Annotated in this window: 47 protein-coding genes; 31 read left to right on the plus strand and 16 right to left on the minus strand. The window is 70.0% G+C overall.

The window, feature by feature from the left end; translation table 11 throughout:
* The coding region (locus SM757_RS24525; RefSeq protein ID WP_322467409.1) for an ArsA-related P-loop ATPase at positions 1 to 817 on the plus strand (817 nt) is incomplete at its 5' end.
* Positions 818 to 844: 27 nt separating this feature from the next.
* Here the strand turns inward: SM757_RS24525 and SM757_RS24530 are convergent.
* Positions 845 to 1,504 carry a GntR family transcriptional regulator gene (locus tag SM757_RS24530; protein ID WP_322467441.1) on the minus strand — a complete coding sequence of 220 codons (660 nt, stop codon included), beginning with the start codon at positions 1,502 to 1,504 and terminating at the stop codon, positions 845 to 847.
* A 117-nt stretch (positions 1,505 to 1,621) separates the two neighbouring features.
* On the opposite strand from SM757_RS24530, the gene scpA reads away from it, so the two are divergent.
* From scpA to SM757_RS24600, 14 genes are all read left to right on the plus strand, one after another.
* The gene (gene scpA / locus SM757_RS24535; protein WP_066333245.1) at positions 1,622 to 3,796 is read left to right on the plus strand and encodes a methylmalonyl-CoA mutase; all 2,175 of its coding nucleotides are present in this window, start codon (positions 1,622 to 1,624) and stop codon (positions 3,794 to 3,796) included.
* 127 nt (positions 3,797 to 3,923) lie between these two features.
* On the plus strand, positions 3,924 to 4,934 hold the full coding sequence (gene meaB / locus SM757_RS24540) for a methylmalonyl Co-A mutase-associated GTPase MeaB (protein ID WP_322467410.1): 1,011 nt from the start codon (positions 3,924 to 3,926) through the stop codon (positions 4,932 to 4,934).
* 43 nt (positions 4,935 to 4,977) lie between these two features.
* Complete coding sequence (locus tag SM757_RS24545) at positions 4,978 to 6,510, plus strand: acyl-CoA carboxylase subunit beta (RefSeq protein ID WP_066333239.1); 1,533 nt, start codon at positions 4,978 to 4,980, stop codon at positions 6,508 to 6,510.
* A gap of 25 nt (positions 6,511 to 6,535) precedes the next feature.
* Positions 6,536 to 8,563: an acetyl-CoA carboxylase biotin carboxylase subunit gene (accC, locus tag SM757_RS24550; RefSeq protein WP_322467411.1), complete on the plus strand. Its 2,028-nt coding sequence runs from the start codon at positions 6,536 to 6,538 to the stop codon at positions 8,561 to 8,563.
* Positions 8,563 to 9,036, plus strand: a complete 474-nt coding sequence (locus tag SM757_RS24555; protein ID WP_322467412.1) for a VOC family protein — start codon at positions 8,563 to 8,565, stop codon at positions 9,034 to 9,036. The genes accC and SM757_RS24555 overlap by 1 nt, the downstream gene beginning before the upstream one ends.
* A 212-nt stretch (positions 9,037 to 9,248) precedes the next feature.
* A complete protein-coding gene (bioA, locus tag SM757_RS24560; RefSeq protein WP_322467413.1) occupies positions 9,249 to 10,649 on the plus strand; it encodes an adenosylmethionine--8-amino-7-oxononanoate transaminase in 1,401 nt (466 codons plus the stop codon).
* Positions 10,615 to 11,823: an 8-amino-7-oxononanoate synthase gene (gene bioF, locus SM757_RS24565; protein ID WP_322467414.1), complete on the plus strand. Its 1,209-nt coding sequence runs from the start codon at positions 10,615 to 10,617 to the stop codon at positions 11,821 to 11,823. The genes bioA and bioF overlap by 35 nt, the downstream gene beginning before the upstream one ends.
* On the plus strand, positions 11,820 to 12,569 hold the full coding sequence (gene bioD / locus SM757_RS24570) for a dethiobiotin synthase (RefSeq protein ID WP_322467415.1): 750 nt from the start codon (positions 11,820 to 11,822) through the stop codon (positions 12,567 to 12,569). Before bioF ends, bioD begins: the two co-directional genes overlap by 4 nt.
* A gap of 56 nt (positions 12,570 to 12,625) precedes the next feature.
* Positions 12,626 to 13,675 carry a biotin synthase BioB gene (gene bioB, locus SM757_RS24575; RefSeq protein ID WP_322467416.1) on the plus strand — a complete coding sequence of 350 codons (1,050 nt, stop codon included), beginning with the start codon at positions 12,626 to 12,628 and terminating at the stop codon, positions 13,673 to 13,675.
* Complete coding sequence (locus tag SM757_RS24580; protein ID WP_322467417.1) at positions 13,672 to 14,901, plus strand: cytochrome P450; 1,230 nt, start codon at positions 13,672 to 13,674, stop codon at positions 14,899 to 14,901. The genes bioB and SM757_RS24580 overlap by 4 nt, the downstream gene beginning before the upstream one ends.
* A gap of 272 nt (positions 14,902 to 15,173) precedes the next feature.
* On the plus strand, positions 15,174 to 16,016 hold the full coding sequence (locus SM757_RS24585; RefSeq protein ID WP_322467418.1) for a M48 family metallopeptidase: 843 nt from the start codon (positions 15,174 to 15,176) through the stop codon (positions 16,014 to 16,016).
* A gap of 547 nt (positions 16,017 to 16,563) precedes the next feature.
* Positions 16,564 to 17,202 carry a glutathione S-transferase family protein gene (locus SM757_RS24590; protein ID WP_322467419.1) on the plus strand — a complete coding sequence of 213 codons (639 nt, stop codon included), beginning with the start codon at positions 16,564 to 16,566 and terminating at the stop codon, positions 17,200 to 17,202.
* Between the two features lie 241 nt (positions 17,203 to 17,443).
* Positions 17,444 to 18,757, plus strand: a complete 1,314-nt coding sequence (locus tag SM757_RS24595; RefSeq protein ID WP_322467420.1) for a family 1 glycosylhydrolase — start codon at positions 17,444 to 17,446, stop codon at positions 18,755 to 18,757.
* 2 nt (positions 18,758 to 18,759) lie between these two features.
* A complete protein-coding gene (locus tag SM757_RS24600; protein WP_066333208.1) occupies positions 18,760 to 19,497 on the plus strand; it encodes an SDR family NAD(P)-dependent oxidoreductase in 738 nt (245 codons plus the stop codon).
* 31 nt (positions 19,498 to 19,528) lie between these two features.
* On the opposite strand, the gene SM757_RS24605 is transcribed toward SM757_RS24600, so the two are convergent.
* A complete protein-coding gene (locus tag SM757_RS24605; RefSeq protein ID WP_322467421.1) occupies positions 19,529 to 20,392 on the minus strand; it encodes a DMT family transporter in 864 nt (287 codons plus the stop codon).
* Between the two features lie 84 nt (positions 20,393 to 20,476).
* Between SM757_RS24605 and SM757_RS24610 the strand changes: the two genes are divergently transcribed.
* Together SM757_RS24610 and SM757_RS24615 are read left to right on the plus strand one after the other, a co-directional pair.
* Positions 20,477 to 21,919 (plus strand): aminotransferase-like domain-containing protein, encoded by a 1,443-nt coding sequence (locus tag SM757_RS24610; protein ID WP_322467422.1) that lies wholly within the window; start codon positions 20,477 to 20,479, stop codon positions 21,917 to 21,919.
* 22 nt (positions 21,920 to 21,941) lie between these two features.
* Positions 21,942 to 22,691: a sulfite exporter TauE/SafE family protein gene (locus tag SM757_RS24615; protein ID WP_066333201.1), complete on the plus strand. Its 750-nt coding sequence runs from the start codon at positions 21,942 to 21,944 to the stop codon at positions 22,689 to 22,691.
* 10 nt (positions 22,692 to 22,701) lie between these two features.
* Here the strand turns inward: SM757_RS24615 and SM757_RS24620 are convergent, their stop codons facing one another.
* The gene (locus SM757_RS24620) at positions 22,702 to 23,634 is read right to left on the minus strand and encodes a LysR family transcriptional regulator (RefSeq protein ID WP_322467423.1); all 933 of its coding nucleotides are present in this window, start codon (positions 23,632 to 23,634) and stop codon (positions 22,702 to 22,704) included.
* A gap of 97 nt (positions 23,635 to 23,731) precedes the next feature.
* Positions 23,732 to 24,730 (minus strand): LysR family transcriptional regulator, encoded by a 999-nt coding sequence (locus SM757_RS24625; RefSeq protein WP_084267249.1) that lies wholly within the window; start codon positions 24,728 to 24,730, stop codon positions 23,732 to 23,734.
* Positions 24,731 to 24,886: 156 nt separating this feature from the next.
* Here SM757_RS24625 and SM757_RS24630 point away from each other — a divergent pair, with 156 nt between their 5' ends.
* The 7 genes from SM757_RS24630 to SM757_RS24660 are packed head-to-tail and all read left to right on the plus strand — an operon-like array spanning position 24,887 to position 33,270.
* The gene (locus SM757_RS24630; protein WP_322467424.1) at positions 24,887 to 25,738 is read left to right on the plus strand and encodes a fumarylacetoacetate hydrolase family protein; all 852 of its coding nucleotides are present in this window, start codon (positions 24,887 to 24,889) and stop codon (positions 25,736 to 25,738) included.
* 29 nt (positions 25,739 to 25,767) lie between these two features.
* On the plus strand, positions 25,768 to 27,843 hold the full coding sequence (locus SM757_RS24635) for a hydantoinase/oxoprolinase family protein (RefSeq protein WP_322467425.1): 2,076 nt from the start codon (positions 25,768 to 25,770) through the stop codon (positions 27,841 to 27,843).
* A 32-nt stretch (positions 27,844 to 27,875) separates the two neighbouring features.
* Positions 27,876 to 29,663: a hydantoinase B/oxoprolinase family protein gene (locus SM757_RS24640; RefSeq protein WP_322467442.1), complete on the plus strand. Its 1,788-nt coding sequence runs from the start codon at positions 27,876 to 27,878 to the stop codon at positions 29,661 to 29,663.
* 8 nt (positions 29,664 to 29,671) lie between these two features.
* Positions 29,672 to 30,040 carry a hypothetical protein gene (locus SM757_RS24645; RefSeq protein ID WP_322467426.1) on the plus strand — a complete coding sequence of 123 codons (369 nt, stop codon included), beginning with the start codon at positions 29,672 to 29,674 and terminating at the stop codon, positions 30,038 to 30,040.
* Positions 30,041 to 30,045: 5 nt separating this feature from the next.
* Positions 30,046 to 31,137 carry a CobW family GTP-binding protein gene (locus tag SM757_RS24650; RefSeq protein WP_322467427.1) on the plus strand — a complete coding sequence of 364 codons (1,092 nt, stop codon included), beginning with the start codon at positions 30,046 to 30,048 and terminating at the stop codon, positions 31,135 to 31,137.
* Positions 31,138 to 31,171: 34 nt separating this feature from the next.
* On the plus strand, positions 31,172 to 32,143 hold the full coding sequence (locus SM757_RS24655) for a Bug family tripartite tricarboxylate transporter substrate binding protein (protein ID WP_322467428.1): 972 nt from the start codon (positions 31,172 to 31,174) through the stop codon (positions 32,141 to 32,143).
* Positions 32,144 to 32,157: 14 nt separating this feature from the next.
* Positions 32,158 to 33,270, plus strand: coding sequence for a porin (locus SM757_RS24660; RefSeq protein ID WP_322467429.1), 1,113 nt, complete (start codon positions 32,158 to 32,160; stop codon positions 33,268 to 33,270).
* Between the two features lie 30 nt (positions 33,271 to 33,300).
* On the opposite strand, the gene SM757_RS24665 is transcribed toward SM757_RS24660, so the two are convergent.
* The 7 genes from SM757_RS24665 to SM757_RS24695 all read right to left on the minus strand — a co-directional run bounded on the left by SM757_RS24665 (position 33,301) and on the right by SM757_RS24695 (position 39,771).
* On the minus strand, positions 33,301 to 33,507 hold the full coding sequence (locus SM757_RS24665) for a DUF3079 domain-containing protein (RefSeq protein ID WP_066333262.1): 207 nt from the start codon (positions 33,505 to 33,507) through the stop codon (positions 33,301 to 33,303).
* 83 nt (positions 33,508 to 33,590) lie between these two features.
* On the minus strand, positions 33,591 to 35,267 hold the full coding sequence (locus tag SM757_RS24670; RefSeq protein ID WP_066333172.1) for a response regulator: 1,677 nt from the start codon (positions 35,265 to 35,267) through the stop codon (positions 33,591 to 33,593).
* Positions 35,264 to 37,021, minus strand: a complete 1,758-nt coding sequence (locus SM757_RS24675; RefSeq protein WP_322467430.1) for an ATP-binding response regulator — start codon at positions 37,019 to 37,021, stop codon at positions 35,264 to 35,266. Before SM757_RS24675 ends, SM757_RS24670 begins: the two co-directional genes overlap by 4 nt.
* Positions 37,018 to 38,028, minus strand: a complete 1,011-nt coding sequence (locus tag SM757_RS24680; RefSeq protein ID WP_066333166.1) for a SpoIIE family protein phosphatase — start codon at positions 38,026 to 38,028, stop codon at positions 37,018 to 37,020. Before SM757_RS24680 ends, SM757_RS24675 begins: the two co-directional genes overlap by 4 nt.
* Positions 38,029 to 38,089: 61 nt before the next feature.
* A complete protein-coding gene (locus SM757_RS24685; RefSeq protein ID WP_084267248.1) occupies positions 38,090 to 38,488 on the minus strand; it encodes an ATP-binding protein in 399 nt (132 codons plus the stop codon).
* Positions 38,472 to 38,873: an STAS domain-containing protein gene (locus SM757_RS24690; protein WP_066333160.1), complete on the minus strand. Its 402-nt coding sequence runs from the start codon at positions 38,871 to 38,873 to the stop codon at positions 38,472 to 38,474. The genes SM757_RS24685 and SM757_RS24690 overlap by 17 nt, the downstream gene beginning before the upstream one ends.
* A 4-nt stretch (positions 38,874 to 38,877) precedes the next feature.
* On the minus strand, positions 38,878 to 39,771 hold the full coding sequence (locus SM757_RS24695; protein WP_066333155.1) for an STAS domain-containing protein: 894 nt from the start codon (positions 39,769 to 39,771) through the stop codon (positions 38,878 to 38,880).
* 193 nt (positions 39,772 to 39,964) lie between these two features.
* Here SM757_RS24695 and SM757_RS24700 point away from each other — a divergent pair, with 193 nt between their 5' ends.
* The 5 genes from SM757_RS24700 to SM757_RS24720 all read left to right on the plus strand — a co-directional run bounded on the left by SM757_RS24700 (position 39,965) and on the right by SM757_RS24720 (position 45,651).
* Positions 39,965 to 40,696, plus strand: coding sequence for a DUF2076 domain-containing protein (locus SM757_RS24700; protein WP_322467431.1), 732 nt, complete (start codon positions 39,965 to 39,967; stop codon positions 40,694 to 40,696).
* Between the two features lie 85 nt (positions 40,697 to 40,781).
* Positions 40,782 to 41,441, plus strand: a complete 660-nt coding sequence (locus SM757_RS24705) for a response regulator transcription factor (RefSeq protein WP_066333150.1) — start codon at positions 40,782 to 40,784, stop codon at positions 41,439 to 41,441.
* Positions 41,442 to 41,455: 14 nt separating this feature from the next.
* On the plus strand, positions 41,456 to 42,790 hold the full coding sequence (locus tag SM757_RS24710; RefSeq protein WP_322467432.1) for an ATP-binding protein: 1,335 nt from the start codon (positions 41,456 to 41,458) through the stop codon (positions 42,788 to 42,790).
* A gap of 144 nt (positions 42,791 to 42,934) precedes the next feature.
* On the plus strand, positions 42,935 to 44,014 hold the full coding sequence (locus SM757_RS24715) for a transferrin-binding protein-like solute binding protein (protein ID WP_322467433.1): 1,080 nt from the start codon (positions 42,935 to 42,937) through the stop codon (positions 44,012 to 44,014).
* Positions 44,015 to 44,121: 107 nt separating this feature from the next.
* Positions 44,122 to 45,651 (plus strand): DegQ family serine endoprotease, encoded by a 1,530-nt coding sequence (locus tag SM757_RS24720; RefSeq protein ID WP_322467434.1) that lies wholly within the window; start codon positions 44,122 to 44,124, stop codon positions 45,649 to 45,651.
* Positions 45,652 to 45,755: 104 nt separating this feature from the next.
* Here the strand turns inward: SM757_RS24720 and SM757_RS24725 are convergent, their stop codons facing one another.
* Both SM757_RS24725 and SM757_RS24730 read right to left on the minus strand, forming a co-directional pair.
* Entirely contained in the window at positions 45,756 to 47,159 is a 1,404-nt protein-coding gene (locus SM757_RS24725; protein ID WP_322467435.1) for a sigma-54-dependent transcriptional regulator, read from the minus strand.
* Positions 47,141 to 48,568: a sensor histidine kinase gene (locus SM757_RS24730; RefSeq protein WP_322467436.1), complete on the minus strand. Its 1,428-nt coding sequence runs from the start codon at positions 48,566 to 48,568 to the stop codon at positions 47,141 to 47,143. The genes SM757_RS24725 and SM757_RS24730 overlap by 19 nt, the downstream gene beginning before the upstream one ends.
* Positions 48,569 to 49,039: 471 nt before the next feature.
* Between SM757_RS24730 and SM757_RS24735 the strand changes: the two genes are divergently transcribed.
* Complete coding sequence (locus SM757_RS24735) at positions 49,040 to 49,852, plus strand: sensor histidine kinase (protein WP_322467437.1); 813 nt, start codon at positions 49,040 to 49,042, stop codon at positions 49,850 to 49,852.
* A gap of 153 nt (positions 49,853 to 50,005) precedes the next feature.
* On the opposite strand, the gene SM757_RS24740 is transcribed toward SM757_RS24735, so the two are convergent.
* On the minus strand, positions 50,006 to 50,347 hold the full coding sequence (locus SM757_RS24740; RefSeq protein ID WP_066333137.1) for a hypothetical protein: 342 nt from the start codon (positions 50,345 to 50,347) through the stop codon (positions 50,006 to 50,008).
* 7 nt (positions 50,348 to 50,354) lie between these two features.
* Here SM757_RS24740 and SM757_RS24745 point away from each other — a divergent pair, with 7 nt between their 5' ends.
* On the plus strand, positions 50,355 to 50,639 hold the full coding sequence (locus SM757_RS24745; RefSeq protein WP_322467438.1) for a hypothetical protein: 285 nt from the start codon (positions 50,355 to 50,357) through the stop codon (positions 50,637 to 50,639).
* A 122-nt stretch (positions 50,640 to 50,761) separates the two neighbouring features.
* Here the strand turns inward: SM757_RS24745 and SM757_RS24750 are convergent, their stop codons facing one another.
* Both SM757_RS24750 and SM757_RS24755 read right to left on the minus strand, forming a co-directional pair.
* A complete protein-coding gene (locus SM757_RS24750) occupies positions 50,762 to 54,355 on the minus strand; it encodes an error-prone DNA polymerase (protein WP_322467439.1) in 3,594 nt (1,197 codons plus the stop codon).
* Positions 54,356 to 54,701: 346 nt separating this feature from the next.
* On the minus strand, positions 54,702 to 56,144 hold the full coding sequence (locus SM757_RS24755; RefSeq protein ID WP_322467440.1) for a Y-family DNA polymerase: 1,443 nt from the start codon (positions 56,142 to 56,144) through the stop codon (positions 54,702 to 54,704).
* Positions 56,145 to 56,240: the final 96 nt, after the last annotated feature.

Genomic DNA, 56,240 nt, shown 5'->3' on the forward strand with positions numbered 1-56,240 from the left:
GGCGCGCCAGCCGCATGCGCTGGTGATGGTCATGGGCAAGGGCGGCGTGGGCAAGACGACCATCGCCGCCGCGCTGGCCGTGGCCCTGGCGCGCCGGGGCAAGTCGGTGCACCTCTCCACCACCGACCCGGCCGCCCACCTGGCCGCGACGCTGGAAGGCGCCAGCGTGCCGGGCCTGCGCGTGGACCGCATCGACCCGCACGCGGAGACGCAGCGCTACATCGACAAGGTGATGGCCACCAAGGGCCGCGACCTGGACGAGGCCGCGCGCGCCCTGATGCTGGAAGACCTGCGCTCGCCCTGCACCGAGGAGGTGGCGGTGTTCCACGCCTTCTCGCGCATCGTGTCGGAGGCGCGCGGCGCCTTCGTCATCCTGGACACCGCGCCCACCGGCCACACCCTGCTGCTCATGGACGCCACCGGCGCCTACCACCGGCAGATGCTGCGCGACTTCGAAGGCAGCACCGGCGCCCGCGTGGTGACGCCGCTGATGCGGCTGCAGGACGCGGACTACACCCGCATCGTCCTGGTGACGCTGCCCGAGACCACGCCGGTATCGGAAGCCGCCGCGCTGCAGGCGGATTTACAGCGCGCCCGCATCACGCCCTTCGCCTGGGTGGTCAACCGCAGCCTGGCCGCCGCGGGGACGACCTCGCCCGTGCTGGCCGGGCGCATCGCCGGGGAGCGGGTGCAGTTGCAACGCGTGGCCGACGGGCTGGCGCAGCGGACTTACGTGGTGCCTTGGTGCGCGCAGCCGCCCATTGGGGTGCGGGCGCTGGAGGGGCTGGATGCAGAGGACGCGCCGGCCGCCCGGTAGCCCATCAAGACCGGGTGAGCGGCGGCGTCAGCCCCCCGACGCCGCCGCCAGCCCATTCTCGAAATGCGCCCGCATGAGCGCCTGCGCCTTCTCCGCGTCGCGCGCCAGTAGCGCCTGCACCAGCGCGCGGTGCTCGCCCAGCGACTCGGCCACGCGCCCCTGGCGGAACAGCGAGTGGTGCCGGTTGAGCTTCATCACCTTGCGCAGGTCGTTGACGATCTGGTTGCGCCAGCGGTTGCCCGCGATGTGCAGCAGCCGCGCATGGAACTCCTCGTTGGTGCGGAAGAAGGCGTCGCGCTGCGCCTCTTGCGCCTCCAACTGCTCGTGCAGCTTGGCCAGCTCGGCCAGCTCCGGGTCGGTCGCCTTGCGCGCCACCTCGCCCGCGGCGTCGCTCTCCAGCACGGCCAGCAGGTGATAGACCTGCGACACGTCCTGCGTGGACATCTCCGTCACGTAGGCGCCGCGGCGCAGCTTCATCGTCACCAGCCCTTCCACGGCCAGCACCTTCAGCGCCTCGCGCAGCGGCGTGCGGCTGATGCCCAGCGCCGATGTGAGCTTCTGCTCGTCGATCCAGCTCCCGGGCTCCAGCTCGCGGTTGAAGATCTGCTCGCGCAGCCGCTCGGCCACCTCCTGGTACAGCGGGCGTGCCCCAAGCGGCGCGCCCACGGCTTTGGCCGGGGCAGCCATCGATACAGCAGAGTTGGTGGCAGTGGCAGACATGTCGAACGCTTAAGTTGTATTTTGAATTATGCATCTTGTATGATGGATGGCAAGTCAGAACCTGCCCCTTGAGGAAGCACCCCCATGTCGTCCGCCCCCGAGTTCAATTCCGCCTCGCTGCAGCAATGGGCCCAGGCCGCCGCCAAGTCGGCGCCGGGTGGCGACGTGTCGTCGCTGACGTGGAACACGCCCGACGGCATCGCTGTCAAGCCGCTGTACACGTCGGCCGACCTGGAAGGGCTGAAGTTCACGGACACGCTGCCGGGCTTCGAGCCCTTCATCCGCGGCCCGCAGGCCACGATGTACGCGGTGCGGCCCTGGACCATCCGGCAGTACGCGGGCTTCTCGACGGCGGAAGAGTCCAACGCCTTCTATCGCAAGGCGCTGGCCGCGGGCGGCCAGGGCGTGTCGGTGGCGTTCGACCTGGCCACGCACCGTGGTTACGACAGCGACCATCCGCGCGTGACCGGCGACGTGGGCAAGGCCGGCGTGGCCATCGACTCGGTCGAGGACATGAAGATCCTGTTCGACGGCATCCCGCTGGACAAGGTCAGCGTCTCCATGACCATGAACGGCGCCGTGCTGCCCGTGCTGGCCGGCTACGTGGTGGCGGCCGAGGAACAGGGCGTGCCGCAGGACAAGCTCTCCGGGACCATACAGAACGACATCCTCAAGGAGTTCATGGTCCGCAACACGTACATCTATCCGCCTGAGCCCAGCATGCGGATCATCGGCGACATCATCGAGTACACGGCCAAGAACATGCCGAAGTTCAACTCGATCTCGATCTCCGGCTACCACATGCAGGAAGCCGGCGCCAACCAGGCACTTGAGCTGGCCTTCACGCTGGCCGACGGCAAGGAGTACGTGAAGACCGCCATGGCCAAGGGCCTGGACGTGGACGAGTTCGCCGGCCGCCTCTCGTTCTTCTGGGCCATCGGCATGAACTTCTATCTGGAGATCGCCAAGATGCGCGCCGCGCGCCTCTTGTGGTGCCGGATCATGAAGGGCTTCAACGCCAAGAAGCCCAAGAGCCTGATGCTGCGCACCCACTGCCAGACCTCCGGCTGGAGCCTCACCGAGCAGGACCCGTACAACAACGTCGTCCGCACCACGATTGAAGCCATGGCCGCGGTGTTCGGCGGCACGCAAAGCCTGCACACCAACTCGCTGGACGAGGCCATCGCGCTGCCCACCGAGTTCTCCTCGCGCATTGCCCGCAACACGCAGCTCATCATCCAGGAAGAGACCCACATCACCAGCGTGGTGGACCCATGGGCCGGCTCCTACATGATGGAGAAGCTCACGCAGGAAATGGCGGACAAGGCCTGGGCCATCATCGAGGAGGTCGAGGCCATGGGCGGCATGACCAAGGCCGTGGACAGCGGCTGGGCCAAGCTCAAGATCGAGGCCAGCGCCGCGGAGAAGCAGGCGCGCATCGACAGCGGCCGCGACGTGATCGTCGGCGTCAACAAGTACAAGCTGGCCAAGGAAGACCCGGTCGAGATTCTGGAGGTGGACAACGTCAAGGTGCGCGAGGCCCAGATCGCGCGGCTGCAAAGCATCAAGGCCACGCGAGAGGGCCAGAAGGTGCAGGCGGCTCTTGATGCCCTCACTGAAGCCGCGCGCAACAACAGCGGCAACCTCCTGGGCCTGGCCATCGAGGCCATCCGGCTGCGCGCCACCGTGGGCGAGGTCAGCGACGCGCTGGAAGTGGTGTTCGGCCGCCACCGCGCCGACATCCAGAAGGTCACCGGCGTGTACGCCGCGGCCTACGACAGCGCCGAGGGCTGGGACAAGCTGCGCGGCGAGATCGACGCCTTCGCCCAGGAAGCGGGCCGGCGCCCGCGCGTGATGATTGCCAAGCTGGGCCAGGACGGCCACGACCGCGGCGCCAAGGTGGTGGCCACCGCCTTCGCCGACCTGGGCTTCGACGTGGACATGGGGCCCCTCTTCCAGACGCCGGAAGAGTGCGCCCGCCAGGCCATCGAAAACGACGTGCACGCCGTGGGCATCTCCACGCTGGCCGCCGGCCACAAGACGCTGGTGCCGGCCATCATTGCCGAGCTCAGGAAGCAGGGCGCGGACGACATCATCGTCTTCGTCGGTGGCGTGATCCCGCAGCAGGACTACGGCTTCCTGTTCGATGCCGGCGTCAAGGGCGTGTACGGCCCGGGCACGCCGATTCCGGCCAGCGCCAAGGACGTGCTGGAGCAGATCCGCGCCGCCACCGGCCTCCAGGCCCCCGCCGCCGCCTGAGCGCAGCCCCTTCACCACCGTTCATAAAAGCAAGCCCGCCACCCCGGGATGCACCGCGGCCCCGGGAGGATTCGTCCTCCCGGAGGCCGCACCCTTCACCAACGCAACCGCACAGCCGCAGCAGTACATGAGCCTGTCCGACCAGGCCCTGGCCGAGGCCATCCTCGGCACCCCGGGCCCTGCGCAGCGCCGCGCCATCGCCAAGACCATCACGCTGCTCGAATCGACGCGCGCGGACCACCGCGTGCGCGCCGACGAGCTGCTCAACCAGTTGCTCGCGCACAGCGGGCGCTCGCTGCGCCTGGGCATCTCCGGCGTGCCGGGCGTGGGCAAGAGCACCTTCATCGAGGCGCTTGGGCTGTTCCTCATCGAGCAGGGGCACCGCGTGGCGGTGCTGGCCGTGGACCCCTCCTCCAGCGTCTCCGGCGGCTCCATCCTGGGCGACAAGACGCGCATGGAGCAGCTGTCCATGGACGAGCGCGCCTACATCCGGCCCTCCCCTTCCAGCGGCACGCTGGGCGGCGTGGCAGAGAAGACGCGCGAGTCGCTGCTGGTGTGCGAAGCCGCGGGCTACGACATCGTCATCGTCGAGACCGTGGGCGTGGGCCAGAGCGAGACGGCCGTGGCCAACATGACGGACATGTTCGTGCTGCTGCAACTGCCCAACGCCGGCGACGACCTGCAAGCCATCAAGAAGGGCGTGATGGAGCTGGCCGACCTGGTGGTGATCAACAAGGCCGACCTGGACGCCAACGCCGCCACGCGGGCGCGCGCGCAGATCACCAGCGCCCTGCGGCTCTTTGGCCAGCATGGCGACCCGCACCACGCGGCGCACGACCAAGCCTTGTGGCAGCCGCAGGTGCTGCAGCTCTCGGCGCTCAAGGCGCAGGGGCTGCCGGAGTTTTGGGCGGCGGTCACCCGCTACCGCGAGTTGCAGGCGGCCAACGGCCGCTTCGCGGCACGCCGCAACGACCAGGACCAGGCGTGGATGTGGGAACGCATAGACGCCGGCCTGAAGCAACGTTTCCGGCAGCACCCGGCCGTGCAGGCCGCGCTGCCGGTGCTCTCGCAACAGGTGCGCAGCGGCGAGGTCGCCGCCTCGGTGGCCGCGCGCCGGCTGCTGGAACTGTTCAACTGAATCAACCCGGCCGAATCAGACCGAAGTACGAGGAGAGGTACCCATGCACGACATCCAGCAGATGCTCGAAGACAAGCGCGCCAAGGCACGCCTGGGCGGCGGGCAGCGGCGCATCGACGCCCAGCACTCCAAGGGCAAGCTCACGGCGCGCGAGCGCATCGAGATGCTGTTCGACGAGGGCACGTTCGAAGAGTGGGACATGTTCGTCGAGCACCGCTGCGTCGACTTCGGCATGGCGGACAACAAGATCCCCGGCGACGGCGTGGTCACCGGCTACGGCATGATCAACGGCCGCCTGGTGTTCGTGTTCAGCCAGGACTTCACCGTGTTCGGCGGCGCGCTCTCCGAGGCCCACGCCGAGAAGATCTGCAAGATCATGGACCAGGCCATGAAGGTCGGCGCGCCCGTGATCGGCCTCAACGACTCCGGCGGCGCCCGCATACAGGAAGGCGTGGCCTCCCTGGGCGGCTACGCCGATGTGTTCCAGCGCAACGTGATGGCCTCCGGCGTCATCCCGCAGATCAGCCTGATCATGGGCCCCTGCGCCGGCGGCGCGGTGTACTCGCCCGCCATGACCGACTTCATCTTCATGGTGAAGGACAGCTCGTACATGTTCGTCACCGGGCCGGAAGTGGTGAAGACCGTGACGCACGAGGAAGTGACCGCCGAGGAGCTGGGCGGCGCCTCCGCGCACACCAGCAAGAGCGGCGTGTGCGACCTGGCGTTCGAGAACGACGTCGAAGCCATCCTCATGCTTCGCCGCTTCTTCAACTACCTGCCCCTGAACAACAAGGAAAAGCCCCCGGTGCGCCCGTCGGGCGATCCGGCGCAGCGCCTGGACTACTCGCTCGACACCCTGGTGCCGGACAACCCCAACAAGCCCTACGACATCAAGGAGCTGATCTCCAAGGTCGTTGACGACGGCGACTTCTTCGAGCTGCAGCCCGACTACGCCGCCAACATCGTGGTGGGCTTCGCGCGCATGGATGGGCAAAGCGTGGGCATCGTCGCCAACAATCCGCTGGTGCTGGCCGGCTGCCTGGACATCAAGAGCTCCATCAAGGCCGCGCGCTTCGTGCGCTTCTGCGACGCCTTCAACATCCCCGTGGTGACCTTCGTGGACGTGCCCGGCTTCATGCCCGGCACGGCCCAGGAGTACGGCGGCATCATCAAGCACGGCGCCAAGCTGCTCTACGCCTACGCCGAGTGCACGGTGCCCAAGATCACCGTCATCACCCGCAAGGCCTACGGCGGCGCCTACGACGTGATGAGCTCCAAGCACCTGCGCGGCGACGTCAACTTCGCCTGGCCCAACGCCGAGATCGCGGTGATGGGCGCCAAGGGCGCGGTGGAGATCATCTTCCGCGAAGAGAAGGGCGACCCCGAAAAGCTCGCGGCCAAGGAAGCCGAGTACAAGGCCCGCTTCGCCAACCCCTTCGTGGCCGGTGCACGCGGCTTCATCGACGACGTGATCCAGCCCCACGAGACGCGCAAGCGCATCTGCCGCTCGCTGGTAATGCTCAAGGACAAGCAGCTTGAGAACCCGTGGCGCAAGCACGGCAACATCCCGCTGTGATCAGGCCCCGAGGAGATAAGACGTCATGTTCAAGAAAATCCTGATCGCCAACCGCGGCGAGATCGCCTGCCGCGTCATCAAGGCGGCCAAGAAGATGGGCATCGCCACGGTGGCGGTGTACTCCGAGGCCGACAAGGACGCGCTGCACGTGGAGCTGGCCGACGAGGCCGTGCTGCTGGGCCCGGCCCCGTCGCGCGAGTCCTACCTGGTGGCCGACAAGATCATCGCCGCGTGCAAGCGCACCGGCGCCGAAGCCGTGCACCCGGGCTACGGCTTCCTGTCGGAAAACGAGGACTTCGCCCGCCGCGTGGAAGAGGAAGGCATCGCCTTCATCGGCCCAAAACACTACTCCATCGCGGCCATGGGCGACAAGATCGCCTCCAAGAAGCTGGCCAAGGAAGCCCAGGTCAACACCATCCCGGGCTGGAACGACGCCATCGAGACGCCCGAGCAGGCCGTGTCCATCGCCAAGGACATCGGCTACCCGGTGATGATCAAGGCCAGCGCCGGCGGCGGCGGCAAGGGCCTGCGCGTGGCCTTCAACGACAAGGAAGCCTTCGAGGGCTTCTCCTCCTGCCGCAACGAGGCCCGCAACAGCTTCGGCGACGACCGCGTCTTCATCGAGAAGTTCGTGGAGGAGCCGCGCCACATCGAGATCCAGATCCTCGGTGACGCGCACGGCAACGTGGTCTACCTCAACGAGCGCGAGTGCTCCATCCAACGCCGCCACCAGAAGGTGATCGAGGAGGCGCCCTCGCCCTTCATCTCCGACGAGACCCGCCGCGCCATGGGCGAGCAGGCCGTGGCCCTGGCCAAGGCCGTGAAGTACCAGAGCGCGGGCACGGTGGAGTTCGTGGTCGGCAAGGACCAGTCCTTCTACTTCCTGGAGATGAACACCCGGCTGCAGGTGGAGCACCCGGTCACCGAGTGCATCACCGGCCTGGACCTGGTGGAGCAGATGATCCGCGTGGCCGCGGGCGAGCCGCTGGCCTTCGGGCAGGCCGACGTCAAGCGCGACGGCTGGGCCATCGAGTGCCGCATCAACGCGGAAGACCCCTTCCGCAACTTCCTGCCCTCCACGGGCCGCCTGGTGCGCTTCCAGCCGCCGTGGCAGAACCTGGAAGCCTCCCAGCCCGGCGTGGCAGGCGGCGGCGTGCGCGTGGACACCGGCGTGCAGGAGGGTGGCGAGATCCCGATGTTCTACGACTCGATGATCGCCAAGCTCATCGTGCACGGGAAGGACCGGCTGGACGCCATCCAGAAGATGCGCGAGGCGCTCAACGGCTTCGTGATCCGCGGCATCTCCAGCAACATCCCCTTCCAGTCGGCGCTGCTGGCGCACCCGCAGTTCGTCGCGGGCGACTTCAACACCGGCTTCATCGCCGAGCACTATCCCAAGGGCTTCAACGCCTCGGACGTGCCGCACGAGGACCCGGACTTCCTGGTGGCCCTGGCCGCCGCGGCCAACCGCCGCTTCCTGGAGCGCTCGGCCGGCATCAGCGGCCAGCTCAAGGGCATGAGCGTGGGCATCGGCGAGGAGTTCACCGTCATCGTCAAGGGCCCGCAAGGCCAGAACCAGCACCGCAACGTGACGGTGAAACCCAACGGCGTGCTGGCCGTGACGGTGGAAGGCAAGCGCTACGAGCTGGAGAAGGACTGGCGCATCGGCTCCATCCGCGCCAGCGGCGCCTGCAACGGCACGCCCTTCACGGCGCAGATCGAGCGCAAGGGCGTGTGGCTGCGCGTGGCGCACAACGGCCTGGCGATCGAGGCCATGGTGCTGTCGCCGCGCAGCGCCGAGCTGGCCAAGCTCATGCCCTACAAGGCGCCGCCCGACACCTCCAAGTTCCTGCTGTCGCCCATGCCGGGCCTGCTGGCGGACCTGCTGGTGCAGCCCGGGCAGCCCGTGCAGGCCGGCGAGCGCCTGGCCGTCATCGAGGCCATGAAGATGGAGAACATCCTCGTGGCCGCGCAGGACGGCGTGGTGGACGCCGTGATGGCCAACAAGGGCGAGAGCCTGGCCGTGGACCAGCCCATCCTGAGGTTCAAGTGATGACGACCACGACTCCCAAGCCGTTCAGGATTCTCGGCATCCAGCAGATCGCCATCGGCGGCCCAAGCAAGGACAAGCTGAAGTCGCTGTGGGTGGACATGCTGGGGCTGCAGGTGAAAAGCACCTTCGTCTCCGAGCGTGAGAACGTGGACGAGGACATCTGCGCCTTGGGGCAAGGCCCAACTGCCGTCGAGGTGGACCTGATGCAGCCGCTGGACCCCGAGAAGAAGCCGGCCGTGCACGCCACGCCGCTGAACCACGTGGGCCTGTGGGTGGACGACCTGCCCAAGGCCGTGGAATGGATGGCGGCCAACGGCGTGCGCTTCGCCCCGGGCGGCATCCGCAAGGGTGCGGCGGGCTACGACATCTGCTTCATCCATCCCAAGGGCAACGAGGAGTTCCCCGTGGGCGGCGAAGGCGTGCTCATTGAGCTGGTCCAGGCCCCGCCGGACGTGGTCGCCGCGCTGGGCTGACGGCGGCCGGGACGGCCGCGGGGGACTTTTGTTCCAGCCCGGCTTGGGCTGGACGAACAGCTTGCCAACGCTTGTAGGAGGCCCGCTTGCGGGTCGAATCCCCCACGGCCTCCGCCGTTCGGCTCGCAAACGGGCCTCCTGCAAGCCAGGCAAGCGCCCTGGCGCCGGCTGCGAAAATCGGCCTTTGTCTCCCCCCAACCGGAAGCACCCCCATGAGCACCAACGCCGAGTGGCAGCGCCGCAGCCTGGCCAGCCTCTGGCACCCCTGTACGCAGATGCAGCGCGCCGCGGCCGTGCCCCCGCTGCCCATGGTGCGCGGCCAGGGGCCGTGGCTGTTCGACGCCGAAGGCAAGCGCTACTTCGACGCGCTCAGCAGTTGGTGGGTCAACCTCTTCGGCCACGCCGATGCGCGCATCGCCGCGGCCCTCAAGGACCAGCTCGACACCCTGCCGCACGTGATGCTGGCCGGGTGCACGCACGCGCCGGCCGTGGAGCTGGCCGAGCGCCTTGCCGCGCGCACCGGCGGCGCGCTGGGCCATGCCTTCTTCGCCAGCGACGGCGCCTCGGCCGTCGAGATCGCGCTGAAGATGAGCTTTCACGCCTGGCGCAACCGCGGGCTCGCGGACAAGCAGGAGTTCGTCTGCGTCAGGCAGGGCTACCACGGCGAGACGCTGGGCGCCCTGGCCGTGACGGACGTGAAGGTGTTCCGCGACGCCTACGACCCGCTGCTGCTGCGCGCGCACCAGGTCGGCTCGCCGGACGCGCGCCAGGCCCGCGCGGGCGAGACGGCGGCCGACGTGGCCGCGCGCGCCGCGGCGGAGGTGGAGGCGCTGTTCCAGGAGCGCGCCGGCCGCATCGCCGCCCTCATCGTCGAGCCGCTGGTGCAGGGCGCCGCGGGCATGGCGATGCACGACGTGTCGTACCTGAAGGCGCTGCGCGCGCTGTGCACGCGCTTCAACGTGCACCTCATCGCCGACGAGATCGCCGTGGGCTGCGGGCGCACGGGCAGCTTCTTCGCCTCGGAACAGGCGCTGCCGGTGGGCACCTCGGACGCCGACCGCCGGGCGGCCTGGCCGGACTTCATCACGCTGTCCAAGGGCATCAGCGGCGGCTTCCTGCCGCTGTCGCTGGTGCTGAGCACGGACGAGGTCTACGCCGCCTTCCTGGACGAGGACGTGGCCCGCGGCTTCCTGCATTCCCACTCCTACACCGGCAACGCCCTGGCCTGCCGCGCCGCGCTGGCGGTGCTGGACCGCTTCGAGCAGGACGACGTGCTGGCGCGCAACGCCGCGCAGGCCGAGGTGCTCACCGCCTCGCTTCAACCCTTGTGGCAGAACGACCCCCGGGTGGAACACCCCCGGCGCTGCGGCATGATCTGGGCCTTCGACGTGAAGGCCGAACACGCCGGCGGCAACTTCGCCGAGCGTTTCCATCTGGCGGGGCGGCAACGCGAGCTGCTGATCCGCCCCATAGGCCGCACGGTGTACCTCATGCCGCCTTACGTGCTGGACGAAACCCTGTCGCCCTGGCTGGCGCAACAGGTGATGGCCACGCTGCAGGACGTGCTGGACCAACCCGATGCTGATCGCACACATCAACCGCCAACTGCTTGAGCTGGACGCTGCGGCGCTGCGCCGCCGCCTGCGCGTGGCCGAATCGCCCTGCGATCCGCTGCAAGCCTTCGAGGGCGAACATGGCGGCCAGGCGCTGCTGGCCTTCTGCAGCAACGACTACCTGGGCCTGGCCCACCACGGCGCCCTGGCGCAGGCCATGGCCGAGGGCGCGCGGCTGTGGGGCACCGGCAGCGGCGCCTCGCACCTGGTCAGCGGCCACATGCGGCCGCACGCGCAGGTGGAAGACCTCATCGCCCGCTGGTTCGCGCCGCACATCCCGCACGCCCGCGCGCTGCTGATGTGCAGCGGCTACATGGCCAACCTGGCGCTGACCACGGCGCTGGGCGACGGCAGCGCCACGCTCTTTTGCGACAAGCTCAACCACGCCTCGCTCATCGACGGCGCGCGGCTGGCCGACGCCGAGGTGAAGCGCTACGCCCACGGCCGGCTGGACGTGCTGGCGCAGCAGCTCGCCGCTTGCACGACGCCGCTCAAGCTCATCGTGACGGACGCCGTCTTCAGCATGGACGGCGACATCGCCGACCTGCCGGCGCTCCTGAAGCTGGCCGAGGCGCACGACGCCTGGCTGATCCTGGACGACGCCCACGGCCTGGGCGTGCTGGGCGAGCACGGCCACGGCGCGCTGGAGCATTTCAAGCTGCACAGCGAGCGGCTGATCTGCATGGGCACGCTGGGCAAGGCGGCGGGCGTGTCCGGCGCCTTCGTGGCGGCGCACCCGGCCATCATCGAATGGCTGATCCAGAAGGCCCGCAGCTTCATCTACACGACGGCCATGCCGCCGGCGGTGGCGCACACCATCCTGGCCAGCCTCAAGGTGATCGAAAGCCCGGAAGGGCGCGCCCGCCGCACGCGGCTGATGGGCCTGATCGAGCAACTGCGCACCGGCTTGCGGGCGCTGCTGGCCGCTCAGCCGGCGTGGACGCTGGGCGAGAGCGCCACGGCCATCCAGCCGCTCATCGTGGGCGACAACGAGACGGCCCTGCGCCTGTCCGCCACGCTGCGCCAGCAAGGCATTTACGTGCCCGCCATGCGCCCGCCCACGGTGCCGCAAGGCACGGCGCGGCTGCGCATCACGCTCAGCGCCGCGCACACGCCGGCGCAGGTGCAGCGGCTGCTGCTGGCGCTGGCCCAGGCCATGGGAGAGCCGGCTTGAGCGCGGGCATCGACACCACCAACGCCGGGGCCGGTGGCCTGCGCGGCTGCTTCGTCACCGGCACGGACACGGGCGTGGGCAAGTCCCACGTCAGCGCCGCGCTGCTGCACTGGTTGACGGCGCGCGGCCACAAGGCGGCCGGCTACAAGCCCGTGGCGTCCGGCCTGGACATGGGCCCGGACGGGCGGCTGTTCAACGAGGACGTGGAGGCGCTGCGCCGCGCCGGCAGCGTCCCGCTGCCCGCCTCGCTCATCGGCCCCTGCCAGCTCAAGACGGCCTGCGCCCCGCACATCGCCGCCGAGATCGACGGCGTGGCGATCGACCGCGTCGCGCTGCTGCGCGGCGCGCAGGCCGTGGCCCAGCACGTGGACTACCTCGTGGTGGAGGGCGCCGGCGGCCTGGTGATCCCCTTGGGCGCCGACTGGGACAGCACCCAGCTCATGAGCGCGCTGCACCTGCCGGTGGTGCTGGTGGTGGGCCTGCGGCTGGGCTGCCTGAACCACGCCATCCTCACCGCCGACGGCCTGCACCAGCGCCGGCTGGGCCTGGCCGGCTGGGTGGCCAACGTGATCGATCCGGACATGCCGCACCTGCAGCGCAACGTGCAGACGCTGCGCCATGAGCTGGACCGCCGTTACCAGTCGCCCTGCCTGGGCGTCGTCCCTTTCTTGACCAAACCCCAACCCGCCGCCGTTGCCCAGCATCTGGACGGCGCCGCGCTGCAGGCTCTCTTCGGCCTGGAGTGACAATCGACCCTTTGTCGGAACACCTCCGAACACCTCCGGAAAGCAGTAACGAAGCCATGAGCACCGTCGCCACCATCTCCGTCGAATCCCTGCGCCGCACGGCTCCCGTTGAAAAGAAGCCGGGCCGCTGGTCGGTGGCGGACGTGCAGGCCCTGTACGACCTGCCCTTCATGGAGCTGATGTTCAAGGCCCAGCAGGTGCACCGCGAGCACTTCGACCCCAGCGAGGTGCAGCTCTCCACGCTGCTGAGCATCAAGACCGGCGGCTGCGCCGAGGACTGCGGCTACTGCCCGCAGTCGGCGCACTTCGACACGGGCGTGGAGGCGTCCAAGCTCATGTCCATCTCCGAGGTGCTGGGCGCGGCCCAGGCCGCCAAGGACCAGGGTGCCTCGCGCTTCTGCATGGGCGCGGCGTGGCGCAGCCCCAAGGAGCGCGACATGGAGCGCGTGACCGAGATGGTGCGCGGCGTGCGCAGCCTGGGCCTGGAGACCTGCATGACGCTGGGCATGCTGGACAAGGCGCAGGCGACGCAGCTCAAGGACGCCGGCCTCGACTACTACAACCACAACCTCGACACCTCGCCGGACAACTACAACAACATCATCCACACGCGCACCTACCAGGACCGGCTGGACACCCTCTCCAACGTGCGTGACGCCGGCATCAACGTGTGCTGCGGCGGCATCGTGGGCATGGGCGAGACGCGCGAGCAGCGCGCCGGGCTGATCGCCGAGCTGGCCAACCTGGAGCCCTACCCCGAGTCCGTGCCCATCAACAACCTGGTGCCCGTGCCGGGCACGCCGCTGGCCGGCAGCGAGCCGCTGGACCCGTTCGAGTTCGTTCGCACCATCGCCGTGGCGCGCATCACCATGCCCACCACCATGGTCCGCCTCTCCGCCGGCCGCGAGGACATGGACGAGGCGCTGCAGGCCCTGTGCTTCATGGCCGGCGCCAACTCCATCTTCTACGGCGAGCGGCTGCTGACCACGGCCAACCCGCAGGCCGAGAAGGACCGCAAGCTGTTCCAGCGCCTGCAACTGAAACCCCAGGGCCAGCGCCCCGAGGTGCAGGCGCACGTGGACGTGTCCGCCGCGGTCGCCAAATGAGCGCCCTGCTGGCGCCGCGCGAGGCGGTGGCGCCCTTCGTCGACCTGGAGTTCCTGCAGGACCCCTATCCCGCCTACGCGCGGCTGCGCGAGGCGGGAGCGCTGCTGTGGAGCAATGAGTTCTTCGGCGGCGCCTGGCTGCTCACGCGCCACGCGGACGTGGAATCCGCCCTGCGCGACCCGCGCCTGTCGGCCCGCCGCACGGGCGGCTGGGTGATGCGCGCGGCCGAGCCGCAGGGCCGCGACGAGCTCACGCCCATGCAGCGGCTGTTCACGCGCTGCCTGCCCTTCCTGGACGCGCCGGACCACACGCGGCTGCGCAAGGTGCTGCAGCCGGCCTTCCGGCCGGACCGCATCCAGGCGCTCAAGCCCGTGACGCAGGCGCTCATCGACGAGCTGCTGGACGAGGCGGGCGACGAGTTCGACTTCATGGAGGCCATTGCCCGCCCGCTGCCCGCGCGCGTGATCGCCAAGCTCATGGACGTGGACAGCGCCATCTACGCCGACTTCACGGCCTGGAGCGAGGACATCGCCGCCTTCCTGGGCGCGGTGAACCCGACGCAGGCGCAGGTGCGCGCCGCGCAGCGCAGCGTGGTGGCGCTGGCCGGCTACTTCGAACGCGAGCTGCTGCCCGCGCGCCGCCAGCACCCCGGTGACGACCTGGTGAGCCTGCTGCTGGCCGCCCAGGCCGACGGCCAGGTGGAGGACGGCGCCGAGCTGCTGGCGCAGTGCGCCATGCTGCTGTTCGCCGGCTACGAGACCACCCGCCACCTGCTGGGCAACGCCGTGCACGCGCTGCTGACGCACCGCGCCCAATGGGAACGCCTGTGCGAGCAGCCGGAGCTGCTGCCCAACGCCGTGCGCGAGCTGCTGCGCCACGACACCCCGGTGCAATGGAGCGGCCGGCGCGTGATGGCGGACTTCACGCTGCACGGGCAGCGGCTCCAGCGGGGCGAGCTGGTGCTGGCCATGATCGGCGCCGCCAACCGCGACCCGGCGCGCCATGAAATGCCGGAGCTGCTGGACGTGGCCCGCGCCAACCCGGGCGCGCTGTCGTTCGGCACCGGGCCGCATGTGTGCCTGGGCGCTTCACTGACCCAGCTCGAAACCCAGACGGTGCTCGGAGCGCTTTTGAAAAGGCGGCCGGGGCTGAAATTGAATGGGGTTTCAGTGAGGACGCAGAGTCCGCTGTATCGGGGGTTTGTGAGGTTGCTGGTGGCGGGGTAAGCCCCAGGCACCGCCCTTATCTTATCCGTCCCATGGACGAAGAAAAGGCCGCAACAAGCGGCCTTTTTTGTGGATTTTTGCCTGTGTCACAAAATATACCCACAAGCCACCATAAACCCTGCCTGAGTTTCTAGAGCCGAATATGATCAATGACTTTCGTTCAAAACTTTTATCATTGAAAGCAGCAAATATTATCAATAAAACCTTCAGGTACAATATTTGCTCTTATAAATTCACAACCAATATCCGTTCTTGAACGCACCCGCCCTGCCATGAAAACCAAGCCCACTCGCCGCTTTGTCCAGTCCTTGCTTTCACTGGCTTTCGCTTCCGTTCTCACTGCCTGTGCCACCAGCACGGCCCCCGGCGCCGTAGGCATTCAGCGCCAGCAGTTATTGATCGTCCCGGCCGAGACGGTGAATGCCGAAGCCGCCCAGGGGTTCAAGCAGCTCTCCTCCACCGCCAGCAGCAAGGGCAAGCTCAACAACGACCCGGCCCTCACGCGCCGCGTGCGTGACATAGGCAACCGGCTCATACGCGAGGCCCCGGTATTCCGCCCCGATGCGGCGCAGTGGGCCTGGGAAATCAATGTTTTTGATTCGGACGAGGTCAATGCCTTTTGCGCCCCGGGCGGGAAAATCGGCGTCTTCACCGGCCTGGTGCGCAAGCTGCAATTGACCGACGACGAATTGGCCGCCGTCATGGGCCATGAAATCGCCCATGCGCTGCGCGAGCATTCGCGCGAGCAGGTTTCCCAGCAAACCGTGTCCGGCGCCGTCGTTGAGGGCTTGGCTGCCGCGTCGCCCAACAACGCCGGCATCGTCGGCACCCTGGGCAATGCCGGGGCGCAGCTTTTCCTGCACCTGCCCTTCTCGCGCGACATGGAATTGGAAGCCGACGTCATGGGCCTGGAGCTCATGGCCCGCGCCGGCTACGACCCGCGCCAGGCGCCGCAGGTCTGGAAAAAGATGCAGCGCCTCTCCGGTGGCCAGGAGCCCGTGCAGTTCTTCAGCACCCACCCCAACAGCGCCAACCGCATCGCCGCCCTGGAAGCCAACGTGCCCAAAGTGCTGCCGCTGTATGAGGCGCGGGTGGGACGGCCGCTTTTCCGCTGAGGTGCCGCTGAGGTGCCGCTGAGCAGTGGCCCGCCGCATCGCGCGGCGGCATTTCAATTCACCGGCCCGCCAGTTTTCTGATCAATCGCTTCAACCCAGTCCCGACACTTTTCATGGACGTGGCCGCGGTGTTCCCCCGGACCCGAATGCCTTCCCCCCAGCCCTGCATCCACTCCTTGGCCATGGGCGAGCCCACGGGATAAGGACACTCGCTGTTCACCACCTGCCCGGCCAAGAATCCCTCATTCCACACCGCATTCCTCTTTTTCGACAAAACCACTGCTTTCAAAATTCACCCTGATTTTTTCCGACGCCTCTGGCCCGCTTGTTTCTCGGGCTTTCCTGACGTCGCCGTGCCGCCTCTTCGGCCATCTGGGCCGCTTGTTGATCTGCGGCAAGGTGTTTTGCCGGTATTTCTCACGGTGCGGGACCGTCAAAGGGCTGTGATTTGTGCAGCATTGCCGGGTTCATGACCGGCAGGCTCACGGGCCCCGGCCCGGCCTATATTGCTGGCCCCATCTCCCAAGTCGATCGAAAGGACAGGACCATGCTTCAACTCGTGGGCATGCTGGATTCGCCCTACGTGCGCCGCACGGCGGTGTCGCTGCAAATGCTTGGGCTGCGCTTCGAGCACCGGCCGCTGTCGGTGTTCCGCCACTACGACGAGTTCCGCACGATCAACCCCGTCGTGCGCGTGCCCACGCTGGTGAGCGAGGACGACGTGGTGCTGTCCGACTCCACGCTCATCCTGGACTACGCCGAATCCCTGGCCCACCCGCGCAGCCTCATGCCCACCGGCCTGCTGGCGCGCCAGCAGGCGCTGCACGTGCTGGGTCTGGCGCTGGCGGCGGGCGACAAGAGCGTTGCCCTGTTCTACGAGCGCAACCTGCGCCCGCCGGAGAAGCAGCACGAGCCCTGGGCCGGGCGCATCGCCGAGCAAATCCGCGCCGCCTACGCCGCCCTGGACCAGCATTTCCAGCAGCACCCGCCCAAGGCGGACGGCCACACGCTGCCGCAGCCCGCCCTCAGCACCGCCGTGTTCTGGCACTTCACCCAGCGCGCCCTGCCGGGCCTGGTGCCGCCCGCGGACTGCCCGGCGTTGGCCGCACTGTCCGACCTGGCCGAGGCGCTGCCCGCCTTCCGCGCCGCGCCGCACGGCGAGGACGCCGTGCGGGCGCAGGGCTGAGGCCCGCTTCCCATTCGCTGTCGGCCAATTCCTCTGGCCGCGCCAACAGTTGCAGAAAGCAACGGCCTCGCGACGGCACCGGTGCAAGGCCGATGCCGTTGCGCTTAAACGAGGCTGAAACGCGGCGGCGACGGCAGCCGCCGAGATGCCGCCGTCGCGACGGCCGCCCGCCTCGCGGGCCTCTTCCTTGCTGACACCCGGGTGTCGCCCCGGGTCTGCACGCTGGGGAAAAGGATGCGTCGTGAGACCGGCCTTTATGTTTGCCACCGGCATCGAAAACTCCTGTCCCACCATAGACGGCGGCCGCACGCGCCGGGACGAGATGGACGCCTGCGGCCACTACGCGCGCTGGAAGCAGGACTTCGACTGCGTGCAGGAGCTTGGCCTGTGGTTCCTGCGCTATGGGCCGCCCATACACCGCACTTGGCTCGGCCCCGGGCGCTGCGACTGGTCCTTCGCGGACCTGGCCTTCAACGACCTGGCGGCGCGGGACATCGTGCCCATCGTGGACCTCTGCCATTTCGGCGTGCCGGACTGGCTGGGCAACTTCCAGAACCCCGATTTCCCCGAGCTGTTCGCGGGCTACGCCAGCGCGTTTGCCCGCCGCTTCCCGTGGGTGCAGCTCTACACGCCGGTGAACGAGATGTTCATCTGCGCGCTGTTCTCCGCCGCCTACGGCTGGTGGAACGAGCAGCTGCGCAGCGACCGCGCCTTCGTCACGGCGCTCAAGCACGTCGTCAAGGCCAACGTGCTGGCCATGCGGGCCATCCTCGACGTGCGCCCGGATGCCCTCTTCATCCAGAGCGAATCGTCCGAGTACTTCCACGCCGACAACCCGCGGGCCATCGGCCCGGCGGAAGTGCTCAATGCCCGCCGCTTCCTGTCGCTGGACCTCAACTACGGCCGCCGCGTGGACTCGCAGATGTACGAGTACCTGCTGGACAACGGCATGACGCGCGAGGAGTACCACTTCTTCATCGGCCAGGCCCTCAAGCACCACTGCATCATGGGCAACGACTACTACGTCACCAACGAGCACCGCGTCTGGGAGGACGGCCGCACCGCCGCGGCCGGCGAGGTGTTCGGCTACGACGAGCTCACGCGGCAGTACTACGACCGATACCGCCTGCCGGTCATGCACACCGAGACCAACCTCGCCCAGGGCCCCAAGGGCGACGAGGCCGTCTACTGGCTGTGGAAGGAGTGGGCCAACGTGCTGCGGCTGCGCAACGACGGCGTGCCCATCCTGGGTTTCACCTGGTATTCGCTCACCGACCAAGTGGACTGGGACACAGCGCTGCGCGAGGTCAACGGCCGCGCCAACCCGCTTGGGCTGTACGACCTGGACCGCAAGATCCGGCCCGTCGGCCAGGCCTACCAGAAGCTCATCGCCGACTGGCGCGAGGTGCTGCCGACCCAGAGCGTGTGCCTGCGCGTGCCCGTGGTGCGGCCGCGGCACTACGCGCAGGCCTGCGGCGCCGCTGGCGAGCATGCGGACGCGCCGGCCGCGGGGGCCCGCACGCCCACCGAACCGCACAACCTGCAAGGAGGCTGAACATGCGCTTCCAGGACAAGGTCGCCATCGTTACGGGCGCAGCCAGCGGCATCGGCCTGGCCGTGGCCCGCCGCCTGGGCCAGGACGGGGCGCGCGTGCTCGTCGCCGACCTGGATGCCGCCAAGGCCGAGGCGGCCGTGCAGCAGTTGCGCGGCGACGGCGTGGCCGACGCCCTGGCCCACGCCTGCGACGTGGCACAAGAAGACCAGGTGGCCGCCACCGTGCAGGCGGCGCTGCAGCGCTGGGGACGCCTGGACATCGTGGTCAACAACGCCGGGCTGATGGTGTTCAAGCCGCTGCAGGAGCACACGGCCGAGGACTGGATGCGCGTGCTGCACGTGGACCTCATGGGCGCCTTCTTCTTCACGCGGCAGGCCTTCGAGCACATGCGCGCGGGCGGCGCCATCGTCAACGTGTCCAGCATCCACGCCGAGGAGACCACGCCGCTGGTGGCGTCCTACGCGGCGGCCAAGGCCGCGCTGCTGTCGCTCACGCGCTCCACCGCCATCGAGGGCAAGGCCAGGGGCATTCGCGCCAACGCCATCCTGCCCGGCGCCGTGGACACGCCGATGCTCTGGGACAACCCGAACCTGAAGGCGGGCATAGAGACCGTCAACCGCGCCGACGTCGGCCGCCCGCAGGACATTGCCGCGGCCGTGGCCTTTCTCGCCTCCGACGACGCCGCCTTCGTGCAGGGCGCGGCGCTGCGCGTGGACGGCGGGCGGCTGGACCGCCTGTAGTAGCCCCCCGCCCCCGCTCCCGCGGCAAGGGTCAGCGCGCGAACCTGCGCGCGCCGGCCACGCAGCCTATGACGGCCACCGCGGCCACCTGCATCAGCCAGGTCACCTGCTCGTGCAGCAGCAGCGCGGCCAGCGTGAGGCCGAAGAAGGGCTGCAGCAGCTGCAACTGCGACACGGCGGCCACGCCGCCCTGGGCCAGGCCCCGGTACCAGAACACGAAGCCCACCAGCATGCTGAACACCGACACGTAACCCAGGCCCAACCACGCCGGCGCCTGTATGCCTTCCAGCGACGCTGGCGCCGTGAGCCAGGCCAGGGGCAGCATCACCGGCAGCGACAGCACCAGCGCCCAGGAAATCACCTGCCAGCCGCCCAGGCGGGCCGTCAGCCGCGCGCCCTCGGCATAACCCAGCCCGCAGGCCACGATGGCGGCCAGCATCAGCGCGTCGCCCACCGGGGCCGCGTCAACGCCCTGCACCAGCGCATAGCCCGCGATCAGCCCGCTGCCCAGCATCGAGAACAGCCAGAAGGCCCTGCGCGGCCGCTCCCCGCCGCGCAGCACCGCGAAGACGGCGGTGGCCAGCGGCAAGGCGCCGATGAACACCATGGCGTGCGCCGAGGTGATGTGCTGCAAGGCCAGGGCCGTGAGCAGCGGAAAGGCGACGACGCAGCCCAAGGCCACCAGCGCCAGCGGCACGAGGTCCTGCCCGGCCGGCCGGCGCTGCCGCCACGCCAGCAGCAAGGCGCCGCCCAACAGCGCGGCGAGCACGGCCCGCGCGCCGGTGAGAAACACCGGGTCGAAAGCGCCCACCGCCAGCCGCGTCGCCGGCAGCGAGCCGCTGAAGATCACCACCCCTGCCAGGCCGTTCAGCCAGCCGCGCGTCGTCCGTTCCACTCGAAGCTCCTTCAACAGCCTCGTTTATGGCTTTGAGGGGCCCCGCTCGCCAGGGACAATGGCATACGGTTTGAAGAAACTGTTATGCCACACCATCCCATACAGATTGAGGCGGACGCGGCCGCCGCCACGCGCGCCGGCACCCGCATTGCCGACGTGATGCAGGCCATACGCGGGCGCATCGCCGCGCGCAGCCTGACGCCGGGCGAGAAGCTGCCCTCCATACGTGCGCTGGCCGCGTCCATGCAACTGTCCACGTCCACCGTGGTCGAGGCCTACGAGCGCCTGTGCGCGGAGGGCGTGATCCGCTCGCGCCCCGGGTCGGGCTTTTTCGTCGCCGGGGCGCTGGCGCCGCTGTCCATGGCCGAGATCGGCCCGCGGCTGGACCGCGCGGTCGATCCGTTCTGGGTGTCGCGCCAGGCGCTGCAAGCCCAGGACGGGATGCTCACGCCGGGCTGCGGCTGGCTGCCGCCGCACTGGCTGCCGCAGGAGGCCCTGCGCCGCGGCCTGCGGGAACTGGCCCGCGCCGACGGCGCCGCCCTGGCCGACTACGCCTCGCCGCAGGGCCTGCCGGCCCTGCGGCAGTGGCTCGCGCGCCGGCTGGCCGAGCGCGGCGTGGAGGCCAGCGCCGACCAGTTGCTGCTCACCGACTCCGGCACGCAGGCCATCGACCTGGTGTGCCGCTTCCTGATCGATCCAGGCGACACGGTGCTGGTGGACGACCCCTGCTACTTCAATTTCCTCGCGGTCCTGCGCGCCCACAGGGCCCGCATCGTGGGCATCCCCCACACGCCCACGGGCCCCGACGTGGAGCACTTCGCCCGCGCCGTGGCCGAGCATGCGCCGCGGCTGTACCTGACCAACGCGGCCATCCACAACCCCACCGGCGCCACGCTGTCGCCGGTGACGGCGCACCGAATCTTGAAGATCGCCGACGAGGCCCGGCTGACCATCGTGGAGGACGAGGTCTTCGCCGACCTGGAGGCCGACCCCGCCCCGCGGCTGGCCGCCTTCGACGGCCTGCAGCGCGTGGTGCAGGTCGGCAGCTTTTCCAAGACGCTGTCCGCCGCGGCGCGGGTGGGATTCGTCGCCGTGCGGCGCGACTGGGTGGAGGGCCTGGTGGACCTGAAGATCGCCACCAGCTTTGGCAGCGGCCATTTGTCGTCCGCCCTGGTGCTCAACGTGCTCCGGGACGGCCACTACCGCAAGCACGTGGAGGGGCTGCGCGTGCGCCTCGCGCGCGCCATCCTGGAGGTGGGCTCGCGGCTGCAGGAACTGGGCATCGAGCCCTGGCTGCAGCCCAAGGCGGGCCTCTTCCTGTGGTGCAGGCTGCCACCGGGCACGGACGCCGCCGCGCTGTCGCAGGCCGCGCTGGCGCAGGGCATCATCCTGGCCCCCGGCAACGTGTTCAGCCCGTCGCAGTCGGCCCATGAATTCATGCGGTTCAACGCCGCACAGTCGTTGGACGACCGGCTGTTCAGCTTCCTGCGCAAGGCCCTGGGCAGCGCGCGCGGGCCAGCGGGCTGAGGCTGGGCCTCAAACTCCCGGCATGGAGTACCCCGTTTTCGTGATCGCCCTCGGCGCCGTGCTCGCCGGCTTCGTGCAGGGCCTGTCGGGCTTTGCCTTCGGCATGGTGTCCATGTCCATTTGGGCCTGGACGGTGGAGCCGCGCCTGGCCGCGGTGCTGGCCGTGTTCGGCGGGCTGACCGGCCAGGTGATCGCGGCGGTGACCGTGCGCCGCGGCTTCGACGGGCGGCGGCTGGCGCCTTTCGTCATCGGCGGCCTGCTGGGCCTGCCGTTGGGGCTGTGGCTGCTGCCGCGGCTGGACGTTGCGCTGTTCAAGGCGCTGCTGGGGACGCTGCTGGTCACCTGGTGCCCCTTGATGCTGGTGGGCACGCGGCTGCCGCGCATAGAGGCCGGCGGCCGGCTGGGCGACGGCGCGGCCGGTGCGCTCGGCGGGCTGCTGGGTGCCCTGGGCGGCTTCACGGGCGCGATTCCGACGCTGTGGTGCACGCTGCGCGGCTTCGACAAGGACGCCCAACGCGCCGTGATCCAGAACTTCAACCTCGGCATGCTGGCCGTGACCTTCGCCAGCTACGTGGGCGGCGGCATGGTCACGCTGCGCATGCTGCCGATGCTGGCGCTCGTCGCGGCCGCCGTGCTGGTGCCCGTGCTGCTGGGCGCGCGGGTCTACGTGGGCCTGAGCGAAGCGGCGTTCCGGCGCGTCGTGATGGTGCTGCTGACGCTGGCGGGCATCGCGCTGCTGGCCTCGGCGCTGCCGGTGCTGTGGCGGCGCTGAGCTGGCGCGCTCACCCTTCGCCGCCCGCGCCGCACGGCGGGATGAGCGCCTCCCAGTAGGGCGGCGTGCCGAAGGTCTTCTGCAGGCACTGCACGAAGGCGCGCAGCTTGGCCGAGGTGCGCCGCCCTTCCGGATGGGCCACGTAGATGGACTCGGCCGCGGCCCGCAGGCCCACGTCGATCACGCGCAGGGCGCCGCTGCGGATCGCGTCGCCGGCAATGAAGGTGGGCAGCAGCGCAATGCCCATCCCCGCCACGGCCGCGTCGCGCATGACGTCGCCGTTGTTGACGCGCAGGCCCACGCCGGCGCGCACCACCTGCACGCCCTGCGAACCTTCCAGGCGCCAGTCCGCCGCGCCGCGGTTGACGTAGAAGATGCCGCGGTGGCGCTGCAACTCCTGCGGCGAGCCGGGCGTGCCGTGGCGCTCCAGGTAGGCGGGGGCGGCCACCAGCAGGCGCCGGCTCGGCGCCAGCTCCCAGGCCACCAGCCGCGAGTCCTGCAGCGCGCCGTGGCGCACCACGGCATCGAAGCTGTCGGCGGCGGCATCGACGCGCCGGTCATCGAGCTCCAGCGTCAGCTCCAGCTCCGGGTGCTGCGCCAGAAAGGGATAGAGCGCGGGGCCGAGATGCATGCGGCCAAAGGTGACCGGCGCCGAGACCCGCAAGGGGCCGGAGAGGGTGCCGCGCCGCTGCGCCATGTCGGCCGCGGCTTCTTCCACTTCGCGCACGATGCGTGCGGCCCGCTCCAGGAAGGCCGCCCCGTCCTCGGTCAGGCTGAGCTTGCGGGTGGTGCGATGCAGCAGCGGGGCGCCCAGGGTGCGCTCCACTTCGGCCAGCCTTTCGCTGACCACCGACTTCGACAGCCCCAGCCGCCGCGCCGCCTCGCTGATGGAGCCCGCCTCGGCCACCACCACGAAACTGGCCAGTCCATCGAGCTTCAGCATCGTTCGGTCGTTCCGGAAAGCAAGTCCATTTTTCGCACTCTATTCCGAACGCCCCTGGCCGGACACACGGCGCTCCACCTTTCAACGAGCTTCAGGATCAAGCCACGCCACTTCGGGGCGGGCGACGCGAGCGGGCAGCCGGCGGCGGCGTGGACAGCCGTTCATCCACGGCGAAGTCCGCCGAGGGCTCTATCAACTGGTTGCCCCAGGACGCCACCAGCTGCTGCACGGTCTCGGCCACGATGCGCGACGCGGGCGACAGCTTGCCCTGCCTGGGAAATCCCAAGGTGACGTGGCGAACCAGGTCCGGCTTGACCAGCCGGCTCACCTGCAGCTCGCCGCGCTCAAGCTCCGCCTTCAGCGAGTACGGCCCAAGCACCGAGTACAGCCCGGGCGTGTGGATGACGAGCTCCTTCTGCACGGTCAGGGAGTCCGCCTCCACCACGGCGTTCAACTTGAAGCCCAGGCTGCGCGCCGTCTCGTCCAAGGCGTGGCGCCAGTGGCCGGGACGGCGAGGCAGGACGAGCCGCAAGCCCGCCAGCCTTGCAAAGTCCACCGTGGGCTCGCTGGTGAGCGCATCGCCCGGGGCCGACACCACGTAGGTGTGCGCCACGCACAGCAGCTTTTCCTCACGCCCGCTCGGCCGCTGGAAGCGGAACAGGATGGCCAGGTCCACGGTGCCGCTGTCGAGCATGGCGTCCAGCTCCGTGCCCTGCGCCTCGCGGATGTTGAGCCGGATACCGGGATGCTCGGCCTGCAGCCGCTGGAACAGGCTCGTCATGAGCGGGTGGGCCGCCGTGGGCACGATGCCCAACTGCACTTCGCCGACCACCTTGCCGGCGTCCGCCCGCAGCTCGTCCATGAGCTGCTCGGTGTCCTGCAGCCAGTGGCGCAGCCGCTTGGCCGTGTACTCGCCGAACTCGGTCAAGGTCACGCCACGGCCGGTGCGCCGGAACAGCGGGCTGCCGCACTGGGCCTCGAAGTCGCTGACCTGGCGGCTGATGTGCGACTGCACCGTCTGCCGCCGCGCAGCCACCTTGCTGATGCTGCCGGCCTCGGCCACCTCCAGGAACAGCCGGACACTGGCGAGATTCATGGTTTACCCCTATGACCCATGCCTGATGAGGCAAATCTGAATCCTGTGAATTCTATCTAGGCGGAAATCAGGCCGGTTTCTACAGTCCGCTCCATACGCTGACAGCGCCCCTCCCACCCCGGCGCGAAACCCAGCGATCCACAAGAGGAGCCACTTTTGAAACTCGCCAGCTTCACCCACCAAGGTCGCGCCGCTTACGGCGTGGTCCAGGGCGACCAGTACCTCGTTCCCGCAGCCGACTTCCTGAGCCGCTTTCCCGACCTGGCCTCGGTGCTGCGCGCCGGCGCGCTCGCTGAGCTGGAGGCCGCGGTGCGCAGCGGCGGCACGCAGCTGCCGGCACAGGCCGTGCAGGCCCTGCCGGTGATCCCGGCGCCGGGCAAGATCTTTTGCGTGGGCCTGAACTACAAAACCCACGTGGCCGAGATGAAGCGCGCCGACGCCGACTACCCGGCCATCTTCGTGCGCTTCGCCGACAGCCTGATCGCCGCGGGCGACACGATGCTGCGCCCGCCCTTCTCCGAGCGCTTCGACTACGAGGGCGAGCTGGCCATCGTCATCGGCAAGGGCGGCCGCCACATCGCGCAGGCCGACGCCTTCAGCCACATCGCCGGCTACGCCTGCTTCAACGACGGCTCCGTGCGCGACTGGCAGCGCCACACGCACCAATGGACGCCGGGCAAGAACTTCCCCGGCACCGGCGCCTTCGGCCCGCACATGGTGACGGCCGATGAAGTTGCCGACGTCAACCAGCTCACGCTGCAGACGCGCCTGAACGGCGAAGTGGTGCAGCAGGCCTCGCTGTCGGACCTGATCTTCACCATCCCCGTGGTCATCGAATACCTCTCGCGCTTCACGCCGCTGTCCCCCGGCGACGTGATCGCCACCGGCACGCCCGGCGGCGTGGGCGACAAGCGCACCCCGCCGCCCTACATGAAGGACGGCGACGTGGTGGAGGTCGAGATCACCGGCCTGGGCACCCTCCGCAACCCCGTCGGCACGGCGGCCTGACGCAGCGTCCGCACTCCCGGATCACCACCATGGCAAACAAACCCCAACTGCGCATCGCCGTCGACATCGGCGGCACCTTCACCGACATGGCCGCCTTCGACGAGGCCAGCGGCAAGCTGCTCTTCGGCAAGGCGCTGTCCACGCACGGCGAGCTCGTCAAGGGCATACAGGCCACCATAGACAGCGCCGACATCGACTGGCGCGACGGCCACCTGTTCCTGCACGGCTCGACCATCGCCATCAACACGCTGCTGGAGCGCAACGGCGCCAGGACCGCGCTGCTGATCACCGAGGGCTTCCGCGACATCTACGAGATCGGCCGCGTCAACCGCCCCGACGCCTACAACCTGTTCTTCAACAAGCACACGCCGCTGGTCAAGCGCTCGCTGCGCTTCGAGGTGGCCGAGCGGCTGCGTGCCGACGGCAGCACCCACAAGCCGCTGGACGAAGCCGCCGTGCGCGAGCTGGCCCGCGAGCTCAAGGGCGAAGGCGTGGAGGCCGTGGCCGTGCTGCTGCTGCACTCCTACCGCAACCCGGCGCACGAGCAGCGGGTGAAGCAGATCATCCAGGAGGAGATCCCCGGCGCCTTCGTGTGCGCCTCGCACGAGCTGTCGCAGGAGTACCGCGAGTTCGAGCGCGTCTCCACCGCAGTGGCCAACGCCTACGTCGGCCCGCGCGTGTCCGAGTACCTGGGCCAGTTGGAGAACCACCTGGGCAGCAAAGGGTTCGACGGCGACTTCTACATCGTGCAGTCCACCGGCGGCCTCTTCCCGGTGGAGCATGCCAAGGTCGGTTGCGTGCGCATGCTGGAGTCCGGCCCCGCGGCCGGCGTGATCGGCGCGCAGGCCATCTGCGCGCAGCTGGGCATGGGCGACGCCATCGCCTTCGACATGGGCGGCACGACGGCCAAGGCCGGCGTGATCAGCGAGGGGCGGCCGCTGACCACCGGCTCGGCGCTCATCGGCGGCTACGAGCGCGCGCTGCCCATCCAGATCCCGATGATGGACATCCACGAGGTCGGCACCGGCGGCGGCTCCATCGCCCGCGTCGAGACCGGCAATGCGCTGCGCGTGGGTCCGCAAAGCGCAGGCTCCATCCCCGGCCCCGTGGCCTACGGCCGCGGCGGCACCGAGCCCACCGTGACCGACGCCAACCTGCTGCTGGGCCGCCTGGACGCCGAGCACTTCCTGGGCGGCGAGCTCAAGCTCGACCTCGACGGCTGCCAGAAGCAGATGCGCGAGCGCATCGCCAAGCCGCTGGGCCTGGACCCGACGGAGGCCGCCGACGGCATCCTGCGCATCGCCGTGACGCAGATGTCGCACGCCGTGAAGGCCGTGACCACCGAGCGCGGCCTGGACGCCGGCAGCTTCACCATGGTGGTGTACGGCGGCGCCGGCCCGCTGCACGCCTCGGCCATTGCGCGCGAGATCGGCATCCGCAAGGTGCTCATCCCTTATGCGCCGGGCTACTTCTCGGCCTACGGCATGCTGTTCTCGGACCTGCGCTACGACTACGTGCGCTCGGTCTTCCGCAAGCTCAATGACGTCTCGTTCGACGAGATCGAGGCGGCCTACAAGAAGATGGAGGACGAAGGGCGTGCCGCGCTGGCGCAGTCCGGCGTCAAGCCTGACGGTGTCGTCATCGAGCGCGCGGCCGACATGCGCTACGTCGGCCAGGAGCACGCCGTGACGGTGGACCTGCCCATGGCCTTCTTCGAGTCCAAGGACCGCTCGGCCATCAAGCAGCAGTTCGACGAGCTGCACAAGGTGCGCTACGGCACCTCGGCGCCCAAGGAGCCGGCCGACCTGGTGAGCCTGCGCGTTACGGTGCTGGGCACCATGAAGAAGCCGCCCAAGCACAGCGTCGAGGCGGGCACCGCCACGCCGGAGAAGAGCGCCATCCGCGCCGTCAAGCCGGTGTACTTCCGCTTGGGCGGCTGGGCCGACACGCCCGTCTACGTGCGCGACCACTTGCGCGCGGGCAACGTCATCGCCGGCCCGGCGCTGATCGAGGAGCACGCCTCCACCACGGTCGTGCAGCCCGGCGACGAGCTGCGCGTCGATGAGCTCGGCAACCTGCAAATCTCCATCGGGAGCGACCGCTGATGAGCACCGCCACCACCACGGGCACCAACACCATGGCCACCACCGCCGCCGCGACCGTCGATCCGGTCACCGTCGAGATCATCCGCAACGGCCTCTACGCCGTGACGGAGGAGATGAAGACCAACCTGACCCGCACGGCCTACAACCTCATCATCTACGAGGCCCTGGACTTCACGGTGGGCCTGTTCACCCGCGAGGGCGACACCGTCTCCATCGGCCTGGGCCTGCCCATGTTCATCCGCGGCATGTCGGAGACCGTCAAGGCCAAGATCCGCCACTTCGGCTACGACAACATCAAGCCCGGCGACATCCTGGTCACCAACGACGCCTACACCACCGGCAGCCACCTGAACCACTTCACGTTCACCATGCCGGTGTTCCATGAAGGCAAGCTGGAGGGCTTCACCTGCTGCATGGCGCACTGGCTGGACGTGGGCGGCACGCTGGGCAACGTGACCACCGACATCTTCAGCGAGGGGATACAAATCCCCATCATGAAGTACCAGCGCGAGGGCGTGGTCAACCAGGACCTCATCGACATCATCGCGATGAACGTGCGCCTGGCCGAGCGTGCCCTGGGCGACCTGCGCGCGCAGATCACCGCCATCACCACCGGCGAGCGCCGCTACGTGGAGCTGCTGCAGCGCTACGGCGCGGATGCCGTCAACGGCTCGATCCGCCAGATCATGGACGCCTCCGAGGCGCTGGCACGCAAGAACACGCTGTCCATTCCCGACGGCACCTACGAGGCCGAGTCCTTCATGGACGACGACGGCCTGGACATCGGCAAGCGCATCCCCATCCGCGTGAAGGTCACCGTCCAGGGCGACGAGATGACGGTGGACCTCTCCGACGTGAGCAAGCAGGTGCGCGGCTTCTACAACTCGGGCTTCACGACCGGCATCGCCTGCGCGCAGGTGGCCTACAAGTGCCTGACCACGCCGACCGATTACCCGGTCAACGACGGCTCGTTCCGGCCGCTGAAGGTGGTCATGCCCATGGGCACCGTCATCAGCGCCGAGCGCCCCTACCCGATGCGGGTGTGGATGACCTTCCCGATGACGGTGATCGACACCATCTTCAAGGCGCTGGCACCCGCCATCCCCGGCCGCTCCATCGCCGGCCACCACGCCGACCTGGTGTTCCCCAACATCCACGGCATCTCGCCGGAGGACGGGCGCCTGTTCATCGTGGGCATCGGGCCTCTTGGCGGCGGCTGGGGTGCGAAGTCCAAGGAGGACGGCGTGTCGGTGACGGTGTGCATCAACGACGGCGACACCCACAACAGCCCCACCGAGCAGCTCGAAGCCAAGTACCCGGTGCTGGTGGAAAAGTACGAGATCCGCAAGGACAGCGGCGGCGCGGGCCAGTACCGCGGCGGCCTGGGCGCGGAGATGGTGGTGCAGGCGCTCTCGCCCTTCACCGTCACCACCCGCATCGACCGCGTGCACTGCAAGCCCTGGGGCCTGGAAGGCGGCGGCGACGCCATGGGCAACGGCCTGGCCGTGCGCCACAAGGGCGAGTGGAAGACCGACCACCCCAACGCCAAGATCTTCAACGTGCGCCTGGAGCGCGGCGACGCCTACAAGATGCTCTCGGGCGGCGGCGGCGGCTTCGGCAATCCGCTGGATCGCGAGCTCGACCAAGTGGCCGAGGACGTGCGCGAAGGCTACGTGAGCGAACAGGTGGCGCGCGAGGTCTACAAGGTGGTCCTCGATCCCAAGGGCAAGGTGGATGCCGACGCAACGCTCGCGCTGCGCAAGGCAGGCCCTGCCGGCGCCGGCGGCGCCGCCGACGACCTCGCCTGGGCCGGCCAGTGAGCACCGCCGTGGCCGACGACCTCGCGCACCGGGCCGACGCGCTGCTGGACCTCTGGAGCCGGCTCTCGGCCCACCACGTGGTGCTGGGCTCGGGCTGCGCCTGCGGCGTGGGCGGCGTGAGCCTGCGGCTGGAGGACTTCGAGCTCGACATCGTCGGCTACCTGGAGGACGCCGGCCTGCGCTGCGACGTGGCGGCGGTGGTCGCCTTCTTCCAGGCGCTGCAGGCGGCGCCGCAACCCGCGCAGCCGCTGCTGGCCCTGCTGCACGACATGCAGCAGGAGCGGCTGCCCGGCGAGGTGGCGGCCTGGCTGCTGCCGCGGCTGGAGCGCACGCTGCGCTCCTTTGCCGAGTTGCACGGCCCAAAGGGCCAGGGCTGAAGGCAATGAGCGGGCATTTCACTTCGCTGCTGGCCGCCGCGGCCCACGAGGAGAGCGGCGAGCGCGTGCCCGTCACGGTGCTCACCGGCTTCCTGGGCAGCGGCAAGACCACGCTGCTCAACCGGCTGCTCAAGCTGCCGGACCTGCAGGGCACGGCCGTCATCGTCAACGAGTTCGGCACGGTGGGCATCGACCAGGACCTGATCGCCCAGGCCAGCGACGACACCATCCTGCTGCCCAACGGCTGCCTGTGCTGCGCCCTGCGCGGCGACCTGGTCGAGGCGCTGACGCGTCTTTCCGAGCAGGACGAGATCGCGGGTGCACCGCTGCGGCAGGTGCTGATCGAGACCAGCGGCCTGGCCGACCCGGGCCCCATCCTGCGCACGCTCATGGGCGACCCCGCCGTGCGGCCGCGCTTCGCCGTGGCCGGCGTGGCCTGCACGGTGGATGCGGTGCTCGGCATGGGCACGCTGGACGCGCATCCCGAATCGGTGCAGCAGGTGGCGGTGGCCGATGCGCTGCTGCTGACCAAGCTGGACCTGCTCGACGGTCCGCCCGCGCCGGCGCTGCTGGAGCGGCTGCAGTCCCTCAACGCCAACGCCACCCTGCACCTTGACCGCGAACGGCTGCCCGTGGCCCTGCGCGACCTGATGCAACGCCAGGACGCCTTGTCGGCCGCTGCGGCGCAGGCGGATGCGCGGGCCGAGACGCCGTTCTACAGGCCTGTCAACCCGGCCATCCCGACTGACCAGGCGCCGCGGCACCGCGACGGCATTGCGTCGTTCGTGCTGGTGCGCGACGAACCACTGCCGCGCGAGGCCTTCTTCGCCTGGATGGACCTGATCGTGGCCAGCCGCGGTGAGGACCTACTGCGCGTCAAGGGCCTCGTGCACCTGGCGGAGCAGCCCGAGCAACCGCTCGTGATCCACGGCGTGCAGCACCTGTTCCATCCGCCCATGTCGCTGCCGGCCTGGCCCGGCACCGACCGGCGCACGCGCATCGTGTTCATCACGCGTGGCCTGGATGCCGAGGCGCTGGGGCAGACGCTGGACGTGCTCGTGCGGCGCCACATGAGGAGCCGGCGCTCCGCACCCTGATTCCTAAAACCCCCAACAACCCGTAGGAGACAAGATGAGGCTGCAGAGTTTTCTCGCGGCAGGACTGGCCCTGCTCGTCGCGCCGGCCTGGGCCGAGGCACAGAAGTTCCCGGAGAGCGGCAAGACCATCCGCGTGGTCGTGCCCTTTGCCGCCGGTGGCGGCGTGGACAACGCGGCGCGCCTGCTCGGCGAGCAGTTGCGCAAGCAATTGGGCGTGACGGTGATCGTGGACAACCGCGCCGGGGCCAACGGCACCGTGGGCGGCAAGGCGGTGCAGATCGCACCGGCCGACGGCTACACGCTGCTGTTCTCGGCCTCCACGCACGTGCTGGCCAAGCAGGTGATGAGCAATGCGCCCTATGACCCGCAAACCGACTTCGCGCCGGTGGCCCGCGTGGGCGAAGCGCCGCTGATGCTGGTGATCTCGCCGCAACTGCCGCAGGACAAGCTCGGCGACGTGCTGGCCGCCGCGAGACAGCAGCCCGAGAAGTGGATGGCAGCCATTCCCGCCGCCGGCGCGGCCAGCCACCTGGCCACGCTGCTGCTGGCCAAGCAGGGCAACGTCAAGTTCACCTACGTGCCCTACAAGGGCACGCAGCCGGCATTGGCCGACGTGGCCGGCGGCCACGTCAACCTGCAGTTCGACTCGATGATCTCGCTGCTGCCGCTGGCCAAGGCGGGCAAGGTCAAGCCGATTGCCATCAGCTCGATCAAACGCAGCGAGCTCGCGCCCGCCGTGCCCACGGTGCAGGAAGCCGGCGTGCCCAACTTCAACGTCGTCACCTGGTACGGCGTCTGGGCCCCGAAGGACACGCCCACCGAGCGCGTCGCCGCGCTTCATGCCGCGATCAACACCGCGGTGGGCGAGCTCGGCAAGTCCGGCGCCTTCGCCAAGCTCGGGGTCGAGCCCGTGTCCGAAAGCATCGAGCAGTTCAAGCGCTACATCGCCAGCGACGTGGCGCAAAGCGCCGAGTTGCTCAAGGGAGCGGGCTTCAAGCCTGAATAAAGGAGACAAGGGACATGTTCAAGCAAACCATTTGGGCCGCGGGCCTGGGCGCGGCCTGCGTGGCCGCCATCGCGCAGTCGTCGGTCACCCTAGGCGGCACCATGGATGTGGGCGTGCGCCATGTGAAGAACGGGTCGCTGGGCTCCAACACCTCGGAAATCAGCGGCAACAACACGACCAGCAAGCTCATCATTCGCGGCAACGAAGAGTTGGGCAACGGCCTGAGCGCCGGCTTTTACCTCGACGCCACCATCCTGGGTGACACCGGCCAGGCCGGCGCCGCCACGCCCGCCGGCCAACTGTGGGACCGGCGCTCCACGGTGAGCGTCGCGAGCAAGACCCTGGGCGAGCTGCGCCTGGGCCGCGACTGGGTGCCGACGCACCTGGTGTGGACCAGCATGGACCCGTTCTCCACGCTGGGCATTGCCGGGGCCAACAGCTTCCGCAACTTCGCGGCCTCGCGGGCGCTGGGCCAGGCTTTTGGCGCCTTGCCCGACGCTCAGCAGGCCAACCCGACACTGCGGGTGAGCAATGCGATCGAGTATTTCCTGCCCAGTGGGCTGGGGGGCTTCTACGGCCAGTTGGTCGTCACGCTCGACGAGCGCGGCACCACGGCGGCGGGCTCCACCAAGGGCCGCGGCTTTCGCCTCGGCTGGGCCGGCAAGGGCCTGGACGTGGGCGCGGCCCAGTTCACGACCAGCAACGCCACCGGCGGCGAGAACTTCAAGGACCAGGTCTACGGCGCGGGCTACGACTTTGGCTTCGCGCGGCTGAGCCTGGCCCAGCGGCGCTGGGTGTTTGGGCCGGACCGCAGCGTCAACACGCTGCTGGCGGCGCAGATTCCTGCCGGCCCGGGCTTCGTCAAGCTGACCTACCTGCGCCTGGACCAAAAGGGCGCCACCGCCGCCCAAAGCGCCAACGACGCGCACCTGATAGGCGCGGGCTACGTCTACAACCTGTCCAAGCGCACGGCGCTGTATGCGCACGCCTCGCGCATCTCCAATGATGGCGCGGCGAGCTTCGCCGTGGCGGGTGGCCCGGCCGTCAGCGGCAACCCCGCGGCGGCCAACTACTTCGGTGGGCAGCGCTCCACGGCCTACGAGCTGGGCCTGCGCCACGACTTCTGACGCGGCTGCGTGGGCGGCTCAGGGGGTGGCTCAGGAGGCAGGCGCTGCCGTTTGGGCGTCGGCCTCTTCCTGGGCGTCCAGCCCCCAGGTTGCCCAATCCTCGCCAAACAGCTCAGCCGGGTGCGGCGAGCGCACGGAGCCGTTGCCGCAAGCCATGGCGTCGGACGGGCAGTACTTGTCGCAGCCCCAGCACACGCGGTGCGGGTTGGCGGGCGCTATCGGGAATTTCTTGGCCATGTCGGCATTGAAGCCCCCAGCCGCCCAGCCCGCCTTGAAGTAGTTCAAGCGCGGGCATACAAGCACCGGGCCGCGCAACGCCTTCAGTCTCCTGCCGCGCCGGCGCTGTCGTCCAGGCAGCGCCGCACCTCCGCGTACAGCCCCTCGCTCTGGAAGGGTTTGCGCAGCAGCCGCACGCCGGGCACGGCCGTCCACAGCAGCTCGCGCTCGGCGTGGCCGCTCACGAAGACGATGGGCAGCTCCGGCTGCAGCGCGCGCAGCCGCCGCGCGACCTCTATGCCGCTCATGCCGGGCAGCCCAAGGTCCAGCAGCACCACTTGCGGATTGAAATCCGCGTAGGCCGTGAGCGCCGCGCCGCCCTCGGCCGCACTCAGCACCTCGTAGCCGTTGCCGCGCAGCAGCTCGGCCATGGTGCGGCGGATGTCGGGCTCGTCGTCCACCACCAGGATTCGCTCGCCCCGCCCGGCCAGGTTCAGCGGCATCTCCCGCTCGGCCAACGCGCCCAACGCCGCCCCGCTGCCCGCGGCCAGCCACAGCGACACCTGCGTGCCCTGCCCCGGCTCGCTGGCAAGGCGCGCCCCGCCGCGCGACAGCCGCGCCACGTTGGCCACCTGCGCCAGCCCAAGGCCCGTACCCCGCCCAACGGGCTTGGTGGTGAAGAACGGGTCGAAGGCCTTGGCCAGCACCTCCGCGGGCATGCCCACACCGGTGTCGGCCACCGTGATGACGACGTAGGCGCCGGCCGGGAGATCGCCATCGGCCTCGCCCAGCTCGCGCGCGCGGGCGTCGATGTGGATGCTGCCGCCCGCGGGCATCGCGTCCTTGGCGTTGAGCACCAGGTTCAGCAGCGCCAGCTCCAACTGGTTGGCATCGGTCACGGCAACCAGCTCGCCACCCTCCTGCACGGCGATGTCCAGCGCGATGGCGCTCTCCACCGCCTGCCTGAGCCAGTCGCGCATGCCCAGCAGCAGCGTGCGCACGTCGGTGGGGCCGGTCACGAGGTCGTTGCTGCGCGAAAACGCCAGCAGCCGCAGCGTGAGCTGCTTGCCGCGCTCGGCGGCGGCCAGCGCCTTGTCCAGCAGCGCGCTGATCTTGGCGTCGCCCGCCATGCGCTGCACCAGGTGGATGTAGCCCACCATGGACGCCAGGATGTTGTTGAAGTCGTGCGCCATGGTGCCGGTGAGCTGGCCAATGGCTTCCATCTTCTGCGACTGCACCAGCACGGCCTCGGCGCGTTCGCGCTGCGCGATCTGCTCCAGCAGCCGCACGTTGGCCTGGTGCAGCGCGCGGGTGCGCTCCTCGATGCGGCGCTCCAGCGTCTCGTTGAGCTGGCGCGTGCTGCTTTCGGCGTCATGCAGCCGCAGCAGCGCCCGCACGGCCGCGACCAGCTCGTCCGGGTCTATGGGCTGTATCAGGTAGGAGTCGGCACCGCCTTCCAGGCCCCGCGCGCGGTCCGCGGCGCTGGTGAAGGTGGCCGAGGTCTGCAGCACCATGGTCGTCGGCCAGCGCTGCTTGATCTGGCGGCACACCTCGATGCCGTCGATGTCCGGCAGCCTCACGTCCAGCAGCACCAGCGCCGGGCGCCGTGCCTCCATCTGCGCCAGCGCGTCGCGGCCGCTGACGGCGTCGGCCACGTCAAAGCCCGCATGGCGCAGGCTGCGGCTCTTGGCGTAGCGCGCGGCCTCGGTGTCGTCGACGTTGAGGATGGTGGCCCGTGCGTTGCCGCCCACGGAGGCGGCAGGGCTGCTGTTGGCGGTCATGCGGTCCTCCTGCCTTGACTGACGATGTCCTGGATGAGCGTGGTCAGCCCTTCGCGCGAGACATCGTGCTTGGGAACGATGGCATAGGCCGCGGCCAGCGCGCGCTTCTGGTCCAGCGACAGCGACTGCGAAGTGCACACCACCACCGGCGTGGCGCGCAAGTGCTCGTCGCCGGCCAGGGCTTGCAGCACGCCGAAGCCGTCCAGCCTGGGCATGTGAAGGTCCAGGATCACCAAGTCGGGGCGGCTGTCGCGCACCAGTTGCAGCCCCACCTCACCGTCGCCCGCCTCCAGCACGCGCAGCCCCGCGTCCTGCGCGATGTGGCGGATGACGTACCGGAATGCTTCTTCGTCATCGATCACCACCAGCTGCGCAGCATCCGGCGTGCCCTGCCCCTGCGAAGAGGTGGCGGCAAACTGCCCGTAGCGCACGGGCAGGAACAGCTCGAAGGTGGAGCCCGCGCCCACGGCGCTCTCCAGCAGCGTCACGTCCCCGCCCATGAGCTGCGCCAGGCGGCGCGACAGCGGCAGCCCCAAGCCCGTGCCGCCGCGCTGCAGCACGCCCTCGACCTGCTTGAACTCCTCGAACACGTACTGCTGGTGCTGCGGCGCGATGCCTATGCCCGTGTCCCGCACCGTGAACACCATGCGCGCGGCCGTGGCGTCGTGCCGCACGGCCACGCGCACCTGGCCCTGCTGCGTGAATTTCAGGGCGTTGGAGATCAGGTTGCGCAGCACCTGCGCGACCTTGGCCTCGTCGGCATGCAGCACCGGCAGGCCGGCCGGGTCGTCGAAAAACAGGTCCACCGCCGGGTTGACCAGCAGCGGCTTGAGCGAGCCGCGCAGCCCGGCAAACAGCGCGTCCACGGTGAAGTCGGCGGCGCGGATGTCGAGCTTGCCGGCCTCGACCTTGGCCAGGTCCAGCAGGTCGTTGACCATGTCCAGCAGCCCCTGGGCCGAGCGGCGGATGTACTCCACCTGGCGCTGCTGCTCGCTGTTGAGCTCGCCGTCCACGCCGTCCGTCAGCAGCCTTGAGAGCGCCAGGATGGAGTTCAGCGGCGTGCGGAACTCGTGGCTCATGTGCGAGAGAAAGCGCGACTTCATGTCGCTGGCGCTGCGCAACTGCTCGGCCTTCTGGTCCAGCTCCGAATACAGCGCCACCACGCCGCGGTTGGTTTCCTCCAGCTCGCGGTTGAGGCGCTGCGTCTCGACCTGGCGCTCCTGCAGGTCCGTGAGGCTCTCGATCAGCTCCTGGTTCTGCTCGTGCAGCACCACCAGCGGGTCCGCGCGCGCGCCGCCCAGGCCCGCGCCTATGGACTGCAGCGCCGCCGCCGTGAGCCGCGCCCCGGCTGCGCGCGGAATGCGCTGCCACAGCCGCACCGTGGTGCCCGCGGGCGTGGACTCGATCTCGAAGCGATCCACCAGCCGCCGCGCGCTGGGCAACCCCGTGCCGCGGCCCGGGGCGAAGCTGCGTGCACCGGAGAGCAGCGCCTCCAGGTCGTCGATGCCGCGGCCCTGGTCCGACACCGTCACGCACAGGTGCTGCGGCTGCGCCGGGGCGTCCACGGCGAACTCCACCTCGCCGCCGCCGGCGTGGGCGAAGGCGTTGCGCGCGATCTCGGAGACGGCGGTGGCGATGCGCGTCTGCGCCTGGCGGTCCAGCCCGAGCCGCTCGGCCACGCGGTGCGCTCCCTGGCGCGCCAGCACCACGTCGGCGGCGGCGGCCACGGACAGCCGCGCCAGCGTTCGGTTCATGGCAGGGCTCCCTTCACGACGGGCATGCGCGCCAGCACCGCCGTCGCGTCGTCGCGCCCGCGCGCGAAGTCGCGGTAGAGCACGGCGGCTCCCAGCAGCGGGTGCATGCGGGCCAGGCCGGGGTAGGCGTCCAGCGACCAGCCGCTGGACAGGCCGTCCGAATGCATGACCAGCACGCCGCCCGGCGCGCAGGGGTAATCAAACGCCTGGATTTTTCGCGCGTTGTGTCCGGCCGTGCCGTTGTGCGAGACCATGCGCCGCGCAGCGCCCCCGGGGACGACGACGCTGGCGGCGATGTTGCCCAGCCCGGCGAAGGCCACCGTGCCGCTGGCCGGGTCCATGCGCGCCACGGCCACGGCACCGCCGCGCGTGTGGCGCAGCGCCTGGTGCACGGCCTGGATGATCTGCGCGGGCGGCTCGTGGCGGCTGCGCTGGAACTGCGCCACGGCCTCGTTGGCGGCAACGGCCGCCTCGGTGCCGTGGCCCAGGCCATCGACCATGAAAACGATGCGGCAGCCGTCGGCCGCATCGTGCGCGGCCCAGGCGTCGCCGCAGGCCTGCTCACCGGGCTTGGCGATGCACACGCCGCCCACGGCATCCTCCTGCCGCGGCTCGCAGGCGCTTTCCCCCTTGCGCGAAAGGCAGGCCATCACCACCGTGCCCTTGGCCGGCCAGGAGGCGACGTGAAATGCCTGGGCCAGGCGGCGCACGGCACCCAGGCCGTTGCCGGCGGTGCCGGCGGAGGAATAGCCGTCGGCCAGGCAGCGCGGCACGTCGGCCATGCCCGGGCCCTTGTCCAGGGCCAGGAGGTCGATGTGGTCGCTGCCGCAGCCCACCAGCAGCCGCCCGCCGCCGCCGTGCTTGATGAGGTTGGTGCCCAGCTCCGTGGCGACGATGGCCAGTTGCCCGGCACGCACCTCGTCGAAACCCAGCGCCGCGCCGGCGGCCACGGCACGCCGGCGCGCCTCGGCCACCGCGCTGGAGTCGTTGACCATCACTTCGAACATGCAATCCGCCTATTGCGCTTGTTGCGCCTTTTGCGCCTTGCGCGCCTTTGTACGCGTCGGCTTACTTGAAGCGCGCGATGGTCACGCGCGTGCCCTGGCCGGGCGTGGATTCGATGGCGAACTCGCTGGACAGCCGCTTGGCCCCGCCCAGCCCCAGCCCCAGGCCGCCGCCGGTGGTGAACCCGTCGCGCAGCGCGGCGTTGATGTCGGGGATGCCCTGGCCCTGGTCCTCGAAGCACAGCCGCACGCCGCGCCGCGGGACCGTGACGAGCTCCACGCTCACCGCGCCGCCGCCGCCGTAGTCCAGCGTGTTGCGCGCGAGCTCGCTGGCGGCGGTGACGATCTTGGTCTGGTCCACCAGGCTCAGCCCCGCCTCCACGGCGAGCGCGCGCACGCGCTGGCGCACCCTCACCACGTCCTCGGAGCTTCGGATGTCGAGGCGGTCAGTCACTGCCGTCATCATCTTCGTCGCCGGCACCGCGCCAGGCGTGGCGGGCGGACGTGGCGATCAGCGCCAGCCCCTTGTCCACGTTGAGCGCGGTCTTCACGCCGTGCAGGGACAGGCCCAGCTCCACCAGCGTGATGGCCACGGCCGGGCGCATGCCCACCACCACCGTGTCCGCATCCAGGATGCGCGACACCGAGGCGATGTTGTCCAGCATGCGGCCCATGAAGCTGTCCACGATCTCCAGCGCCGAGATGTCTATGAGCACGCCGCGCGCGCCCACGGCGACGATGCGCTGGGTGAGGTCCTCCTCCAGCGCGGAGGCCAGCTCGTCGTGCATGTCCACCTGGATGGTGACCAGCAGCACGTTGCCGAGCTTCAGTATTGGAATGCGCTCCATGGGCTCAGCCCTGGTGGGCATTGAAGCCGGCCGGGACGTCCGCCGCGCGCCGCTTGGCCACCGTGCGGCCCTGGCGCGAGAGCGCCAGCGCGAAGGCGTCGGCCAGCGTGGCCTTGGACACCACGTCCAGCTCCACGCCCAGGTGCACCATGGTCTGCGCGATCTGCGGCCGTATGCCGCTGATGATGCAGTCGGCCCCCATGAGCCGCGCCGCGGCCACCGTCTTGAGCAGGTGCTGCGCGGTGAGCGTGTCCACCGTGGGCACGCCGGTGATGTCGATGATGGCGATGCCCGCGCTTTGCTGGACGATGGACTCCAGCAGGTTCTCCATCACCACCTGCGTGCGCTGGCTGTCCAGCGTGCCGATGAGCGGCAGCGCCAGGATGCCGTCCCACAGCTTGATCACGGGCGTGGAGAGCTCGGCGATCTCCTGCTGCTGGCGCACGATCAGCTCCTCGCGCGTCTTCTGGTAGCCCTCCATGGTGTAGAGGCCCAGCTTGTCCAGCAGCAGCCCCAGGCTCCAATTGGCCTGCAGCGTGGCCTGCGCGTCGGCGCCGCCGTGGCGCGTGAACACGTCGAACAGCGGCTGCTTGAGCGAGAAGATGAAGAGGGTGGTCTCGCGCGGGGAAAAGCCCTGCGTGGCCCGCGAGGCCGAGATGTCGGCCAGCAGGTCGCGCACCGCGGCGAAGGCGGAAGAGTCGATGTCGTGTGTGCCGCCGCTCAACGCATCGCGCAGCAACCGCAGGAACTGGCTGCATTGCGTCTGCAACTCACCTTCGCGTATGCGGCCGCTTTGCAACGCCCCGTCCTCCTTGAGCTGCTGCAGCCACTGCTGCAGCACCTCGGCTTCGTGGGCATTGAGCAGTTGTGTGGTGACCTGCGTGCCGGCCTGTGCCATGAGTGAACCTCTCCTCTAGGGTTATCAAGGACATGATAGGGGGATTGGCGTCCCTCCCAAGGGGGATTGCATGCGTTGGAGACACACCGGGATTCAGCAGGGCCTAAGGGTTGCTCCCTAAATTGGACCACGCTGACGCCTTGCCGCCGCACCGGCGGCGCCTCCGGCGCAATCACCACCAGGAGACCTTTTCATGAATGCAGAGGAAAAACTTCGCGTCGCGCGTCTGGTCACGCGGCTGGCCCGCCAGGCCGAGGCGCCGCAGGACGAGGACGCCGCCCTGGAGCTGGCTGCGCTGCTGAAGGTGCGCCCCGACGCGCCCTACCTGCTGATGCAGCGCACCCTCATGCTGGAGCTCGCGCTGGAACGCGCCCAGGCCGAGCTGGAACAACTGCGCCAGGCCCGCTCACAAGCGCAGGACCCAGCCCAGCCGCACAACCCCTACCAGGCCAGTGCGGGCTACGAGCCCTCGCAGCCCGTGCCTTCCGCGGTCCAGGCGTCGCAGCGCCCGTCCGCGGCGCCATCCGGCGGCTGGCAGCCCGGGGTGAATACCGGGCCGACTCTGGGCAATCTCCCGGGTTACGGCCAGGGCGTATCCACCAGCGCCGCACCTTCTGCCGCGGGCGGTTTCCTGCGCAACGCCGCGGCCGTGGGTGCCGGCGTGTTGGGCGGCAGCCTGCTCTTTCACGGGCTGGACTCGCTGTTCCACAGCCACGGTGGCGGCCAGGCCTCCAACGGCCTGCTGGACCAGGGCGGCAGCGCAGGGCTGCTGTCCGGCGACATGCAGGCGCCGCTGGACGCCATCAGCGGCAACGACTTCCTGGACCCGGCCAACGATCCGCTCGCCAGCGGCGGCTCCCTGCTCGGCGGCGACATGCTGGGCGACGGGGGCGAATTCGATGACGGCGGCGACGACTGGGCCTGAGGCCCGCCGGGCACACTTGCGGCCGTGGTTTGCTCAAGCGCTCAGGCGCTGATGCGTTGATTCGCTGAACGGAGACCTTGTAGAGATGCGCCTGCTGCTGGTGGAAGACGACACGATGATCGGCGAGGCCGTGCTGGACCTGCTGCGCGCCGAGCACTACGCCGTGGACTGGGTCAAGGACGGCGAGATGGCCGAAACGGCGCTGCGCACCCAAACCTACGACCTGGTGCTGCTGGACCTGGGCCTGCCGCGGCGCGACGGCCTGGAGGTGCTGCGCGGCATGCGCGCCCGCAAGGACCGCACGCCCGTCCTGATCACCACCGCGCGCGACGCCGTGGCCCAGCGCATCGAGGGCCTGGATGCGGGCGCCGACGACTACCTGCTCAAGCCCTACGACCTCGACGAGATGCTCGCGCGCATACGTGCCCTGCTGCGCCGCGCCGCGGGCCGCGCCGAGCCCGTGTACGAGCACCTGGGCGTGGCGCTCGACCCGGCCACGCGCGAGGCCACGGTGGGCGGGCAGCCGGTGGTGCTGTCCGCGCGCGAATGGGCCGTGCTGGAGCCGCTGATCGCGCGTCCGGGCATGGTGCTGTCGCGCACGCAACTGGAGGAAAAGCTCTACGGCTGGAAGGACGGCGTGAGCTCCAACGCCGTGGAGGTCTACATCCACGGCCTGCGCAAGAAGCTGGGCGCGGAGCTCATCCTGAACGTGCGCGGCCTGGGCTACATGGTGCCCAAGGCGTGAAGGAGGCTGCGGCCATGCGGGCGTCTTCCTTGCAGCATTCCCTGCGCACGCGGCTGCTGGGGCTGCTGCTGGTGGCCATCGTGGTGTCGGCACTGGCGCAGGGCGTGGTGGCCTACGGCACGGCGCGCGCCGAGGCCGACCAGATCTTCGACTACCACATGCAGCAAACGGCCCTGGCGCTGCGCCCGGGGCTGACCGCGCGCGGCGCGCTGCCGCCGGACGTGGATGTGGACGAGGCCGAGAACTTCGAGTTCATGGTGCAGGTGTGGACGGCCGACGGGCTGCGCGTCTTCCAGTCCGCCCGCCGCGCCGCGCTGCCGCAGCGCGCCGTGCTGGGATTTTCCGACGTAAAGGCGCAGGGCACGATCTACCGCGTCTTCTCGCTGCAGACGCGCTCGCAGGTGGTGCAGGTGGCGCAGGACATGGCCGTGCGCCGCGAGATGGCGCGCAACCTGGCACTGCGCACCGTGGCGCCCATCGTGGTGCTGGCGCCGCTGCTCATGCTGGTGGCTTGGGCCGTGGTCAGCAGCTCGCTGGCGCCCGTGCAGCGCGTGCGCCGCCAGGTGGCCGCGCGTCAGGCCGACGACTTGAGCGAGGTCGGCGCGCATGATTTGCCCGACGAAATTCGTCCCCTGGTCAACGAGCTGAACTTGCTGTTTGCGCGCGTGCGGCAGGCTTTCGAGGCGCAGAAGAGCTTCGTGGCCGACGCGGCGCACGAGCTGCGCTCGCCGCTGGCCGCGCTCAAGCTGCAGGTGCAGGGCCTGCAGCGCGCGGGCGACGACGCCGCGCGCGAGCGCGCCGCGCAGCGGCTGAACGCCGGCATAGACCGCGCCACGCGGCTGGTGGAGCAGCTTCTGGTGCTGGCCCGCCACCAGGCCGGAGCGGCTGCCGTGCCGGCGCAGCCCGTGGCGCTGGCCGAAGTGGCGCGCATGGCCGTGGCCGACGCCATGCCCGCCGCGCAGGCACGCGGCATGGATTTGGGCGTGCCCCAGGCCGACGCGGGCGAGGTGGACGGCCACGCCGAGGCGCTGCGCATCCTCATGCGCAACCTGCTGGACAACGCGCTGAAGTACTCGCCCGAAGGCGGCACGGTGGACCTCACGGTGCGCCGCGAGGGCGCGTCGCTGCTGCTGGCCGTGGAGGACAGCGGCCCGGGCATTGCCGAGGAGGAGCGCGAGCGCGTGCTCGACCGCTTTCACCGCGTGCCCGGCACCGAGGCGCCGGGCAGCGGCCTGGGGCTGGCCATCGTCAAGGCGATTGCCGAGCTGCATGGGGCGGCGCTGCGGCTTGGGCAGTCGCAGCGGCTGGGCGGCCTGAAAGTGGAAGTGCGTTTCGCCGCACGCGGCTAGGTCCCGCTGCCGCCGGGCGGATGGGTAGGCAGGCGGCCTTATGCCGCCGTGGACGTCAAACACGGCTCGGATCGCCGTGAGGCACCCCTAAAATGCAACCTTTTGTGACAAAGTGATTGTCAAAATAAAGGCAAGGGGGACCCCATGAAAGATCAAGCTCAGCGCCTGTGCCTAGCCGGCATGCTGGGAGCCGGGATGTTGGGCCTCACGGCCTGCGGCGGCGGTGGCGATGCTTCTGAACCCACCGCAGCAGCCACCGGGTCGCCGGCAATGCGGGAACAGGCCCAGGCGGCAGCGCCGGTGTATGCCGCCATTTCCACCCTCAAGGGAACGGCGCTGCCCGGCCTGGTAAGCATGGTTTATTCCGGGCCTGAGACGGTGGGCAGCGATGGCATCGCCAAGACGGTGCCGGCCACCGTCATGACGCCTGGCATCAGCGTCAACGGGCTGGGCGGCACGGTGGTGCACCGGGCGGGATTCCTGATCAAGAACGCGACCAGTCCCATCAACGGGGTCGCCTTGAACGCGCCCATGACGTATCCCGTCGCCACGAAGTCCAAGCACACCTTCGCTGGCGTATCCGTCACTCGCCACTACAGCTTCGATCCCGTCATCGACCAGAACCTCGGCGTCACCAGTTCCCGCTGGATCGTGAGCCACGACCTGTCGTCCATAGGCGCCAAGTATTCGAGCTTCACGCTCTGGTCCTACCACGGCGCCCGTTTGTCCGGCGGCTACTTCTCGGGGCGCCCGGTGATCTGGGGCGGCTTTGCATGGGGCAGTGCCACGCTGGGCACCGACCTGCCCGCCAGCGGCTCCAAGCAGTACGGCGGCCTGGCCGGCATGTACTGGTTGACCCCCAACTGGAATTACTTCGACGCACCGTATGGCACGGCCAAGGCGGTGTTCGATGCTGCCAAACGGACGGTCACCGTCACGGTGCAGCCCAAGGAGTTCGGTGCACTCAGCGCCCGCCTGCACCCGTTGCAGGAAGAGAACGGCGCGTTTTGGGCCGACGCGCCGGGCTGGCTCACGGCGGCCGTGCAATGCAAGGCATCGGTGAACCGCGCCGACGGCAGCTTCTCGTGCAGCGATCCCGCGCAAGGCGTGGAAGTGGCGGGCCGCTTTTACGGACCGGGCGCCACCGAAATCGCCGGCACTTTCCGCCGCTCGCTCAACGGCTACTACCCGCTCATCGGCGGCTTCACGGCCAAGCTCAAGTAGCGCAAGCGGCGTCCGGCGCGCCGGGGCAGGTGCTTAAGTGCCATCTAAGCGCCTTGCCCCACATTGGTTGCATGTCAAACGACAAACCTGTTCGAGGAGTGCGATCCATGAGCACCGTTTCCCTCTCCCCTGCCCGGCTGACGCTGTCGCTGCTGGCGGCCGGCGTGATCGGCGGCGCCGGCGCCACCTTCATCAGCAGCCACCACGCGGGCGCGGCCATCCCCGCCAACACCGCTTCCACCGCGGCCGTGGCCGCCGCGCCCATCGCGCCCGTCGCCGGCGCGCCGGACTTCTCGCAGATCGCCGAGCGCCACGGCGCCGCCGTCGTCAACATCACCGTCACCGGCATGCGCTCGGCCAGCAACGACGAGGACGAGGACCAGGCCGCCGCGCCGCAGGGCGCCATGCCCCCGGGCATGAGCCCGAACGATCCCTTCTACGAGTTTTTCCGCCGCTTCGGCCCGCCGGGCTTCGCCGCGCCCAACCCGCGCGCCCAGCAGCAGCCCATGCGCGGTCAGGGCTCCGGTTTCATCGTCAGCGCCGACGGCGTCATCCTCACCAACGCCCACGTCGTCCACGGCGCCAAGGAAGTGACGGTCAAGCTCACCGACCGGCGCGAGTTCCAGGCCAAGGTGCTGGGCGAGGACCCCAAGACCGACGTCGCCGTCATCAGGATCAACGCCAAGGATCTGCCCGTCGTCCCGCTGGGCAGCACGCGCGAGCTGCGCCCGGGTGAATGGGTGGCGGCCATGGGCTCGCCCTTCGGCTTCGAGAACAGCGTCACCGTGGGCGTGGTCAGCGCCAAGGGCCGCTCGCTGCCGGACGACGGCTACGTGCCCTTCATCCAGACCGACGTGGCCATCAACCCCGGCAACTCCGGCGGGCCCCTCTTCAACGCGCGCGGCGAGGTGGTGGGCATCAACTCGCAGATCTACAGCCGCTCCGGCGGCTACATGGGCCTGTCCTTCGCCATCCCCATAGAGCTGGCCACCAAGGTCAAGGAGCAGATCGTGGCCACCGGCAAGGCCAGCCACGCGCGCTTGGGCGTGGCGATCCAGGAGGTCAACCAGAGCCTGGCCGACTCCTTCAAGCTCGACCGCCCCGAAGGCGCCCTGGTGGCCAGCGTGGACCCCGGCGGCCCAGCCGACAAGGCGGGGCTGCAGGTGGGCGACGTCATCCGCAAGGTGGACGGCCAGGCCATCGTCTCCTCCGGCGACCTGCCCGCCGTCATCGGCCAGTCCCGCCCGGGCGAGAAGGTGGCGCTGGAGGTGTGGCGCCACGGCAAGCGCGAGGAGATCAGCGCCAAGCTCGGCGACGCCGCCGAGAAGCCGGCCAAGGTGGCCGAGGCCGAACAGGCCGCCCCCGGCCAGCAGGCGAAATTGGGCCTGGCGCTGCGCCCGCTGCAGCCGCAGGAGCTGCGCGGCAGCGGCGTCACCAACGGGCTGGTGGTGGAGCAGTCCTCCGGCCCGTCGGCGCGCGCCGGCGTGCAGCCCGGCGACGTGCTGGTGGCCATCAACGGCACGCCGGTCAAGAGCGTGGAGCAGGTGCGCGAGGCCGTGGCCAAGTCCGACAAGTCGGTGGCGCTGCTCATACAGCGCGGCGACAGCCGCATCTTCGTGCCCGTGCGCATAGGCTGATCCTTCCCCCGCCGCCACCTTCCAGGGCGGCGGCACTTTGAGGCCGGCGGTTTCGCCGGCCTTTTTTTGTGGGCGGACGGCTGCGCCTGGGGCCTGCAGCTTCCTCACGCCGCCGTCTCCCGCCCCTGCAGCCGCTCCAGCCGGTAGCGCAGCGTGTCGCGCGAGATGCCCAGCAGCCGCGCCGCGGCGCTGACGTTGTGGGCGCTGCGCTGCATCGCCTGCTCGATGAGGTGGCGCTCCATGCGCTCCAGGTTCAGCTCCTCGTCCGCCAGCCCCAGGCCCGCGGACATCCCCGCCGACAGCGAAGGCGCCAGCGCCTGCGGCGCCAGGTGCAGCAGCGCGGGCGTGACGGCCGTGTCCTGCGCCACCAGCACGGCCTGCTCCATGGCGTTGCGCAGCTCGCGCACGTTGCCCGGCCAGGTGTGGCGGCGCAGCGCGGCCTCGGCCTCGGCCGTCAGCGCCAGGCCCGGCTTGCGGTAGCGCGCCCCGTGCAGCGCCAGGAAATGGCGCGCCAGCTGCACGATGTCCTCGCCGCGCTCGCGCAGCGGCGGCACGCGCAGCTCCACGATGCGCAACCTGAAGTACAGGTCCGCCCGGAAGCGCCCCTCGCGCACCATGTCCTCCAGCGGCCGGTTGGTGGCGCTGATCACGCGCGCCGTCACCGGCGTGTCGCGCAGGCCACCCAGGCGGCGCATGCGGCGGTCCTCCAGCAGCTTCAACAGCTTCACCTGCGTGGACAGCTCGGCCTCGCCGATCTCGTCCAGGAACACGCTGCCGTCCCCGGCCGTCTCCAGCAGCCCCACCTTGCGCTGGCGCGCGTCGGTGAAGGCGCCGCGCTCGTAGCCGAACAGCTCCGCCTCCACCAGTTGCGGCGGCAAGGCCCCGCAGTTCAGCTCCACGAAGGGTTTACTTCTGCGCGGCCCGTCGAAGTGCAGGGCGCGGGCGACCAATTCCTTCCCGGTGCCCGTCTCGCCGACCACCAGCACGGCGGGCAGCTCGCCGTCCTGCAGCCTTGATTCGGCCTCCAGCAGCGTGCGCAGCGTCTGCTTCATCGCGCGCATGGGCGGGGAGTCGCCCACGATCTTGTCCAGCCCGCTGTCGCGCGCCTCGCGGGCGCGGTAGTAGTCGACGGCCTGCTCCAGCCGGTCCTGCCGCGTGAGCCGCTCCAGCAGCAGCTTCACCTCGCCCAGCACCAGCGGCTTCGTCAGGAAATCCGCCGCGCCGGCCTTCATGGCTTCCACCGCCAGCTCCAGGCTGCCGTGGCCCGTCATCATCACCACGTGCATGCCCGCGTCCGCGGCGCGCAGGCGCTTGAGCGCCTCCAGCCCGCTCATGCCGGGCAGGTTGTGGTCCAGCAGGACGACGCCGGGCTTGAAGTCCTCCAGCAGGGCGAAACCTTCCAGCGCCGAGCCGGCCACGCGCACCTCGCAGCCCGCGCGCTGCAGGTAGACGCTCAGGTTGCGCGCGAGCGCCGTTTCGTCCTCGATGATCAGGATGGCCTGCGCCATGGCGTTTCTCCTTGCACGGTGTCCGCGCGCCGCAGCCGCATGCGTGCCCGCGTGCAGCCGGGACGGCTGTCGATGTCCACGTCGCCGCCCAGGCGCTGCAGCGCGCGCTTGACCAGCGCCAGCCCCATGCCCAGGCCGCGAGGCTTGCTGGTGTGGAAGGGTTTGAACACGTCCACCAGCCGCTGGGCCTCTATGCCGGGGCCGCTGTCGGTGACCTCGACCACGACGTGATCGCCCTCGGTACAGGCGCGCAGCACCACGCGGTCGCCCGCGGCGGTGGCCTCCAGCGCATTGGCCAGCAGCGAGTTGACGAGCTGCACCAGCACCACGGCCTCGCCGTGCACCGGCGGCAGCGCGGCGCCGGCCTCGAAGGTGAACTGCTTGCCCTGCGCGCTGAAGCTCGGAGCGAAGCGCTCGGCCGCCTCGCGCAGCGCCGGCGCCACCTCGGCCGTGCCCTGCACCTCGCCGGGCTGGCGGGTGTAGCTCAGCAGCGTGCGCACCAAGTGCTCGATGCGGTCCACGTGCGCCACGGTCTCGCGCGCGATCTCGCCCGGCGCCTCCGCGCCCAATTCCACCTGCAGCTCCGCGCCGGAGCGTATGGAGGCCAGCGGGTTGCGGATGCTGTGCGCCACGGAGGCGGCAATCTCCCCCACCAGCGCCAGCGCCTCGGCCTCCACCATGCGCGCGCGCTGCTGCTGCATGAGGCGGCTGGCGCGGCGCACCAGCCCCAGCGTGGACAGGTACAGCACCACGCCGCCGGCAATGGCGCTGGCCCACACCATGAGCGCGCTGCTGCGCAGCACGGCGTTGAGGCTGCTGGGCAGCCGGTACAGCTCCACCACGCCGATGGGCGGGCCCGCGTCCATGGCGCTGGGGTAGACGGGCAGGTAGTTCTCCACGAAATGGGTCTGCGTGCGCGCCAGCCGCTCGTGCTCGGCCTTGCCCACGGGCTGGTCGCCGGAAACTTGGCCGCGGTGGACGACGGTGTGGCCCTGCAGCGCCTCCTCCAGCTCGTCGTTGTGCTCGAAGCGCCGGCCGATGAGCGCCGGGTCGCTGGACCACAGCACCCGCGCATCCGGCCCCCAGACGTTGGCGCGCAGCACGTCAGGCATGGCAGCGATGTGGCCGAAGAACTCCTCGAAGCCCGCGCGCGAGCCCGACGCCTCGCCGCGCTCGAAATAGTCCTGCACGCCCTGCGTGTCCACGATGCTCTGGACGAGCTGGCGGCTGAGCTCGGCGTCGTGGCGCAGCAACTGGCTCTCGATGTAGCGCGCCAGCAGCGCGGCCTGCGCCACGCTCACCAGCGCCACCGCGATGAAGCTCACCAGCGAGAAGCGGTGCAGCAGGTTGAGCCGGCCGGCCAGCTGCAACGGCGCCCAAAGGGCCGCGAGAAATGCGGGAGCTGTCATGGCGGCATTACACCTTGCGCGGCCGGGCCTGCGCCGCGAGCGCGTCCACTTCGCCAGCCCGGCGCCACCGGCCCATGCCCAGACCTCCTTGCACAAGTTGCCTGCGTCGGCCCGCGCCCAAGCGGCGTGCTGCCGTCTGCGGCACAGACGCATGGCGGCTTGCTGGAGGCGTGCCAGCGGCCGGCGCCCATGAAATCAAGGCCTTGGCGGCGCAGTGCTGCGGCGGCTGGGTGAATTGACCCACCGGGGCCGCGAGTTTTGCCCCGGCGGCCCAAGGGCCTGCACGCCATGGCGCCGCGCTTTCCGGTGGGAGTTGGCGGTGCGTGCGGATTCCTGCGCCGTGCCCGCCCGGGCATGCGCCTGGCCGGTGCTAGCCTCCCGCGGTCCTGGCGCATGGGCTGCCGCGCGCAGGACCTGCACGAGGAGCCTGGCGCAGCGCATCACCACAGACACCGCCCGCGGGATGCCGACATGAATCAAGCCGAGGCCGACGACCCAGACGTTTGCGCCGCGCCCGCCGCGCAGCCGCCGGACGTGCACCAGCAGTTGCAGGCCGCGCTGGCGCAGCTCGACGAGGAACGGCGCTTTCGCACCCGTTTCCTTTCTTCGCTGGCCCATGAGCTGCGCAACCCGCTGGCCTCGCTGCGCAGCGGCTTTTCGCTGCTGCAGCGGGTCAAGGGCAGCCAGGACGCGCTGGCCGCGCAGGTCAACCCGCTCATAGACCGGCAGCTCAGCCACCTCATGCGGCTGATGGACGAGGTGGACGACCTGGCCCGCGCCCGCGCCGGCCAGTTGCCGCTGCACCGCGAGCGCTTGAGCCTGCAGTCCGTGGCCGAGGCGGCCGCCGCCGCGGCCCAGCCCTTGCTGTCCGCTCACGAGCAGTCGCTGCACGTGGACGCCGGCCCAAGCGCCATGTGGGTGGAGGGCGACGCGCCGCGGCTGGCCCAGGCGCTCACGGCGCTGCTGCAGGAGGCCTCGCGCCGTGCGCCCTCGGCCGGCGCGCAGATCAGCCTGGCCGTGCACGGCCGCGGCGGCAGTGCCATGGCCACCGTGGCCGAGCACGCCGGCGGGCTGCCGCAGGACGGCCTTCAGCCTCCGCGCCCCGAGGACGACCTGCTGCACAGTGCCGACCAGGCGCCGGGCGTGAGCCTGTCGCTGGCGCGGCTCGTCATCGAGCTGCACGGCGGACGGCTGTGGGCGCAGGCGCACCCGCACGGGTTGGGCCGGGTCCTGGTCGCGGCGCTGCCGCTGGCGGCGGACGGCCCGGTGCAGCCCGGCGCCTGAGCGCCGGAGAGCCGCCCCAGGCTCACACCCGGCGCAGGAACAACCGGAAGCCGCCGCCCGGGGTCGGCAGCGCGCGCAGCGCCAGCAGTTTCACGTCACTGCGCATCGCCCGGAAAATCATGGCACGGCCCAACAGTCCGCCTTATTCTTTCGTCAAAGCCCGGATTCAGCCACCACGCGCGCCTTGCCAATCTCCGGATCGAAAACCACGTATTGACCGCCTTCATAATAGGTCGAGTGGTAAAGCATGGGCTGGCCACTGGCCATGAGGCGTTTGTAGATATTGAGCGAGACCTTGAATATCGGGTCGCCCTCTTCCGCCACGGAGCGCGCCTTGGGCACGGGGCGGTCATTTTTCCTGACCAGCGTATAGGCCACGGTGTCGTCCGCAAAGCGGCGTGCCTCCGTGGCCCACTGTGGATGGTTGATATCCATGCCGATGTGAGGCGACAAGGGTGACGCGTAGCTGTACAGCAGTTTGCCCTGGTCGGACATGACGGTAATGGACAGCCTGGCCAAATGGCATGGGCCCGGCCCGATGCTGACCGTGAGCCGGTCTTGCGCCGTGGGAGCAGCAAAAGGAATCGGCCTGCTCACGGAATACTGGCATGGCTCATCCGTGGGCGATCTGGCCTGCACGGCAATTGACGATGCGCTGATGAAAAAGGCAGCCAGGAATTTCAAAGGAGTTTTCATTGGTTTACTTGTAATTCTCACTTCACAGACCCACGGAAATATTCATACCGCACTCAACAGCCTCGAAATGCCATTCGACAGATTTGAGTGACAACTATTCCACGCAACCAGCCGTTGCCGCAATAAAACGAGAAACATTTGAGTTAAAGCAAATTATTTTCAGAAAAACCAGATTTTTCTCTACTTAAAATTCCCGTTCGAACATATTTCCCCTCACCTGAAATCCCGGCTCCCCGCCACAAACCTGCCCAGCAGCCCGGTCAGGTCCAAAAGGTGCCCGGCGACCAAGGCGCAAACTTCCCCTTCCCTCTGCCACCGCCCATAAACCGCCAGCAGCCGCGAGCGCAATAAAACTTCGCGCTGGCGCTCGCGGATGCGCTTCCAGCACACCACCTGCACTACGCCGGTTTCGTCCTCCAGGGTCACGAACACCACGCCCTTGGCCGTGCCGGGCTGCTGGCGCAGCGTCACCAGGCCACAGGCGCGCACCAGTCGGCCGTGCGGCTGCGCCAGCAACTGCGCCGCGGACAGCAGGCGCCGCTCCTCCAGCAGCGGGCGCAGCAGCGCCAGCGGGTGGCGGCGCAGGGTCAGGCCCGTGGCGGCGTGGTCGAAGACGATCTCCTCGCCCTCCGGGGCGGGCGGCAGCTCGATGAAGTCTTCGTTCACCGGCGCGTCGCCCAGCAGTGCCGGCGGCGTGGTCCACGCCGCCGCTTCCCACAGCTGCTGGCGGCGGTGCCCGGCCAGGCTCATCAGCGCGTCGGCGCCGGCCAACAGGCGGATGTCGCGCGCATCCAGCCGGGCGCGGCGGGCAAGGTCTTCCACGTCATCAAAGGGGCACAGCGCGCGGGCCTGGGCGATGCGCATGGCCGCCTCCTGGCTCAGGCCCGCCACCATGCGCAGGCCCAGGCGCACGGCGGGCTTGCTTGGGCGGCTTGGGCCGGTGGGACTGACGGGGTCGTCGGGTCCACTGCAGCGCTTGCAGGCTTGCAAAGCGTTTGCCGTGCGCTGACCGGCACCGCCCCCTACTCCGTCATTCCCGCGCAGGCGGGAATCCAGGCGGCCCCCAAGCGGATCGGGAGAAATCACTTTGGCGTGAGCGGCGTCCTGGGTTCGTGCGGCCTGCCGTTGCTCTTGCGCTCCGGCGTGGGGCCGCCTGGATCCCCGCCTGCGCGGGGATGACGAAGTGGGGGGCGAAGCGCCTTGGCTGTCGGGATGCCATGGGTCGTCGGCTTGCGGCACCTCTTCCGCTCTTTCCTCTACCTCCTCTACCTTCTTTCCCGCCTTTTCTTCTTCCGCTCCTTTCTCTCTTGCTGCCTCTGCTGCCTTATTCGCTTCGTCCGACCCTGCCTCTGCGTCTATCCCCTCCAGCGTGCAGTCCCAATCACTTGCCATCACGTCCGCCGCTCGCACTTCCACGCCATGCCGCCGCGCGTCCTGGACGAGCTGCCAGGGTGTGTAGAAGCCCAGCGGCTGCGAATTGAGCATGGCCGCCAGAAAGGCCGCCGGGTGCCGGCACTTGATCCAGCAGCTCGTGTAGACCAGCAGCGCGAACGAGGCCGCGTGGCTCTCCGGGAAGCCGTACTCCGAAAAACCCTTGATCTGCTCGAAGATGGCCGTGGCGAACGCCGGGTCGTAACCCCGCTGCGTCATGCCGCGCACGATCTTGTCGTGGTACTGCTCCAGCCCGCCCTTGCGCCGCCACGCTGCCATGCTGCGGCGCAGTGCGTCGGCCTCGCCGGCCGTGAAGCCCGCGGCCAGGATGGCCACCTGCATCACCTGCTCCTGGAACACCGGCACGCCCAGCGTGCGGCCCAGCGCCTGCCGCAAGGCCTCGCCGGGGAAGGTCACCGCCTCCTTGCCCTCGCGCCGGCGCAGGAAGGGGTGGACCATGCCGCCCTGTATCGGCCCGGGGCGGACGATGGCGACTTCGATCACCAGGTCGTAGAAGCAGCGCGGCCTCAATCGCGGCAACATCGCCTGCTGGGCGCGGCTCTCGATCTGGAAGACGCCCACCGTGTCGGCACGGCACACCATGTCGTAGGTGGCGACATCGTCGTCCGGGATGTCCTGCAGGCCGAAGGCGTGGCCCTTCAACTGGCCGATGAAATCCAGCGCCTTGCGCAGGGCGGTGAGCATGCCCAGCGCCAGCACGTCCACCTTGAGCAGGCCCACGGCGTCCAGGTCGTCCTTGTCCCACTCGATGACGGTGCGCTCGGCCATGGCGGCGTTCTCAATGGGCACCAGGCGCGACAGCGGCCCCTGCGTCAGCACGAAGCCGCCCGTGTGCTGAGAGAGGTGGCGCGGAAAGCCCAGGAGCTGATCGACCAGCGCCGTGAACTGGCGCATGAGCAGCGAGCCGGGGTCCAGGCCCAGCTGGGCGAACCGCTCGGCGCGCAGTTGGGCGCCGTCCCACCACTGGTGGTCGCGGGCCAGGGCCTCGACGGTGGCGTCGGCCAGGCCCAGCGCCTTGCCCACGTCGCGCACGGCGCTGCGCATGCGGTAGGTGATGACGGTGGCCGCCAGCGCGGCACGGTCGCGCCCGTACTTGCGGTAGAGGTACTGGATGACCTCCTCGCGCCGCTCGTGCTCGAAGTCGATGTCGATGTCCGGCGGCTCGTTGCGCTCGCGGCTGATGAAGCGCTCGAACAGCAGGCTCATGCGCGCGGGGTCCACCTCGGTGACGCCCAGGCAGAAGCACACCACCGAGTTGGCCGCGCTGCCGCGGCCCTGGCAGAGGATGCCGCGCGAACGCGCGAACTCCACGATGTCGGCCACGGTCAGGAAGTAATGCTCGTAGCGCAGCTCCCCGATCAGCGCCAGCTCGTGCTCTACCTGCGCCTGCACCGCCGGCGGTATGCCGCCCGGCCAGCGCCGCCCCGCGCCTTCCCAGGTGAGCTGGCGCAGCCAGGTGGCGGGGCTGTGGCCCGCGGGGACCAGCTCGCCGGGGTAGTGGTAGCGCAGCTCGTCCAGGGAGAAGCCGCAGCGCGCGGCCACCTCCAGCGTCTGCGCCAGCAGCTCCGGGGCGCAGGTCTGCGCCAGCCTCAGCCGCGTGCGCAGGTGGCGCTCGGCGTTGGGCTGCAGGCCGAAGCCGCACAGGGTGAGCGGGCGGCGCAGCCGCGTGGCGGTGAGCACGTCCTGCAGCGGCTTGCGCGAGCGGCGGTGCATGTGCACGTCGCCCGCGGCCACCAGCGGCACGCCGGTGCGCGCGGCCACCTCGCGCAGCCGCTCCAGGTGGAGGGCGTCGTCCACCTGCCGCAGTTGGCTCACCAGCAGCCAGCAGCGGTTCGTGAAAGTCCAGGCCAGGCGGCGGGCCAGGCCTTCGATGGCGGGCACGTCCGCGCCGCGCGACGGGGCGGCCAGCACCAGGCAGTCGGCCAGGGCATCGGGGTCCAGGCTGGAGAGGCGCAGCGGCGCGTAAGTGCCCTTGTCGCCCGCGCGGCGCAGCCGGGTGATGAACTGGCAGAGGTTGCCGTAGCCGTTCAAGTTGCAGGCGAGCAGCACGAGGGTGGCGGCGGCGTCGTCGGCGTTGGGGGCCGGTGCGTCCTCGCCCTCCTCGGCCTGCAGCCGGAACTGGGCACCGACCAGCAGCTTGAGCTTGTGCTGCTTGGCCGCGACGTGGGCGCGGACGATGCCGGCGAGCGAACACTCGTCCGTGAGCGCCAGCGCGCTGTAGCCGAGTTGGGCAGCGCGCTCGATCAGCTCCTGCGGGTGGCTGGCGCCGCGCAGGAAGCTGAAGTTGGAGAGGGACCAGAGCTCGGCGTAGGCGGGCAGGCCGGGCGGGAGGGTGTTTTTGTTGTTGGGGGGCATGGGGAGCGGTCAGGCACTGGGCAAGCTCACCGCGCGCCTGCCAGAACGAATGCCGCTTGGAACAAGCGCCTTCTGGAACGAGTCCGGCCATAGCGACACCCGCCGGGGGCAGATGCGCAGCGCACCCCCATCCGTCATGCCCGCGAAAGCGGGCATCCACGAGCGCCGAGGTGCAGCCCCAGTACCTGCATCACGGCAAGCCAAGGTTTGCGCGCCAGCGCATCGGTCGGGGTGGATGCCCGCTTTCGCGGGCATGACGGAACAGGGAGCGAAGCGCCTTGGCTGACGCGCTGCACAGACGAGCCCGTCGTTCCCGCGCGGCAGCGCCTCTGCCTTGTTCTCCCCCTCACGCAAAGCTCCCATGCAAATACCAGGCGCTCGCCTCGTCGGCCAGCCGCGTCTGGAAGATCCACAGCAGCCCGGCATGCGGGCTCCAGGCCAGCCAGTAGTCGCGCTGCACGTGGCCGCTGGCGATGGCGCTCTGGCCGCCTGGCCCGCCCGGCGTGCCCTGGCCGCCCGCGCTGCCGTGCTCCAGGCCGGGCTCCTCCCCCAGCCGGTGCCACCAGCCGCCCTCTATGCGGTGCGGCCCGGCCACGAGCTGCAGCGGGCCCTGGTAGACGGGCCGGTTGTCCTTGAGCGCCAGGCGCAGCGGTTGCGCCAGCACGAAACCGGGCTGCGGCAGCAGCGTGGCCTGCGCGGGCGGCAGCGCGCTTGGGCGCGGCGCGCCCTGCTGCACGCTCAGCCAGCGCTGCATCCACTCCGGCCGGTGGTCGGCCACCAGCAGCGGCCGGCGCACGCGCTCCTCGCCCAAGCGCGCCGACAGCCGCTGCAGCACCTGCGACAGCGGCTCGCCCTCGTCACGGCCGTCCGGCAACAGCCCGGCGCCGGGCGCTGCCAGCGGCTGCCACTGCAGCAGCCGCAGGCCCAGCGCGCCCGCGGGCGCCAGCAGCGCGGTGCGGTGGAGGTGCTCGCCCAGCAGCCGCTGCAGGAAGGCCACGTCCCGCGTCGGCTCGGCCGTGCGCAAGGTGAGCTCGCCACCGGCGCCGGCCGCGCGGCTGCGCATCGCGTCATGCGCCCAATACAGGGTGAAAGCCGTGGCCCCGCCGTGGCGTGCCGCCAGCCAGCCGCACAGCGCCAGCAGCAGCCGCCGCGCGGCCTGCGCCAGCGCGGGAGCCTGCTCCACGCGCCAGGGCAGCTCCAGCTCCAGGGCGAAGGTCTCCGGCAGGGTGAACCAGCGCCAGGCCTCGGGGCGCAGGCCATAGGCCTGGTCCAGCGCCTGCAGCAGCTCCCCGCCAAAGCGCCGCGACAGCCCTCCGCGCGGCAGCCGGCGCAGCCCGCCCAAGGTGCTGCAGCCCGTGCGCAGCAGCGTGGGCACGTGCGCGCGCGCCTCGCTCAGGGTGTGCAGCGCCAGGCCATCCAGCAGCGCGCACAGCCGCGCGGCGGCGGGCTTGTCGGCCAGCGTGGCGGCGTCCACGGCGTCGTCGGCCTCGGTACAGCCCGCGTGCCCCGCGCGCGCCAGGGCCAGCGCGGCCAGCCCGGTGGAGGCGCCCCAGCTCAGCGCGCAGGCGCCCAGCTCCAGCGCCTCGGCCGCCATGCGCGCGCGCAGCGCCGCCGCGCCGCCGAACAGGCGCAGGCTGGCGCGCAGCTCCATCAGCACCGCCTCCTCCACCCGCGCCACGCGCGGCGTGAACTGCAGGGCCCAGTGCGACAGCGCCGCCAGCGCGGGCGGGTCGCCGGCTGGCGCGCCCTCAGTGGGCGGTGCGGGCGTGCAGGCGGCGGCCCACAGCATGCTCGGCCTCCGTGGCGGACCTTTGGGCGGCCAGCGCCGGCTGCACCGGCGCGGCCACATGGGCCAGCGCGGGCGCCGGCCCGGGCACCACCCTGT

Source organism: Azohydromonas lata, from assembly GCF_034427735.1.
Lineage (GTDB): Bacteria > Pseudomonadota > Gammaproteobacteria > Burkholderiales > Burkholderiaceae_C > Azohydromonas > Azohydromonas lata.

Excerpts from the sequence above, each read along its gene's own strand:
- SM757_RS24530 (WP_322467441.1), bottom strand. The coding sequence starts at position 1,504 with ATGGCTGCCCCGGCCAAAGCCGTGGGCGCGCCGCTTGGGGCACGCCCG.
- scpA (WP_066333245.1), top strand. The coding sequence starts at position 1,622 with ATGTCGTCCGCCCCCGAGTTCAATTCCGCCTCGCTGCAGCAATGGGCC.
- meaB (WP_322467410.1), top strand. The coding sequence starts at position 3,924 with ATGAGCCTGTCCGACCAGGCCCTGGCCGAGGCCATCCTCGGCACCCCG.
- SM757_RS24545 (WP_066333239.1), top strand. The coding sequence starts at position 4,978 with ATGCACGACATCCAGCAGATGCTCGAAGACAAGCGCGCCAAGGCACGC.
- accC (WP_322467411.1), top strand. The coding sequence starts at position 6,536 with ATGTTCAAGAAAATCCTGATCGCCAACCGCGGCGAGATCGCCTGCCGC.
- SM757_RS24555 (WP_322467412.1), top strand. The coding sequence starts at position 8,563 with ATGACGACCACGACTCCCAAGCCGTTCAGGATTCTCGGCATCCAGCAG.
- bioA (WP_322467413.1), top strand. The coding sequence starts at position 9,249 with ATGAGCACCAACGCCGAGTGGCAGCGCCGCAGCCTGGCCAGCCTCTGG.
- bioF (WP_322467414.1), top strand. The coding sequence starts at position 10,615 with ATGCTGATCGCACACATCAACCGCCAACTGCTTGAGCTGGACGCTGCG.
- bioB (WP_322467416.1), top strand. The coding sequence starts at position 12,626 with ATGAGCACCGTCGCCACCATCTCCGTCGAATCCCTGCGCCGCACGGCT.
- SM757_RS24580 (WP_322467417.1), top strand. The coding sequence starts at position 13,672 with ATGAGCGCCCTGCTGGCGCCGCGCGAGGCGGTGGCGCCCTTCGTCGAC.
- SM757_RS24585 (WP_322467418.1), top strand. The coding sequence starts at position 15,174 with ATGAAAACCAAGCCCACTCGCCGCTTTGTCCAGTCCTTGCTTTCACTG.
- SM757_RS24590 (WP_322467419.1), top strand. The coding sequence starts at position 16,564 with ATGCTTCAACTCGTGGGCATGCTGGATTCGCCCTACGTGCGCCGCACG.
- SM757_RS24600 (WP_066333208.1), top strand. The coding sequence starts at position 18,760 with ATGCGCTTCCAGGACAAGGTCGCCATCGTTACGGGCGCAGCCAGCGGC.
- SM757_RS24610 (WP_322467422.1), top strand. The coding sequence starts at position 20,477 with ATGCCACACCATCCCATACAGATTGAGGCGGACGCGGCCGCCGCCACG.
- SM757_RS24615 (WP_066333201.1), top strand. The coding sequence starts at position 21,942 with ATGGAGTACCCCGTTTTCGTGATCGCCCTCGGCGCCGTGCTCGCCGGC.
- SM757_RS24620 (WP_322467423.1), bottom strand. The coding sequence starts at position 23,634 with ATGCTGAAGCTCGATGGACTGGCCAGTTTCGTGGTGGTGGCCGAGGCG.
- SM757_RS24625 (WP_084267249.1), bottom strand. The coding sequence starts at position 24,730 with ATGAATCTCGCCAGTGTCCGGCTGTTCCTGGAGGTGGCCGAGGCCGGC.
- SM757_RS24635 (WP_322467425.1), top strand. The coding sequence starts at position 25,768 with ATGGCAAACAAACCCCAACTGCGCATCGCCGTCGACATCGGCGGCACC.
- SM757_RS24640 (WP_322467442.1), top strand. The coding sequence starts at position 27,876 with ATGGCCACCACCGCCGCCGCGACCGTCGATCCGGTCACCGTCGAGATC.
- SM757_RS24650 (WP_322467427.1), top strand. The coding sequence starts at position 30,046 with ATGAGCGGGCATTTCACTTCGCTGCTGGCCGCCGCGGCCCACGAGGAG.
- SM757_RS24655 (WP_322467428.1), top strand. The coding sequence starts at position 31,172 with ATGAGGCTGCAGAGTTTTCTCGCGGCAGGACTGGCCCTGCTCGTCGCG.
- SM757_RS24660 (WP_322467429.1), top strand. The coding sequence starts at position 32,158 with ATGTTCAAGCAAACCATTTGGGCCGCGGGCCTGGGCGCGGCCTGCGTG.
- SM757_RS24665 (WP_066333262.1), bottom strand. The coding sequence starts at position 33,507 with ATGGCCAAGAAATTCCCGATAGCGCCCGCCAACCCGCACCGCGTGTGC.
- SM757_RS24670 (WP_066333172.1), bottom strand. The coding sequence starts at position 35,267 with ATGACCGCCAACAGCAGCCCTGCCGCCTCCGTGGGCGGCAACGCACGG.
- SM757_RS24675 (WP_322467430.1), bottom strand. The coding sequence starts at position 37,021 with ATGAACCGAACGCTGGCGCGGCTGTCCGTGGCCGCCGCCGCCGACGTG.
- SM757_RS24680 (WP_066333166.1), bottom strand. The coding sequence starts at position 38,028 with ATGTTCGAAGTGATGGTCAACGACTCCAGCGCGGTGGCCGAGGCGCGC.
- SM757_RS24685 (WP_084267248.1), bottom strand. The coding sequence starts at position 38,488 with ATGACGGCAGTGACTGACCGCCTCGACATCCGAAGCTCCGAGGACGTG.
- SM757_RS24690 (WP_066333160.1), bottom strand. The coding sequence starts at position 38,873 with ATGGAGCGCATTCCAATACTGAAGCTCGGCAACGTGCTGCTGGTCACC.
- SM757_RS24695 (WP_066333155.1), bottom strand. The coding sequence starts at position 39,771 with ATGGCACAGGCCGGCACGCAGGTCACCACACAACTGCTCAATGCCCAC.
- SM757_RS24700 (WP_322467431.1), top strand. The coding sequence starts at position 39,965 with ATGAATGCAGAGGAAAAACTTCGCGTCGCGCGTCTGGTCACGCGGCTG.
- SM757_RS24705 (WP_066333150.1), top strand. The coding sequence starts at position 40,782 with ATGCGCCTGCTGCTGGTGGAAGACGACACGATGATCGGCGAGGCCGTG.
- SM757_RS24710 (WP_322467432.1), top strand. The coding sequence starts at position 41,456 with ATGCGGGCGTCTTCCTTGCAGCATTCCCTGCGCACGCGGCTGCTGGGG.
- SM757_RS24715 (WP_322467433.1), top strand. The coding sequence starts at position 42,935 with ATGAAAGATCAAGCTCAGCGCCTGTGCCTAGCCGGCATGCTGGGAGCC.
- SM757_RS24720 (WP_322467434.1), top strand. The coding sequence starts at position 44,122 with ATGAGCACCGTTTCCCTCTCCCCTGCCCGGCTGACGCTGTCGCTGCTG.
- SM757_RS24725 (WP_322467435.1), bottom strand. The coding sequence starts at position 47,159 with ATGGCGCAGGCCATCCTGATCATCGAGGACGAAACGGCGCTCGCGCGC.
- SM757_RS24730 (WP_322467436.1), bottom strand. The coding sequence starts at position 48,568 with ATGACAGCTCCCGCATTTCTCGCGGCCCTTTGGGCGCCGTTGCAGCTG.
- SM757_RS24735 (WP_322467437.1), top strand. The coding sequence starts at position 49,040 with ATGAATCAAGCCGAGGCCGACGACCCAGACGTTTGCGCCGCGCCCGCC.
- SM757_RS24740 (WP_066333137.1), bottom strand. The coding sequence starts at position 50,347 with ATGTCCGACCAGGGCAAACTGCTGTACAGCTACGCGTCACCCTTGTCG.
- SM757_RS24745 (WP_322467438.1), top strand. The coding sequence starts at position 50,355 with ATGGACAGCCTGGCCAAATGGCATGGGCCCGGCCCGATGCTGACCGTG.
- SM757_RS24750 (WP_322467439.1), bottom strand. The coding sequence starts at position 54,355 with ATGCCCCCCAACAACAAAAACACCCTCCCGCCCGGCCTGCCCGCCTAC.
- SM757_RS24755 (WP_322467440.1), bottom strand. The coding sequence starts at position 56,144 with ATGCTGTGGGCCGCCGCCTGCACGCCCGCACCGCCCACTGAGGGCGCG.